Source organism: Rhizobium sp. BR 315, assembly GCF_050577975.1.
In the GTDB taxonomy this organism is placed as follows: Bacteria; Pseudomonadota; Alphaproteobacteria; order Rhizobiales; family Rhizobiaceae; genus Rhizobium; species Rhizobium miluonense.
The window spans coordinates 228,556-286,226 of sequence record NZ_JARWKZ010000001.1 but is presented as its reverse complement, the minus strand read 5'-3'; the positions used below and the strand labels follow the sequence as shown (position 1 = coordinate 286,226).

General features: G+C 60.1%; 51 protein-coding genes (1 of these 51 running past the window's edge). 31 read left to right on the top strand and 20 right to left on the bottom strand.

Annotated elements, in window-relative coordinates; genetic code table 11:
• The 11 genes from QD409_RS01370 to QD409_RS01320 all read right to left on the bottom strand — a co-directional run.
• A protein-coding gene (locus tag QD409_RS01370; protein ID WP_092844139.1) for a DUF1217 domain-containing protein crosses the window boundary here: on the bottom strand, nucleotides 1–1,859 show its 5' portion. Its footprint begins 346 nt before the window's first position; 1,859 of the gene's 2,205 nt are visible here — the first part of the coding sequence; the start codon lies at nucleotides 1,857–1,859; its stop codon lies beyond the left edge, outside the window.
• A gap of 331 nt (nucleotides 1,860–2,190) precedes the next feature.
• Nucleotides 2,191–3,927 carry a pilus assembly protein TadG-related protein gene (locus tag QD409_RS01365; RefSeq protein WP_430761658.1) on the bottom strand — a complete coding sequence of 579 codons (1,737 nt, stop codon included), beginning with the start codon at nucleotides 3,925–3,927 and terminating at the stop codon, nucleotides 2,191–2,193.
• Entirely contained in the window at nucleotides 3,927–4,349 is a 423-nt protein-coding gene (locus QD409_RS01360; RefSeq protein WP_092844143.1) for a TadE/TadG family type IV pilus assembly protein, read from the bottom strand. The genes QD409_RS01365 and QD409_RS01360 overlap by 1 nt, the downstream gene beginning before the upstream one ends.
• Nucleotides 4,350–4,880: 531 nt before the next feature.
• Complete coding sequence (locus QD409_RS01355) at nucleotides 4,881–5,069, bottom strand: hypothetical protein (protein WP_245297910.1); 189 nt, start codon at nucleotides 5,067–5,069, stop codon at nucleotides 4,881–4,883.
• Between the two features lie 94 nt (nucleotides 5,070–5,163).
• Nucleotides 5,164–5,964, bottom strand: coding sequence for an ABC transporter permease (locus QD409_RS01350; RefSeq protein WP_092844147.1), 801 nt, complete (start codon nucleotides 5,962–5,964; stop codon nucleotides 5,164–5,166).
• The gene (locus QD409_RS01345) at nucleotides 5,961–6,815 is read right to left on the bottom strand and encodes an ABC transporter permease (protein WP_430761657.1); all 855 of its coding nucleotides are present in this window, start codon (nucleotides 6,813–6,815) and stop codon (nucleotides 5,961–5,963) included. The genes QD409_RS01350 and QD409_RS01345 overlap by 4 nt, the downstream gene beginning before the upstream one ends.
• A 92-nt stretch (nucleotides 6,816–6,907) precedes the next feature.
• Nucleotides 6,908–8,080, bottom strand: a complete 1,173-nt coding sequence (locus QD409_RS01340; RefSeq protein ID WP_092844151.1) for an ABC transporter substrate-binding protein — start codon at nucleotides 8,078–8,080, stop codon at nucleotides 6,908–6,910.
• A 48-nt stretch (nucleotides 8,081–8,128) separates the two neighbouring features.
• A complete protein-coding gene (locus QD409_RS01335) occupies nucleotides 8,129–9,226 on the bottom strand; it encodes an ABC transporter ATP-binding protein (RefSeq protein WP_430761656.1) in 1,098 nt (365 codons plus the stop codon).
• Nucleotide 9,227: 1 nt separating this feature from the next.
• Nucleotides 9,228–11,291 carry a hydantoinase/oxoprolinase family protein gene (locus QD409_RS01330; RefSeq protein ID WP_430761655.1) on the bottom strand — a complete coding sequence of 688 codons (2,064 nt, stop codon included), beginning with the start codon at nucleotides 11,289–11,291 and terminating at the stop codon, nucleotides 9,228–9,230.
• A complete protein-coding gene (locus QD409_RS01325; protein ID WP_092844157.1) occupies nucleotides 11,288–12,985 on the bottom strand; it encodes a hydantoinase B/oxoprolinase family protein in 1,698 nt (565 codons plus the stop codon). Before QD409_RS01325 ends, QD409_RS01330 begins: the two co-directional genes overlap by 4 nt.
• 93 nt (nucleotides 12,986–13,078) lie before the next feature.
• On the bottom strand, nucleotides 13,079–15,679 hold the full coding sequence (locus QD409_RS01320) for a LuxR C-terminal-related transcriptional regulator (RefSeq protein WP_245297911.1): 2,601 nt from the start codon (nucleotides 15,677–15,679) through the stop codon (nucleotides 13,079–13,081).
• A 448-nt stretch (nucleotides 15,680–16,127) separates the two neighbouring features.
• On the opposite strand from QD409_RS01320, the gene QD409_RS01315 reads away from it, so the two are divergent.
• From QD409_RS01315 to QD409_RS01305, 3 genes are all read left to right on the top strand, one after another.
• The gene (locus QD409_RS01315; protein ID WP_430761654.1) at nucleotides 16,128–17,405 is read left to right on the top strand and encodes a DUF882 domain-containing protein; all 1,278 of its coding nucleotides are present in this window, start codon (nucleotides 16,128–16,130) and stop codon (nucleotides 17,403–17,405) included.
• A gap of 321 nt (nucleotides 17,406–17,726) precedes the next feature.
• A complete protein-coding gene (locus QD409_RS01310) occupies nucleotides 17,727–18,101 on the top strand; it encodes a hypothetical protein (RefSeq protein WP_167667868.1) in 375 nt (124 codons plus the stop codon).
• Entirely contained in the window at nucleotides 18,026–18,196 is a 171-nt protein-coding gene (locus QD409_RS01305) for an ATP-binding protein (protein ID WP_092844161.1), read from the top strand. Before QD409_RS01310 ends, QD409_RS01305 begins: the two co-directional genes overlap by 76 nt.
• Nucleotides 18,197–18,330: 134 nt before the next feature.
• On the opposite strand, the gene QD409_RS01300 is transcribed toward QD409_RS01305, so the two are convergent.
• The 4 genes from QD409_RS01300 to QD409_RS01285 form a co-directional block, all read right to left on the bottom strand.
• Nucleotides 18,331–19,890 carry a D-aminopeptidase gene (locus QD409_RS01300; RefSeq protein ID WP_092844163.1) on the bottom strand — a complete coding sequence of 520 codons (1,560 nt, stop codon included), beginning with the start codon at nucleotides 19,888–19,890 and terminating at the stop codon, nucleotides 18,331–18,333.
• A gap of 3 nt (nucleotides 19,891–19,893) precedes the next feature.
• Nucleotides 19,894–20,409 (bottom strand): L,D-transpeptidase family protein, encoded by a 516-nt coding sequence (locus QD409_RS01295; protein WP_430761653.1) that lies wholly within the window; start codon nucleotides 20,407–20,409, stop codon nucleotides 19,894–19,896.
• A gap of 472 nt (nucleotides 20,410–20,881) precedes the next feature.
• Complete coding sequence (locus tag QD409_RS01290; protein ID WP_092844266.1) at nucleotides 20,882–21,991, bottom strand: HPP family protein; 1,110 nt, start codon at nucleotides 21,989–21,991, stop codon at nucleotides 20,882–20,884.
• 49 nt (nucleotides 21,992–22,040) lie between these two features.
• Nucleotides 22,041–22,946 (bottom strand): LysR family transcriptional regulator, encoded by a 906-nt coding sequence (locus QD409_RS01285; RefSeq protein WP_092844167.1) that lies wholly within the window; start codon nucleotides 22,944–22,946, stop codon nucleotides 22,041–22,043.
• Nucleotides 22,947–23,060: 114 nt separating this feature from the next.
• On the opposite strand from QD409_RS01285, the gene QD409_RS01280 reads away from it, so the two are divergent.
• Both QD409_RS01280 and QD409_RS01275 read left to right on the top strand, forming a co-directional pair.
• Entirely contained in the window at nucleotides 23,061–23,252 is a 192-nt protein-coding gene (locus QD409_RS01280; RefSeq protein WP_430761652.1) for a hypothetical protein, read from the top strand.
• 356 nt (nucleotides 23,253–23,608) lie between these two features.
• Nucleotides 23,609–23,779, top strand: a complete 171-nt coding sequence (locus QD409_RS01275; RefSeq protein WP_159432140.1) for a hypothetical protein — start codon at nucleotides 23,609–23,611, stop codon at nucleotides 23,777–23,779.
• Nucleotides 23,780–23,830: 51 nt separating this feature from the next.
• On the opposite strand, the gene QD409_RS01270 is transcribed toward QD409_RS01275, so the two are convergent.
• Nucleotides 23,831–24,046 carry a hypothetical protein gene (locus tag QD409_RS01270; protein WP_139115021.1) on the bottom strand — a complete coding sequence of 72 codons (216 nt, stop codon included), beginning with the start codon at nucleotides 24,044–24,046 and terminating at the stop codon, nucleotides 23,831–23,833.
• Nucleotides 24,047–24,418: 372 nt separating this feature from the next.
• On the opposite strand from QD409_RS01270, the gene QD409_RS01265 reads away from it, so the two are divergent.
• The 13 genes from QD409_RS01265 to QD409_RS01205 all read left to right on the top strand — a co-directional run bounded on the left by QD409_RS01265 (nucleotide 24,419) and on the right by QD409_RS01205 (nucleotide 38,069).
• Nucleotides 24,419–24,856, top strand: a complete 438-nt coding sequence (locus tag QD409_RS01265; protein WP_092844171.1) for an SH3 domain-containing protein — start codon at nucleotides 24,419–24,421, stop codon at nucleotides 24,854–24,856.
• Between the two features lie 254 nt (nucleotides 24,857–25,110).
• Complete coding sequence (locus QD409_RS01260) at nucleotides 25,111–26,505, top strand: TolC family protein (RefSeq protein ID WP_430761651.1); 1,395 nt, start codon at nucleotides 25,111–25,113, stop codon at nucleotides 26,503–26,505.
• A 2-nt stretch (nucleotides 26,506–26,507) separates the two neighbouring features.
• The gene (locus tag QD409_RS01255) at nucleotides 26,508–27,644 is read left to right on the top strand and encodes an FtsX-like permease family protein (RefSeq protein WP_092844175.1); all 1,137 of its coding nucleotides are present in this window, start codon (nucleotides 26,508–26,510) and stop codon (nucleotides 27,642–27,644) included.
• Between the two features lie 4 nt (nucleotides 27,645–27,648).
• On the top strand, nucleotides 27,649–28,377 hold the full coding sequence (locus QD409_RS01250) for an ABC transporter ATP-binding protein (RefSeq protein WP_092844177.1): 729 nt from the start codon (nucleotides 27,649–27,651) through the stop codon (nucleotides 28,375–28,377).
• Nucleotides 28,370–29,302, top strand: a complete 933-nt coding sequence (locus QD409_RS01245) for an efflux RND transporter periplasmic adaptor subunit (protein WP_245297913.1) — start codon at nucleotides 28,370–28,372, stop codon at nucleotides 29,300–29,302. Before QD409_RS01250 ends, QD409_RS01245 begins: the two co-directional genes overlap by 8 nt.
• Nucleotides 29,303–29,861: 559 nt before the next feature.
• The gene (locus QD409_RS01240; RefSeq protein ID WP_430761650.1) at nucleotides 29,862–30,629 is read left to right on the top strand and encodes a FadR/GntR family transcriptional regulator; all 768 of its coding nucleotides are present in this window, start codon (nucleotides 29,862–29,864) and stop codon (nucleotides 30,627–30,629) included.
• The gene (locus QD409_RS01235; RefSeq protein WP_430761649.1) at nucleotides 30,626–32,353 is read left to right on the top strand and encodes an IlvD/Edd family dehydratase; all 1,728 of its coding nucleotides are present in this window, start codon (nucleotides 30,626–30,628) and stop codon (nucleotides 32,351–32,353) included. Before QD409_RS01240 ends, QD409_RS01235 begins: the two co-directional genes overlap by 4 nt.
• Before the next feature lie 12 nt (nucleotides 32,354–32,365).
• Nucleotides 32,366–33,145, top strand: coding sequence for an SDR family NAD(P)-dependent oxidoreductase (locus QD409_RS01230; protein ID WP_430761648.1), 780 nt, complete (start codon nucleotides 32,366–32,368; stop codon nucleotides 33,143–33,145).
• A 32-nt stretch (nucleotides 33,146–33,177) separates the two neighbouring features.
• Nucleotides 33,178–34,176, top strand: a complete 999-nt coding sequence (araD1, locus tag QD409_RS01225) for an AraD1 family protein (RefSeq protein ID WP_430761873.1) — start codon at nucleotides 33,178–33,180, stop codon at nucleotides 34,174–34,176.
• Between the two features lie 52 nt (nucleotides 34,177–34,228).
• Nucleotides 34,229–35,254: an ABC transporter substrate-binding protein gene (locus QD409_RS01220; protein WP_092844189.1), complete on the top strand. Its 1,026-nt coding sequence runs from the start codon at nucleotides 34,229–34,231 to the stop codon at nucleotides 35,252–35,254.
• 75 nt (nucleotides 35,255–35,329) lie between these two features.
• Complete coding sequence (locus tag QD409_RS01215; RefSeq protein ID WP_430761647.1) at nucleotides 35,330–36,421, top strand: ABC transporter ATP-binding protein; 1,092 nt, start codon at nucleotides 35,330–35,332, stop codon at nucleotides 36,419–36,421.
• The gene (locus QD409_RS01210) at nucleotides 36,418–37,272 is read left to right on the top strand and encodes an ABC transporter permease (protein ID WP_430761646.1); all 855 of its coding nucleotides are present in this window, start codon (nucleotides 36,418–36,420) and stop codon (nucleotides 37,270–37,272) included. The genes QD409_RS01215 and QD409_RS01210 overlap by 4 nt, the downstream gene beginning before the upstream one ends.
• A complete protein-coding gene (locus QD409_RS01205) occupies nucleotides 37,269–38,069 on the top strand; it encodes an ABC transporter permease (RefSeq protein ID WP_430761645.1) in 801 nt (266 codons plus the stop codon). The genes QD409_RS01210 and QD409_RS01205 overlap by 4 nt, the downstream gene beginning before the upstream one ends.
• A 166-nt stretch (nucleotides 38,070–38,235) precedes the next feature.
• Here QD409_RS01205 and QD409_RS01200 read toward each other — a convergent pair whose 3' ends face one another.
• The 3 genes from QD409_RS01200 to QD409_RS01190 all read right to left on the bottom strand — a co-directional run bounded on the left by QD409_RS01200 (nucleotide 38,236) and on the right by QD409_RS01190 (nucleotide 40,411).
• The gene (locus QD409_RS01200) at nucleotides 38,236–39,414 is read right to left on the bottom strand and encodes a M20 aminoacylase family protein (RefSeq protein WP_430761644.1); all 1,179 of its coding nucleotides are present in this window, start codon (nucleotides 39,412–39,414) and stop codon (nucleotides 38,236–38,238) included.
• 12 nt (nucleotides 39,415–39,426) lie between these two features.
• Nucleotides 39,427–39,624, bottom strand: coding sequence for a hypothetical protein (locus tag QD409_RS01195; RefSeq protein ID WP_245297915.1), 198 nt, complete (start codon nucleotides 39,622–39,624; stop codon nucleotides 39,427–39,429).
• Between the two features lie 88 nt (nucleotides 39,625–39,712).
• A complete protein-coding gene (locus tag QD409_RS01190; RefSeq protein WP_092844199.1) occupies nucleotides 39,713–40,411 on the bottom strand; it encodes a GntR family transcriptional regulator in 699 nt (232 codons plus the stop codon).
• A 228-nt stretch (nucleotides 40,412–40,639) separates the two neighbouring features.
• On the opposite strand from QD409_RS01190, the gene QD409_RS01185 reads away from it, so the two are divergent.
• The 13 genes from QD409_RS01185 to QD409_RS01125 all read left to right on the top strand — a co-directional run bounded on the left by QD409_RS01185 (nucleotide 40,640) and on the right by QD409_RS01125 (nucleotide 55,651).
• Nucleotides 40,640–41,581 carry an ABC transporter permease gene (locus QD409_RS01185; RefSeq protein ID WP_092844201.1) on the top strand — a complete coding sequence of 314 codons (942 nt, stop codon included), beginning with the start codon at nucleotides 40,640–40,642 and terminating at the stop codon, nucleotides 41,579–41,581.
• 35 nt (nucleotides 41,582–41,616) lie between these two features.
• Nucleotides 41,617–42,453 (top strand): ABC transporter permease, encoded by an 837-nt coding sequence (locus QD409_RS01180; RefSeq protein WP_425348509.1) that lies wholly within the window; start codon nucleotides 41,617–41,619, stop codon nucleotides 42,451–42,453.
• A 3-nt stretch (nucleotides 42,454–42,456) separates the two neighbouring features.
• Nucleotides 42,457–44,061: a dipeptide ABC transporter ATP-binding protein gene (locus tag QD409_RS01175; protein ID WP_430761643.1), complete on the top strand. Its 1,605-nt coding sequence runs from the start codon at nucleotides 42,457–42,459 to the stop codon at nucleotides 44,059–44,061.
• A 31-nt stretch (nucleotides 44,062–44,092) separates the two neighbouring features.
• Entirely contained in the window at nucleotides 44,093–45,682 is a 1,590-nt protein-coding gene (locus QD409_RS01170) for an ABC transporter substrate-binding protein (RefSeq protein WP_430761642.1), read from the top strand.
• A gap of 69 nt (nucleotides 45,683–45,751) precedes the next feature.
• The gene (locus QD409_RS01165; protein WP_430761641.1) at nucleotides 45,752–46,906 is read left to right on the top strand and encodes a M24 family metallopeptidase; all 1,155 of its coding nucleotides are present in this window, start codon (nucleotides 45,752–45,754) and stop codon (nucleotides 46,904–46,906) included.
• A gap of 98 nt (nucleotides 46,907–47,004) precedes the next feature.
• Nucleotides 47,005–47,562, top strand: a complete 558-nt coding sequence (locus QD409_RS01160; protein WP_430761872.1) for a flavin reductase family protein — start codon at nucleotides 47,005–47,007, stop codon at nucleotides 47,560–47,562.
• Between the two features lie 26 nt (nucleotides 47,563–47,588).
• Nucleotides 47,589–48,062 carry a nucleoside deaminase gene (locus QD409_RS01155; protein ID WP_430761640.1) on the top strand — a complete coding sequence of 158 codons (474 nt, stop codon included), beginning with the start codon at nucleotides 47,589–47,591 and terminating at the stop codon, nucleotides 48,060–48,062.
• A 3-nt stretch (nucleotides 48,063–48,065) separates the two neighbouring features.
• Nucleotides 48,066–49,298 carry a cyanate transporter gene (locus QD409_RS01150; protein ID WP_430761639.1) on the top strand — a complete coding sequence of 411 codons (1,233 nt, stop codon included), beginning with the start codon at nucleotides 48,066–48,068 and terminating at the stop codon, nucleotides 49,296–49,298.
• Between the two features lie 480 nt (nucleotides 49,299–49,778).
• The gene (locus QD409_RS01145; protein ID WP_430761638.1) at nucleotides 49,779–51,899 is read left to right on the top strand and encodes a carboxy terminal-processing peptidase; all 2,121 of its coding nucleotides are present in this window, start codon (nucleotides 49,779–49,781) and stop codon (nucleotides 51,897–51,899) included.
• A 239-nt stretch (nucleotides 51,900–52,138) separates the two neighbouring features.
• A complete protein-coding gene (locus QD409_RS01140; protein WP_430761637.1) occupies nucleotides 52,139–52,996 on the top strand; it encodes a helix-turn-helix domain-containing protein in 858 nt (285 codons plus the stop codon).
• A 100-nt stretch (nucleotides 52,997–53,096) separates the two neighbouring features.
• The gene (locus QD409_RS01135) at nucleotides 53,097–53,969 is read left to right on the top strand and encodes an NmrA family NAD(P)-binding protein (protein ID WP_430761636.1); all 873 of its coding nucleotides are present in this window, start codon (nucleotides 53,097–53,099) and stop codon (nucleotides 53,967–53,969) included.
• Between the two features lie 374 nt (nucleotides 53,970–54,343).
• The gene (locus QD409_RS01130; protein WP_430761635.1) at nucleotides 54,344–55,024 is read left to right on the top strand and encodes a redoxin domain-containing protein; all 681 of its coding nucleotides are present in this window, start codon (nucleotides 54,344–54,346) and stop codon (nucleotides 55,022–55,024) included.
• Between the two features lie 306 nt (nucleotides 55,025–55,330).
• Nucleotides 55,331–55,651 (top strand): hypothetical protein, encoded by a 321-nt coding sequence (locus QD409_RS01125; RefSeq protein ID WP_092844224.1) that lies wholly within the window; start codon nucleotides 55,331–55,333, stop codon nucleotides 55,649–55,651.
• Nucleotides 55,652–55,653: 2 nt separating this feature from the next.
• Here the strand turns inward: QD409_RS01125 and QD409_RS01120 are convergent, their stop codons facing one another.
• The gene (locus QD409_RS01120) at nucleotides 55,654–57,363 is read right to left on the bottom strand and encodes an IS66 family transposase (RefSeq protein WP_092844222.1); all 1,710 of its coding nucleotides are present in this window, start codon (nucleotides 57,361–57,363) and stop codon (nucleotides 55,654–55,656) included.
• Between the last annotated feature and the right edge of the window lie 308 nt (nucleotides 57,364–57,671).

Below are 57,671 nucleotides of genomic sequence, written 5' to 3'. Positions count from 1 at the left end.
CGGATGCCGTCGTTGGAAGCACCCTGCTGAGATTCCAGGCTTTGATGGAGATAAAGATCGTCCGTGGCAAGACGCGTGCCCTTGTTTTGGCTCGTCGATATCTTGGAGTTGGTCAGATTCCCCTTGGAGTCGAAATTGAAGACACTGACCATCGCCTTGAACTTCTGACCGGCCGGCGAGTTCAGGAATCCCTTCGCATCCTCCGGATCGGAGGTGAAAGCCTTCTTCAGTGTGTTCTTGTCGACTGTCTTGGGATCGATGTTGTTGGCGACGAGGATGAAATCCGTCAGCTTCTTGTCCGCCAGAAGATCGTCGACGCTCTTGACCTTGCCGATCGACTTGATGAAATTGTTGGCCGCGTCCTTCACATCCTTGACGGCCTTTTCCCGCATCTGGCCCGTCAATCCGAAGGTCTTTGCCTTGGAATAGGCCGATACGAAGCTGTTCATCGAGGCGAGTGGCAGAGCCTCGACAGCCGGGCGAAGATGGCCTTTGCTGTCGAAATTAAACGCCTTCGCGAGATCGACAAATCTCTGGTCCTTGAGGGATCCGACATAGCTCTTGCTGTCGTATGGATCGCTCTCCAGTATCTTTCGCAGCTGCTCTCTCGACAATTCGTTCTTGTCTATCCCGTAGGCCCGAAGCGCCATCTCCTGCACAGTCGGAAGATCTTTGGACTGAAAGTCGTTGGCGGCGAAGAAGTCGTTGATCGTCTTTATCTTGCCGACCACCGCGGCGTAGTGGGTTTCGGCGTCCTTGAACAAGGTCTGCCGGGCATCCGCATAGTGCGCCATGTATTTATCGGAGGTCGTCTTGATGCTGGCGTCCGTCTGCGCCGGCTGGCCGGCGGGAAGCGATCCGTCCGGCGAAAAATTGAACGCGGAAACCATTTCAGTCATTCCGGTCACGAACGCATAGTTTTTGTCGGAAACGGCCAGGCTGAATTGCTTGGCCGTGACTTTCGAATTCACCCCGAAAGCGCTCTTTACGTAGGAGAACAGTCTGTTATCGCCGGTGATGTCATCAGCCGATCGGACCTTCCCAATCTGCTGGTGATAATACTGGTCGTTGCTGGTCGCCGAAGCCAAGGTGGTCAGGGTCGGCACCGTGTTATCGTAGCGGGATATCAGCGCCTCTTTCTGCTGTGCCGTTTGGGCGGTGGCGCCGGAAAGCGTGCCATCCGGCTTGAAGCCGAATTCCGAGGCGATCAGCTTGTATGTTGCCTGGGCCGAAGTCGACGAGAAATTGCTCGCTGTATTGACGAAGCTGTTGGGATCATTGAGATCGCTGGTCAGAACAGACTTCAGGAAGCTCTTCGATATATGGGTCGCATCGAGACCATGAGCGGTAAGCACATAATCCCGCATCCTGGTACTGTTGACGATATCATCGACATTCGTCGCCTTGTCGATCCACGAGCTGTAAAATGCGCTCTCCTTCTTTGCCAACGTCGCTTCGTTGGCGAAAGACCGCTCGTAAAGACCGATGGTATCGTTCTTCTGCGCGTCGCTTTGAGCCGCTGGCTTGGTGGAATTGGCGGTGAAATTGAAGGCAGCCGCGAATTGCCGATAGCGATTGTCGTTGAGCTTGTTTGCAAAGCTGCTGCTGTTGCTGAGATCGCTCGTCAGCACCTTCTTCATGAAGGCTTTGGCGTAGGTCATGTCCTCGAGGCCGTAGGCCTTCATCGCATAGCTGTATAGCTTTTGATCGGCGAGGAATTCGTCGACGTTTTTGATCTTGCCGATGTGAGTATCGTAATACTGCTGGTCACTTTTGACGCTAGCCTGCTTGGCGACACGCGCAAGCGTTGTCGCCATGTCCTTTGTCGCAGTCACGTAGCCGAGATACGTTGAAATCATGGATCGCCCCCACAGCGCGCAATTCACCAACACTAGCCCCGATGCACACAATCGCAACCAGACCTTGCGCGAGGCTAGATCGACAATCTCTGGGCCTGTTCGCTATACCGCTGGCTGTCTTAAGGCTGTCTAAAAGGCCGCATCTGCCGACAATGGAAGAATGCACCTGGCCGGCTCACATGGAGGCGCAAAATCCGAAGAGCAAGGTTTTCGGTTAAGAATCAACCGATCATGGCCTGCCCGGAGGTGCTGCCTCAGAGTGCATCCGAACTTGGCTCCGGCAGCAGCGCAGACTCACGGCCATGACTGGGTATATCCCTGAATTCCGCGATTACTGTACGAGGACCGGCTGCATGCAGCGGGCATCGGTGACTTGTATGTCGGCCTGCCCGATGCCGATGCCGAGGAGCCCCAGCAGGTTGTAGAGGAGCTGGTCGAGGGGCGCAGTGACGGCGGAAAGCGTGTCAGCAACTCCCGACAGTACCCCGCTCGGCGTCCCGATCGTCAGGATGAGCAGCTGGATGCTGATGTTGGCGTTCTTCAAGAGGGACTGGACCAGGGATGTCGTGATATCCCTGGTCGAGACCGTTTTGATCGTACCGGCCGAGATTTCCGAGGGCTGATAGGTCAGCCGCGTGGGGCTCATGTTGGCGATGTCGATCTGGGCGCTTGCAAGGACCCTCAGCAGCAGGGAATCGATGATGGCTGCCTGCGTGACCCGCGGTTTAGTGCCGAAATTGACGAAGGCGGAGGTATCCACGTCTCCCAGCGCTATCTCGGCGACGCCAGGCACGGCATCAACGCCGACGACCGCATTGGGCATATTTCCACCCACACAGGTGATCGAAGCCAGCCTGGCCTCGGCGGGAGCAACCTCAACATAGAGCGGCACCCGGAGCTTCAGCCCCGCGATCGCAGACAATCCCGTCACCGAAACTTCGATGGCGGCACGCACCTGCGGCGTACGGATGGTGGTGCCCGGCGCGCCGACCGCAGCGGACGGTGTCTGCTGTGCCATCTCGCCGATCGCCAGCGTCAATTTGGCCGTGGCAAGACTGGGCAGTGCAACCCCGAGATCGACAGCAATCTGCTTTTGCTGATTGGCCGCCATTGCGGTCAGGGAGAGGAAGCTCATCAGGCTGATATTGGAGGTCAGGTTCGGTCCTGTGCCGATGATATTTTTGCCCTCGGGGCCGAGGTTCAAGATATCCTGGAGCTTGACGGTGAGCTTCGTCGTGCCGAGCGATTTGCCCAAGCTGTTGATAATGCGAATGACCGCGGGCGACAAGTTGGTTGACTTGCCGAGCGCACCTAGAAGCTTGTCGTAGGGGACATCGGTCGCCAGGAGATCGTTGTAGCTGCCCGCCGTGAGATTGAGATCGGTCGCCAGAAGATTGAGGTAGCTCAGGAGGTTTACGTTCGCAGAGATGAGCGACTGATAATCGACGAGATTCAGGGATATCTGCGTTCCCAGAAGAGAACCCAGGAGCTGGTTCAGAATGCCGCCATTGAGACTGGCGAGCCGTGATCCGATGGAAAACGCTGCCAAACGCTCGCTGGAGGCGGTGCCTGTGGCGCTTAGCGTCGGCGCTGTGGCAAAGGCGGAAGCGAAGGGCATCACGGCCTGTTGCGTGAGCGTCACCTTCACGGAATCATAGGGGGCGCTTCCTGATGAAGAAAAGCGGCTCTGGGGCGCGATCGATGCGTCAGCCGTGTAGGTCCCGAGAACCATGTTGGCGAGCGTTTCATATTGACCTGAATTGGCCGAAGCCGTCGAAATGGTCCCGTTGGACGTCAGGTAGCTGGTGCCCGAAGCAAGAGCTGCAGTCGTTCCGTTCGACTGGAGATTGTTAAGAAGCGCGGTATTGGCGTTCGTAATATCGGAAGCGGCCGTGATTGCGCCGATGTCGCTGAGCTGCTGCAGGCGCTGCTGCTGCAGCGTCATCATGCCGTAGTCGATACCGAGACCAAGGCAATAGAGGATCAGCGGCGAGACAAGCGCCGTTGTGATGGCAACATTTCCCCGCCGGTCGCGGCAAAAGGCGAGCCGCCTGAGAAATTCTTTCATTACATTCCCCCGATCCTGATCGTGGAATAGCGGCGGATGGTCTGATCGGGCATGGCGAAGGTGTAGAGATTCCAGATCGGGAGGGCGGAGGCATCGTAGCTGGCGCTGACGGTAAACTGGTTCGCATTGGTCGGGTCGGTCGCGACCGTGACGGTCAGCTTGTCCTTCGTCAGGAATGCGTCGTTGATCGTCGAGCGATTGACGTAATCCTGAACGAGTTGCGTCCGCTCACTCGAAGAAATACCTGCGATCGCGGTGCGTGCAGCGTCGGCCGTAAGCTGCTGCAGGGAATGGGCGGCAGTGAGATAGATGGCAAAGGCAACGAGCGTTAGGAGCAGGAGGACAAAGAGCGGCGCGATGAGGGCAAACTCGACTGCGGCCGCGCCCCCTTCTGCCCTATTGAAATCAGAAACACGAGCCATGATCCTGTCTCCTCCAATCGACTGCTCATCCGTGATGATGACGATCGAGGAAACCTTAGATTGCGGATGTTAATTTTATATTTCTAAATATACTATTTTCTAATGTTTTTACATCTAAAGGACGTTGGTTTGATTGATAAAAATGGTGTCGTCGCAATGACTTGGCCGCATTTTCCGAGAGAATCCGATCTTTTATACCGGCCAATAAGTCGCTGAGATCAAAGGCCCCGCAGCTGGGGAACTTTCTCCGCTCATAGGTTGCTCCACCGGCGCTTGGCCGCATCGAAATAATAGGGGGCGACCCTCCACGGATGTCTTGAAGGCAAGGGGCGATATGCACCCGCGCAAGGCTATGAGGCAGAGTAAGAAAGAAGAGCGCCGCCACTCGATTGGCGATTTGGACGTTCCGGTTGTAATTGGCCCTGACAGGGATGGTCAGGATACCGTGCGGCCTCGACGATACAGCTCGCGCGACGCATCACAGGCCGATGGCATATCGGGTGAGCACCCGGATGCCGGCATGAGAACGATCTATTTCTTCTTCGGCACCAGATCCCAGCCGCCTTGCGTATTCTTCACAAAGCGGCGATTGCCCTTGTAGTAGCTGACGGCGCCTGTCCGATCCACCTTGATCGCAGTGGGCAGCAATTGCGCCGCCGCCTTCAGGCGTTCGACCATATCAAACGCTTCCTGCCGTTTTCCCGCACGGATCAGCGCCATCAATCTGGACTCTCGCTTCATCCTTTATACTCCCGTTCATGGAGGATTGGGGGCCGACGGAACTTGCAGCTTTGCAGTCTTATTCGCATATCGATCACCCCGCTCGGCGTTGCATGAGCAGCGCGCGCAGGGCCACGGCCACCACGCAAACGCTGGAAACAAGAAAGATTGCGCCCGACATCGCATAAATCGTCGGCGAGGCGCCGGCATTCATCTTGCCGAACAACACCACCGGCAACGTGTTCTGCCGGCCTGCCAGATAGAAGGCGCGCGTAAACTCGTTGAGCGACAGCAGGAACGAAAAGATGAAAGCGCTGATGAGGCCCGGCCGGATGAGTGGCAGGGTAATATCGCAGAACTGTCTGAAACGGCTGGCGCCGAGATCGTCCGCCGCCATCAGATAGGTCCTTTTGACAGCAGCAAAGCTCGTCAAAATCACGATGAAGGCGAAGGGCATCGCCCATAGCAGATGGCCGGCAATGACGGTCAAGGCCGAGGCCTTGACGCCAACCCGGCTAATAACCGTCGAGAGCGCCAGCCCCTGGATGACACCCGGCACGAACATCGGCAAAAGCATGGTCAGAAACCATAGGCTTCGGCTGCGGTGAAGTTCGCGGTATGCGAGAGCAGCCCCGAGCGACAACACCGTCGCGATCACAGCCGTCGCAAACGCAATGATGAGCGATTGGACGAGCGCGGCAATGAGCGCGCTTTCTCCTCCCAAAGCGATATACCATTTCAAGGTCAGATCAGCGAAGTGCGGCAATCCGGGCTGCAAGGACGGATTGAACGAAACGCCGAGGAGATAGAGCGGCGGCGCATAGATCATCGCAAGGCCGACGACGGTCAGCGTCCAGATGATGATGCGTGGGCTCGTTCCTTCCCGGACGATCATTGGCTGCGATCCTCGAACAGGGAGGAGAGGCCGAATATGGCATCTCCGATCAGCACCAAACCGAAGACGATAACGAGCATGAGCGTCGAAATCGCAAAGGCGAGCGGGAAGTTGGCGACCCGCATGACGTCGTTGATCATCACGGAAACGATCGATGCGCCGGCGCCGCCGAGCATCTGCACCTCCGTCGAGGAGCCGGCAACCATGACGAAAACGAACAGGAATCCCGCGAAAACGCCCGAATAGGTCAGCGGCAGCAAGACGGTGCGCGCCATCGTCCAGAAGCCGGCGCCAAGATCGCGCGAAGCCGCCAGCGCGATCGGATCGACGCGGCGCATCGAGAGCAGAACGGGGAAGGTTGCGAACGGCAGATACGAGGCGACGAGCCCGACGATCACGGCGAAATCGCTGAACAGCAACCAATCGAGCGGGGCGTCGGTGATCCCGGCTTGCTGGAGAAGCGTGTTGATGACGCCTGTGCGGCCAAGCAGCAACCGCCAGGAGAAGGAGCGGATGAGATAGGAGGTAAAGAACGGGATGGTCAAGAGAGCCGCGAGCACGACCGACGACGTGCGGCCGGCGAGAAAATGCATCGCGTAAGCCGTGGGATAGGCGATCACGAGGCAAATGGCAGCCGTCAGAAACGCCTTGCCGAGCGTGGACAGGAACACGCTCCAGCGCCCGGCCTCCAGAATGGCGCCGTAGGCGGCGAGACTGAATTCGGGCTTGATCCAATAGGTCGCCGGATCCCAGGCGCAGAAACTCCACACCACGACGAGAACCAACGGCGCAAGGCCGAACACGAGGATCGCCGCGAGCGGAGCAGCCAGCAATGGAACTGATGTCTTCATGGTCTGGTTCCGCTTCAATCGGCGTTGATCCCATCGGCTCGGGGCCGGCCTGTCCCTGGACAGATGCGCCAGCCCCGGTCCATCGCGTTACATCAGGCGTTGCGCAGCTTCTGCCACCACTCCTCGTAGAGTTGGAAATTGTCCGGGCGGCAATTCTGCCAGTAGACCTTTCCGGAGAACTTGGCCTTCACATGGTCGGCGAGCTTGGCGACATCGTCGGCCTTGTATTCGTCCGGGTGAGCCTTGGCATAGGCGAGATTGTTGTCGGTCGGCACGAGATAGCCGCGCGCCTTGCCCAATTCGCAACCATAGAGGCCGGCAAGCAGGCCATCGACGAACTTGTGGGCGACATCGGCCTTGCCGCGATCTGCCGCACCCTTGAGCAACACCGTGTTGTTGCCCCATCCCTCATAGCCTTCGACGGGAGCGGCATATTCCACCTGAAGCCCGCGCTTGCGGCCTTCGTAGACGATCGGCTCCCAGCCGGTCATGGCATCGACTTCCTCATTGGCCACGAGCTGAACGCCCTGTTCCCAGCCGTTCCAGAAGGTGCGGAACTGGCCGTCCTTCTTGTGCTTGATCAGGAACTCCATGACGAGGCCGAGCTCCGATTCGGAAAGGTTGCCGGGATCCTTGATCGGCTTGTTTTCCGCTCCCTTGAGGTAGATGGCCGTAAAGATGGCGCTATTGATCCAGGCGTCTTCCATCGCCACCCGGCCTTTGAGCTTGGGATCGAAGATCACGCCATAACTGTCGACCTTGCCGAGCTTGTCGGGGCGATAGATGATGGAGTCGGCGTTGACCACAGTCGGAATGCCGTACTGCTTCCCCTCGTAGGTCAAGGTCGGGATATCCTTGGCCCATTGCCAGATGCCGGCGAAATTCGGGATCTTGGAAACATCCCAAGGAGCGATCAGCCCCTGCTTGGCAAGCTCCCGTTCGGCGCCGCCCTGAAAGCCGCCGACATCGAAAAGATCGTTGGCATTGCCGGCGGCAAGGCGCGCAACCACCGGGCCGACGTCGTTGCCGTTATCGGTAAATTCGGGCGAAACGCCGCTCTGACGGGCAAATTCCTGCCATTTGTCACCGATGTCGAGCGTAGCCGTGGCCCAGAATGCAACCGTTGCGTCAGCGGCCATGGCGGGCGTAGCAGCCGATCCGCCAAAAGACAGCGCGGCCGCACCCGCACCCATCAGCTTGAGCATGTCACGGCGCTGCATGTTGCTCCTCAAAGCGGAGGAGACGAGATCATTGCGTTTGTTCATCGTGTCATTCCCTTCCCTTATTTTTCGCTTATGTCGGCTATTCGGGTTCTACTCGTCGCCTCCAGCCAAGGCCGGTATTCCGGAACGATCGATCAGGAGCGCAGCACCCGGCTTCAGACGCACACGCACGCTCTCGCCCGGCAAGGGCGGAGTTGCATCCGCGCTAGTCGTTAACACCACACGCTGGCTGTCGGCAAAAGCGAGCGTAACGTCATGACTCAATCCGCGATAGATGCTTTCGACAACCTTAAGTTCAATTGTTTCGGCTGCCTCTTCGGCAGTCGGGACAAAGTCAATTCGGTCAGGTCGGATTGCGACAAGAGCGTCGGACGGCGGTGCTACCCCGAAAAAGGTCACGTTCACCCGCTGGCCGGCAATCGTAGCGACAGCCTTGCCACCGGAAAGCGAAATGTTTTCAGGCTTCAAAAGCGTATCGATGCCGACAAAGCGCGCGACGAAGGCATTGGCCGGTGCCTCGAAGAAGCGCGCCGGCGCATCGGTCTGCTCGATCCGCCCCTTGTGCATCACCGCCATCCGGTCGGAAAGGCTGAGGGCCTCGTCCTGATTGTGGGTCACGAGAATGAAGGTCGCACCAGTGCGCTTGTGGAGCCGCCCAAATTCGTCGCGCATCTGCTGGCGCAGCCGCTCGTCGAGTCCGGTCAGAGGTTCGTCAAGCAGAAGGATGCCCGGCTCCATCACAAGCGCGCGGGCAAGCGCCACGCGCTGGCGCTGGCCGCCTGAAAGAAGATTGACGTCGCGATCCGCAAAGCCGGAAAGCTCGACGAGTTCAAGAACATCCTCAACCTTGGCCTTCAGCGCAGTTCCCGAGAGCCCGCGCAGCTTCAGTCCATAACCGACGTTCTGCGCGACATTCATATGTGGGAAGAGCCCGAGCGACTGGAAGACGGTATTGACCGGCCGGCGATTGGCCGGAATACCAGCCATATCCCTTCCGTCGAAAAGCACGCGGCCCGAAGTGGGCTTGTCGAAACCGCCGATCAGCTTCAAGAGCGAGCTCTTGCCGCAACCGGACGAGCCGAGCAGCGTGAAGAACTCCCCCGCCCGGATATCGAGCGTCACGTCGTCGACGGCGTGCATCGCCTCGTAACTTCTGACGATATGGTCGAGACTGATCGCGATCGCCATATCAGACGCTTCTCCCGTCGCGTTCGCGGATGAGCAGCAAGCCCTCCTCGCTCACTTCAAGCACCTGCCCGGCAACCACCAGCGACGTTGCGGTCGCCTCCTCGATGATAACAGGGCCGGCGATCTTCTCCGAAGACGGCAGCCGCGCGCGCTCGTAGACGGGGCAGGACACCCAACCGGTCGTCCCCCCGAAATAGACTTCTCGATGCCCTTTGAAAGCCGTGTCCAGCGATCGGCCGGCATCATCGAGTTTCGGGATGGCGATGACCGGGCCGTGAAGCACAGCCTCCAAGTGGATCATCGTGATCTCGACCGGCGAATTGGGCAGGCAGAACGTATAGGCACGTTCATGGGCAGCGTGGAAGCGTTCTGCAAAGCTTTCGGCGTTGTCCTCCATGTCGAAGAGGGCGAAGACGCCGTGCTCCTGTCCGCGATAACGCGCTTCGACGCGGCAGACATAGCGAACCTCCGCCGCATCGCCCTTGGCGAAATAGGTAACTGCCTCCCGTTTCAATTCGTCGAAACGACGCTTGAGATTGCTGATGGCCTCCGGTTCGAGAGGAGAGAACCAGGTGCCGCGAAAATCGGCGCGGGGTTCAGCCGCCAGCATGCCCCAGGCCGAAAAGATGCCGGGATGCGGCGGTACGACCGTCATCTTCACGCCGAGATCGCGTCCGAGACGAGCGGCAAGCGCCGGCCCCGCACCGCCGGAAATGACGAAGGCGGCATCGCGCGGATCGTGTCCGCGCTGCACGGTCACGAGCTTCAGCGCATTGATCATCGAGGCATGGGCGATCTCGACGATGGCGAGCGCCGCATCCTCGACCGATAGCCCGAGCGGCTTGGCAACCGTCGTAATGGCCGCTGCCGCCTTGTCCTTGTCGAGCTGCATCTGGCCGCCGGCAAAGCTTGCGGGATCGAAAATACCGAGCGTCAGCAAGGCGTCTGAGAGCGTCGGCTTGTCGCCGCCGCGTCCGTAGCAGGCCGGCCCAGGCGTCGAGCCAGCACTTTCCGGCCCCACCCGAAGCGCGCCGCGCTCATCGATGTGGGCAATGGAACCGCCGCCCGCACCAATTTCGACGATGTCGACCACTGGCACCTGGACGGGATAGCCTGGGACGATACGGGTATGCTCGAGCTTGTACTCGCTGTCCAGCGTCGGACGGCTGTCATGGATCAGAGAGCATTTTGCCGTCGTGCCGCCGACATCGAGCGAAAGCACTTCCGACTGACCGAGCACGGCGCCGATGCGCGCAGCACCCGCAACGCCGCCGGCCGGGCCGGATTCGACCAATGTCAGCGGACTCATCTGCGCCTGATCGAAAGTCGAAATGCCGCCGTTGGATTGCATCGCGTAATAGGGGCAAGTGAGATCGCGCTCCGTCAAAGCGCGTTCGAGCCGCGCGAAGTAGCGCTTGATGATCGGCTGCACGTAAGCGTTGAGCACGGCGGTATTGGAGCGCTCATATTCGCGCCACTGGCGGGAGACCTCGTGGCTGGCGCAGATCGTTACATCGGGAAGAGCCTCGGCAAGCGCCCTGGCGCAGGTAATCTCATGATGGGGATTGACGTAGCTGTGGAGAAAGATGACGGCCACGGCCTCGACGTTGCGCGCCCGGCATTCGCGGATGATCGGCTCGATGTCGCTAAGTTCGATCGGCGTCAGAACCCGCCCCTTGGCATCCATGCGCTCGCGCACCTCGAAGCGAAGGCTGCGCGGCACGAAGGGCTCCGGGCTTCTGAATTGGAGATTATAGAGATCGGGACGATTGCCGCGGCCGATTTCCAGCACGTCGCGAAAGCCGGCCGTTGTGACGAGCGCCGTCTTGACACCCTTGCGCTCGGTAATCGCGTTGATCACGGTCGTTCCGCCATGCGCGAAGAAGATGACGTCGCGCGTGGAAAGCCCATCCTTCCGTTCGGCAAGGTCGATAGCGGAAAGCACGCCTTCGGACTGGTCTTGAACGGTCGTCAGGCTTTTGGCGGTGAAAATCTCGCCGGTCCGCTCGTCGTAGCCGACGAGGTCGGTGAAAGTGCCGCCCACATCCGTCGCCAGCCTGATCATCCCGTCATCCTCTCGTCAAATCCATACAGCTCCCGCGCCGCCTCCTTCGACACGTAACCATCTTCGATATCGCGGCGGACATGCTCGGCCTCGCGGGAGCGCGCCTCGCCCCAGCCGCCGCCGCCGCCAGTTATGATGCGCACGAGATCGCCGCGCTTAAGCGCAATATGCGGCTCCCGGCCAAAATTCCTGACCTCACCGGCAGGATCTTCCACCTGCAGCAGGTTGGCAGAGCCGGAAGTGCCTCCCTCGATCCCCCAGGGAGCTGTTTCGGTCCGCCCGAAGCTGCAATAGGCCGATGACCCGTCCTCGAGAAGCTCATAATCGCGGATGACGCCGAAACCGCCGCGACGGCGACCCGCGCCCGATCCGCCCTCGATGTTGAGCGCATAACGGCGTACCATCAGAGGGAACCGCGCCTCGATGACCTCGACGGAATAATTGTAGGTGTCACCATCGGTCAGTGCGATCAAGGCATTCGCGCCATCGGCGTCCTTGCTTGCGCCCCAGCCGCCATGTTGCGGCTCGATGTGGATGAAGGGCTGGCCGGCAGCATCCTTGCCCGAGATATAAACGACGCAGAGGCTCGTGTAAGAGCCTGCGGAGAACCGCTCCGGCATCAGCTTCGCAAGCGCTTTCCAGACAAGCTCGGAGGCGTGGACGGAGCCCTCATAGTACCAACCCGTCGGAGACGGCTTTTCGGCGGTAAAGACGGACCCTTGCGGCGCGATGACGATGAGCGGCCGAAACCAGCCTTCGTTGGAAGGCGCCTGCGGCGCCACCAATGCCTTGAATATGGTGCGCACAGCCGATTGCAGCGCACCCGCTGCACAATTGATCGGCCCCGCAACCGCTGGCGGGCAGCCGGTGAAGTCGGCAGTCAGCCGATCCCCCGCGATCGTAATGGCCACTCTCACCTCGATCGGGTCGGTGGTCACGCCGTCGCCGTCGATGATGTCTTGCGCTTCATAGATCCCGTCCGGCAAGGCGGCGATGGCAGCACGCGCCTGCCTCTCGCTGGTCGCAAGCAGGTGATCGAAGGCGGCCTCGACGGTGTCCACGCTATATTTCCGCGAGAGCTCGGCCATCCGTCGAGCCGCAACCCGAACCGTTGCCACCTGGGCCGTGAGATCGCCGATGGCGATGTCAGGCAGACGAACATTCTCGCGGATAATGCGTAGGACTTCGCCCGAGAAGCGGTCGTTGCGCACCACCTTGATCCCTGGCAGCCGCAATCCCTCCTGAAAAACCGAGGTGGCATCGGGCGCGAGCGAGCCGGGAACCGAGCCGCCGACATCGAGATAGTGCGCGACATTGATGGCATAGGCCAGAATCCGGCCATCGAAGAAGATCGGCTTGACGATGGCGAAGTCGCAGGCATGCGTGCCGCCGGAATAGGGATCGTTCGTCAGAAGGATGTCGCCGTCTTCGAGGTCGTCACCATAGAGCGCGATCAGCGATTTGACCTGCGTGCCGAAGGTGCCGGTGAACAAGGTGATGCCGTTCATCTGCGCCACCAGCTCTCCCTCACGCGTCAGGAGACCGCAGGCGAAATCCAGCACCTCATAGATCACGGGGCTCATCGAGGTCCGGGCCATGACCACGCCCATCTCGTCGACGGTGGCGGCGAGCTTGCCCTCTATTATCTCCTGAGTCACCGGATCGACGATGATCACGAATCTGCCCCTCGTCATCTGTTCGCACCAAAGCAGACTAGGCGTTTTTTCAGGCCCCGATAGCCTTCACAATGGGTGGGTGAATAAACAGACCCTACCCGTTCGGGTAGGTTAGCGATTGAGCATGCCCTTTTGCCGGGCTGCCGTCACCGCCGCCGTCCGTGTCGAAACATTGAGCTTGGTAAAGATGTTTCGCAGATGGAACTTGATGGTGTTGTCTGAAAGCGAGAGCGTTCGACCGATTTCCTTGTTGGAAAGCCCGGCGCTCAGCAATTCCATGACCATGCGCTCGCGTCCGGTAAAAAGAGACAGGTCATCGCTGCCGGCAGGCTGTTGCGCCGAGCCGGCGCTGCCAAGCAGGGGTTGGAGGCGTTTGCGGGTAACGCTGGCGATGGCCGGATGGTTGGCGAGTGTGCGAAGTTCGTCGAGCCCTGCTGCGTGATCGAGATGAAACAGGGCGCGATAGTCGCTGAGCGGCATCGAAACAGCGAGATCGGAAAGGCGGGCCGCAGCCTGATCATCGCGGCCCTCGGCGATCAAGATCCGCATTTCGATGAGAGCAAGCTCAATCCTGCGCGGGATATGCGGGAGTTGTGCCTGACGCGTGGTCAGCTGATCAAAAACCTCGCGCGCCTTTGGAATTTCGCCGAGCGCCAGATAGGCACGGGTCCAGAAAATAGCCGGCGTCGCACCGCGCAGATGAATGGACAGCATATTGGCGCGGTCGGATCCGATCGCCTGCGTGCCGAAACCGCTGGCCTCGGCATGGCGGATCGCCTGATCGAGATCTCCCGACGCCATCAGAAGCATGGCCCGTTCTCGATCGATCAGCCGGGTAAGCCGATCGAAACCGCGCCGCCGGGCCACCGCGCGGATGCGGTCCATCGCTATGTGAGCGGCGACGGGATCCTCTCCCATCCGCAAAATCCGCTGCTCGGCCATGAAGCCGGCGGCGAGAAGATCAAACCAGGTATCGTGGCGCTCAAGATGCGGCAGCGCCCAGCCGAGCATCCCGGCCGCCGCCTCCGTCTCACCACGCATCGAGAGAATTTCCGCCTTCAACACCTGACCGACGGCATCCAGATCGCTACCCGGGGCGATATTGGCCTGAGCCTCGCTGATCAGCTCGTCATAGGCCGTCAGCGCGCTTGCGCAATCGCCGGAAAAAAAGAAAGCCTGACCGATATGAGTGTAGAGGTGCATCGCGCCGAAATCGGCGCCGCCATCGCGAAAGGCACGCAAGGCGAGATGGCCATAATGCAATGCCCGATCAAGCTCGCTGCGGATCAGGAAATTATAGGAGAGCATGTTGAGCGCCAGCGCCCGGTGGATGAGTTCCATACCGTCGGGCTGCTGCAGATCGTTCTCCAATGCGGAAAGATCGGCCGCACTTGCCCAATGATCGGTGTAGAGGGCCAGAAGGATGCGCACCACACGCAAGTCTTTTGCCAGGATTTCGTCACCGGCGGCAGCGCGCTCTGCTATGACCAGATAATGATTGGCGGCGGCAAGCTGCGCGGCTTTGGCATTGAAGATCGAAAGCCCTAGGGTAGCCAGCGGAAAGCGGCTGAGGTCGATTTCCGAGGCACGCCCGCTCAATGCCTGGAAGAGCGTCGTACCGCCGCGCGTGGTAGCATAGACGCGCCGCCAGCCTCCGGCTGTTTCGACGATGCGCGCTGCCAGATCGGCGTCACCCGCCGAAAGCGCATGCTGAACTGCCCGGTCGATATCACCCCGAGCCTCGAACCATCGCGCTGCCCGGTTCAGGGCGCGTTTGGCGTCGACGCCGCGCCGGCTGGCGGTCTGCTTGAGGAACTCGTTGAAGACCGGATGATAGCGCATCCAGTTGCCGGGTCCGGCAAGCAGCGTGACTGGAAGAGCATAATCGTTGAGGCGCTCGATCAGGCCTGCATTCCCGCTGTCTTCGAGAACAGCCTCGATAAGCGAGTGGTTGAACGCAGGCAGTGCAGCGGTCTCGGTCAAAAACTGACGAATCTCCTCGGGCAGATGTTCAAACACCTGCTCTGAAAGATAGGCGCCCATGTCCGCGCCGCCGCCATCGAAGGAGGCCAGAATGGCGTCGCTTTCCTCCGATTCCGATACAAGCAGGCTCACCATCTGCAACGCGACGGCCCAGCCCTCGGTCCGGCGGTTGAAAGCGCCTACCTGCTCCTCGGTCAGATGCGTTCCCTTGCCGGTGAACAATTCGCAGGCTTCGGCATCGGAAAAGCCGAGCTCGGCGACGCCAAACTGCTTGAACTCGCCGCGAAGGCGCAATGCCGACAACGGAAATCGCGGCGGGCTACGGCTCACGAGCACCAGTTTGACATGCTCGAGGGTAGGATCTGCAAGGATCTTCGCCATCAGCGCTTCGATCGCATCCGTCTGAGCGAAATGATAGTCGTCAAGGAAGAAGGCGAAGGGGCCTGGAATCTTGCGCAGTCGTGTTGCGAGCACGGAGAGAAGCGCGCCAGCCGGCAGGTTGCCGGCATCGCCGCCATCCTCATCCAGAAGCGTCTGCAGCGCATCGATAAGCGCAAGCAGAAATGTTTCCTGGTTCGTATGCTCCGCATCGAGCGATACCCAGCACAGGTTGACCCCGTCTTCCTTCAGCAACTCATACCATTGGACGGCAAGGGAGGTTTTGCCATAACCCGCGGGCGCGACGATCGTCGTCAAACGGCGCAGCCCGGCGCGCCGGAGCTGCCGCAACAGGTCGCTTCGTCTAATGGTTTGCTGCCCGCTGGACGGGGGAGCAAATCGATTCTGTCCGCTCATGACGCGGGATGATGCTGTCTTGGCAGGCAGTTGGCAACCCAAGAGAAAACGTTTGCAAAGCTCCTAAATCGTTATTTTTTTATGTCTCTCATCATGTTGTCGGCGACATGCCCTAGACACGCTCGCAGAGGCGATCGCAACGTCTTCACCGGATCCTTAACGAGAGGAAGGCCGGCGCAAGATTGCCGCGCGGAACCGGCACGCAAGCCGCCCAGGCTGCCCCGCTTTGGGCCATAAACGGTCCGTTAGGAATTTATTGACCATAATGCGAGGTATATCGATGCCGCGGACGCGGCGCCTCTGATCTCTGTGTCTATTAGCAAGGGCGAAAGTCGTATCTGTGCATCAAGCGATCCTTTCCATTCCGGCGGCAACCCTCGCCATGAGTTTCTCGTTCGTCGCTTGCCGGCTGGCTATGATCGCGATGCTGATGGTTTGCGCATTTGCCGGCTCCGCAGCGGCCGAGGACCGGGCGCTCAAGCTCTTTTTTACGCATACCGGCGAGAGAGCGACCATCGTCTTCAAGCGTAACGGCCAATATGATGCGCGCGGCCTCGCCCAGATCAACCGCTTCCTGCGCGACTGGCGAAAGAACGAGCCGACCAGGATCGATCCGAGTCTGCTCGACCTGGTCTGGGAAGTCTATGGCCGCAGTGGTGCCAGGGAGCCAATTCACGTCGTCTCCGCCTATCGCTCGCCGTCCACCAACGGCATGTTGCGCAATCGCTCGCGCAGCTCCGGCGTCGCAAAACACAGCCAGCACACGCTTGGCAAGGCGATGGATTTCTATATTCCGGGCGTAAAACTCGCGACTCTGCGAGGGATCGCCATGCAGATGCAGATCGGCGGGGTCGGCTTCTATCCCAACTCCGGATCTCCCTTCGTCCATTTGGACGTCGGCCGTGTCCGCGCCTGGCCCAGAATGTCGCGTCAGGAGCTTGCAAGGCTGTTCCCAAGCGGACGAACCCTTCACATGCCGACTGACGGCCGACCGCTTCCCGGCTATGAGCTGGCGCTTGCGCAGTCGAAGAGGCGTCCGAAGGGGATCGTGGCCGTTGCGGACGATGATGACGACGATGCCGGATCACCGGCGCCGTCTCAGGTCGCAAACTCGAGCGCAAGCCTTCTGACGAGCATGTTGCCGATACCGCAAAGCCGGGCCGCGAACGTGCTGGAGCTTCAGCTCGGCAAGCGAGTTGCCGAGGAAGACAAGGTACAACCCTTCACCGACCTGACATCCTATGCTGTCCCGCTCCCGGCATCGCGACCGATGAGCATTGCAGTGATCCCCATGGCGGCGCCTGAAAGGCCGGCTCGCACAGTCCTTGCAAGCCTGGTGGTCGGGCGGAACGATGCTGGCAACCTGCTCGTTGCAGAGAACTCGAAGAATTCGATCGGCAATGCCATGGAGAAGATGCAGCCCGTGGCAGCCCTGCCCGCCTCCGCTGCTCAGGACGTGTCCGGCGGCGTCGGCGCCATGTCCACTGGAGCGCTTGTCGCCTGGGCTTTGCAGCCTCCGGGCATCGCGATCGACATGAAGCTCCCGGGCATGATCGGCGCTCCTATTCCTGTGGAACAGGACGCGGCCAATATTCAGAGCCGCGCCGTTAGAGTGGACGACGACGATTTCGATATCGAAAGGTTCGGCTTCGAAGGCTGAAAGATGGCGGCGTCCCACGACGCCACCGAGGTCACTTCGCGAGACTGCTGCTCATCCGCACTCGAATCGCTCAGGCGTCGCCAATTCGTCGCGGAAAAGCGCATCCTCGGGGATTTTCGGCGGTGCACCTTCACCTTTGATCTCGTCCAGGCAACAGCCGCGCTCGCCCGGGTGGGGCCAGTCGGCATGTGTAATGCCGACGTAATCTTCCGACTCTAGAGCCTGCACTCCAAACTGGATTGCTCCATGCTCCTTCGTCGCTCCCTCCCCGTTCTATTTGCCATCGGTGCTTTGGCGCTCATGGGGTGGGTTTTCGTCGTCATGAAGGATTATGTCGGCCGGCCGGCTCATGCGGCGATGCTGCATTTTGCAGCGCCGATCGGCATGCTCGACCTCAAACACGGCCGGCGCATCCAGCAATGGCACCGGGTTTCCGGCAATGTTGTGCAGCCTTCACAAAGCAACAAGGTTGTGCGGGATAGAGAGGCTGCCAATACCGAAACGGCACCATCGGGAGGCTATATCAAGCGGGCAAAAATGCTCCTATTCCTTATACGCACTCGCCATTGGCGAACTTTGGCTTATGACCAGACTCCACAAACCACGCCTGGAACAAGAACGTGTTCGAGCCTTTCTACCGCCTGCATCCGTATTCCCGCGGCGCCGGTCTCGGGCTCAATCTCGCGCGCCAGATAGCGCAGCTGCATGGCGGCAGCATTGCGATCCTGAACGGCCCATGGAAGGGAGCTCGCGTGCGCATTCAGCTTCCCTTGTATCGCCGAGCGGCATGAGCCGACGCCAACACGGCGATCGAATATTATCTTGAGCAGTTTGGAACCATGACGGAAAAAGGGTAGTGTTCGCGCATCCGGGTCCTATGCCGGCTACGCGAACCAAGCTGCGGGCTGCTTTACGCCAGGCGGCCTTAGACCCGTCGGTAGTCGATGTTGCGGGCAAGCCAGCAACCGAGCCTCAAGTTGGACACCTTGCCGGAGGAATCGCGCCGGATTTGCACGGTCCAGTCTCCCGGCGGGGCGGCATCCATCGAGCGGCGGGTTGTGATCACCCAAAGATCATCCGCCAGCGGATACATGCGCTCCACCGGCCCCTTGCCCAGCATACCCTCGAAACCGACATAGGTGGCGCCATCACGGGCTTCGATTTCAAGCCGCGCACCGATCTCTTCTGAACGGTACAATCCGGCAATCCCGGCACCATCAGCCCATTCGACCGGCGAGACAGGCTTTGCAACGACACGGAGATTCTCGCCCGGCCGCTCCATGAGCAACCTTCCCTCTTCCCGCCGCAGCACTATGTCGCGCGCACGCGCGGTTCCGTCCGGCGCAGGCGTGCACAGGCCAGGGGCGGTAGCGTAGAGCAGCCGCACGCCCTCCTTCTGGTCTTCCGTGCGCAGATAAAGCCCCTGCGTCTCATCCAGCCAGAGACCCGTCCAGCCTTCGGCCGGAACGGTATCGTCGCCGACGCGGCAACCAAAGGCAGCCTCCATCAGCGACCAGGCCGCCCGCATGGCGCTGGCCTCGTGATTGAAGATCACCACGATCGACAGCCGCTCGGAGGCAATATGCATCCTGTAGGAACAGAAGCCGCGCAAGGCGCCGCCATGGGCGGTGATATCATAACCGCCGATCCGGTCACGGCGTATTCCATAGCCATAGGGAGCGGGCTTGCCATCGGCAAAGCTGACGGGAACGCTGATGCGATTGTAAAGGCTCGCTGGATCGTCGCGCGTGGCGTCGATATGGCGCTCCCATGCCAGCATATCGTCAAGCGAGGCGGAGATGCCGGCATCGCCAAACCAGAAGATGCCGCTCTTGGCGGGCAGGAAGCCCACCGTGTCATTGCCCTCATAGCCTATGACGCCATCCAGCGTCTGGCGCGTATCGGAAGCAAGCACCGCACCGGTCATTGCCGCGGGGCCGAAGATACGTTTGCGCAGCAATTCGCCGAAATCGCGGCCGCTGGCGCGACGGATCAGCTCTGCCAGCAGGCGGAAGTTGCCGTTGCTATAGGAATAGTTCGCGCCCGGCGCAAAATGTCCGGATTTTGCCTGCGACAGCAGGCGCAGGCCGTCTTCCTCGGTGAAGAGAGCTTCGGGCACTGCACCTTGCAGCACGGTCAAAGCCCAATAATCGCGTAGGCCGGACTGGTTGTGACAGAGATCGGCCACCCGCGGCAGCGGGCCTTTGAAATTCGGCAGGAGTTCCGGCAGCAGCGGATCGAGTGCTTCCGGACTGCCGAACATGTCCAGCAGCAACGCGCAGGTCATATGCTTCGAAATCGAGCAGATCGGCAGGCGGCTCGCCGCAGTCATCGGTAGGCGCCGCTCCATGTCGGCAAAACCCCAGGCACGGCGGGCGATCACCTCGCCATCCTTCACCACGCCCACCACTCCGGCCGGACCGCGATAGCGATCCGGCAGCACGTTCAGCGCCTGCTCCAGCGCCGCATGATCAATTCCACTCATGATTCAACCCTGAAAGCAGAGCCGCGTGCCGGGCTCGGCCATAGCCAGAAATTCCTGCAGGTGCTCAAGCGTCAGCGCGGCGCAGCCTGCAGTCGGACCGTAGCCCTTGCTGGCGACGTGCAGAAAGATGGCGCTCCCGCCCCCCGGCACTACCGGATCATCGTTTTGACCAAGCACCACGACGATGTCGTAGAGATCGTCCTTGCGCCACATCTCTTCGTGGCCTGCGGCAAAGGGCAAGCGCACCGGGCGATTGTAGTCGGGATGATCGGCCGCATCGCACCAGCCGTCCTGCGGGTCTATAACAGCGGTTTCGAATACCGAGACGGGAGCAGCCTTCAGCTTGTCGGCGCGATAGAGCACCCGGCGGATCGGCCAGCAGCCGATGGGGCTCACGCCATCGCCCTCGGTCTTCTCGGCGCGGATGCCGCTGCGTCCCACCGCCGCGCGCCAGACCTTGTCGCCATAGCTCGCCTGCCAGCCTTCGCCGGCACGTTTCACGATCAGATCCAAAGCCATCTCCTTCAAGTCGCCAGCGGAAAATAACAGGCGACCATCCGGCCATCCCGCTGCTGTGGGGCAGGGTCTTCTACCCGACAAATATCCTTGGCAAAAGGACAACATGTATGAAACCGACAACCGAAGGCAGGTTTATCGGGCTTGGAATTTCGCGCTTCAGCACCGGCCTATCGGTAGGTCCGGCCTATTTCATTCGAACGGCCCTCTTCGTGCAGAAAGCCAAAACCAATAAGGGCCGAAGCGAAAACCCAAGCCTTTACCTGGCTAATTATTCTGAGCAGCTCGGTTATTCAAAGCGCCGCCGACGATGGCACCAAGCGCCAAGGCGGCTGCGGGATAGCAGAGGCCGTTACGGCGACATTGGCCACCGGTGCACGTCTCATCAAGGCGGCCGATCCGCTCGAATGAGCCGGGCACCTTCACTCTATCCCGATCTATCTTGCCAGAAACGGCTCAGGCCCGGCGACCGGTCTCAAGCAACATCAGCATTCTTGGTCGGCAGAAGCCGCGCCATGGCACTCAATAGATCCGTCTGCGATATCAAGCCGAGCACTCGCCAATCGGCATCGACGACGATGACGGCATGCGTGCGGCCATCGGTCAGGACAGGTAGCAGCGAGAGCGCGGGATCGCCCGCATTTGCTATGGCGGGTTCAGAGAGTGTCCGCTCGATGCTGCCGATGCCTTCCGACAGCTCGCGCAGCCCGACCGTCCCGATCAGTCGGCCTTCCCTGTCTTTCACCGGCAGGGTGCGAATATTATGCTTCAGAAGAAGATACCGGGCATGATCGGGATCGGCATCCTCGCTGATGGCAATGACATCGCGCGACATGATGTCGGCGCAGCGGATATCCCCATGCGATCGCACGGTGGCCTGCAGTTCGACCTGCCGCAGAAGGCGGCTGAGGTCTGCACGGTCGATATCGAAGGTTTCGTCAAACACTTCCAAAGCGGAATCGACGTCCTCCTCGCGAAAGCCCACCCTCAAAGGCGGCGGCAAGTCGCGAGTCTGATGGGTATTCTCGACCGGCTTTGCGACATGCGGATAATTGCGCCTTGAAAGTTTGTGGAACACCAGCCCCAGGCCAACGAGTATGCAGGAATTGAGCGCAACCGGCACAAACGGGAACAGGAACCCCCAGCTCGCAACAACCGGACCTCCGAGAACGGCCGTCAGGGCCGCAGCTCCGCCCGGCGGATGAAGGCATCGCGTGAACGACATCGCGCCGATCGCCATCGAAACGCCGACGCCGATCGCGATGATCGGATCGTGAACGAGATAGGCGGCGATGATGCCCATCAAGGCGGAAATCGTATTGCCCCCAATGATCGACCAGGGTTGGGCAAGCGGACTTGCAGGAACCGCGAAAAGCAGCACCGCGGACGCCCCCATTGGCGCAACGATGAACGGCAGATACGGCCCCTGCCCGAAGAAATAGCCGCTGATGGCGCCGGTCAGGCCGATGCCGATCAAGGCGCCGAGACAAGCCATCAATCGTTCGCGTAGGGTCGCGCCGGCAAGGATCGGGGAAAACAAGCGGAGCCGGCTGAATCCCGCTTTATGGGGGTCTGGATGCTGCATGATGAAACCAGTTTTGAGGGGCATTGTCGTAAGGAAGGATGGATGTCGGCTAATGCGTCGCCAGGCGCAAATCCCTGCCTTTGACGATGCCGAGCACTTCGCGAAACGCGTTGAACGCGCTCGGCCGATCCCTTTTACGGTAGACGAGGATCGTATCGACGACGGCAAGCTGATGGGTAGGCGAGGTCATCGGCCAATGCATGAGATCGAGAACCGACTTGGGCATGACACCGGCCGCGTTGCCGGTCGCCACACTTGCGAGGATAGCGTGATAGGAGCCAAGCTCGGTCGTCTGCAAAACGCTCGACTTGCGCGCCCAGCTTTCGGCGATCCTTCGATAGGTGCATCCGGGCTCCAGGGCGGCAATCGATCCGACCCGCAAGTCGGCAGCCGTTCGGACCGCCGGATGGCCGGATGGCAGCACGAGCAATAGATCCTCGACAAACACCGGCTCGGCCTCGAGCCGCTGTAGTTCGTCATCAAAACCGGCGTCTTCATCCAGCATCGCTTCAGGTGGCCGGGCGATCAGCGCGCAATCCAAGGCGTCGCGCAGAACATCGCGGGCAAGATCGCGGGATGCGCCAAGGGTTAGCTGCAGCGACACATCCGGCCACATCTGATTGAATTGGCTGAGCGCTGCAGGCAACCGGCTTGCCGCCGTGCTCTCCATCGTTCCCAGACGCAATGTGCCTGTTGGGCGCCGTGGCCGCACCGCCTGGCGCGCTTCGAGCGCTAGTGCCGCAAGCCGATTAGCATAGGTGAGAAACGTTTCACCTTCTTTCGTCAGCGTCATCTTCTTTCCATCGCGGCTGAAGAGCAAGACGCCAAGATAGTTCTCCAGCTGCTGGATCCGCGTCGTCACATTCGACGGCACGCGCCCGATCGTCTTTGCAGCCTTCGTCACGCTGCGGTCGCTGGCAACAGCGAGGAATATTTCGATTGATGAAAGGTCCAATGAAAGGATCTCGATTCAAGAATTAAGATGACTTATCATTCCCTATATAAAAATCATTATCGCAGCTCAAGCATGTTTCGACACCGGGCTGGGGCGCATACGCGGACAAAGCGAATGGCAAGATCCGATCGACCTCAAACGGGAGCAGAAACCCGCGAATACGCTTCCCCTGCCTGCGTGCTGCATGAGGTCGATCCGACCTGCACCGGCATCTCAAGCAAAGCCGGCCGCAAGCTTCGCGATCGCGACAAGAATGATTGCGCATCCGAAACCATAGAGCGCGAGGGCCGATCCATCATTGATTAGGGCATTTCCGGCGGGTTTGCAGTAGCTGCGCCCGCTTCTTTGCCCCGCGAAACGACTTAGCGACGCGTGCTCTCGATATTCATCCTCTTCCTCCACGAAACCTCCACATATTATCGATCAGGCCGCAACACTTAGGGTGTCTTATCGACCCTAGCGCCTCGACCGCAATCTTTTGGACGAGCGCTCAGATATGAGACGGCGGGAGCCCTGAACGAACAACCTCCTGCCTCGCATCCAACGGGATACCTCGATGCCCATAGAGAGCATGGACCAAGGTTCTGCGGCTCGTTCCTTGCCGCCGCTGCTTCGCCGATGGGAACCCGAAGGCCTCCCAAATAAGCGGAAGGGACACCCCAATGTTCAAGTTGCTGATGCTCGCGCTACTGGCTGCGATGCTGCTGACCGCGCTGCTGCTGCTCGGCGCGATGGCGGCGCTGACCGGAAGCTGGGTTCGACTCGCGGTCCCGGTTATCATTCTGGTTGCAACCGTAGTCGCCGTAGGGTTCGCGCTAAGCGAACAGCCGTGAACGACGTCTCTCTGAAAAGCGAGGACGCCCGATTGCGGAGGCACATGATGTTCAGCTATGAGTATAGTGGAAGATGATGTTCCGGAAGGTTTTCGATGCCCGAATGCACCCGAAATCGGCCACCTCAAGCGGCCATATATCGCTCATGACGATGAATTCTGCGCAGTTCATCGGCAGATCGGGAGCTTCTGGCATGATGTCGGAATCGCGGCAGGACGGACTGTGGCGCGGAAATTCTGTGGATCGTTCTTTCTTGGTCGTTTCCACCGGAGGTCGCCAGTTTGCAAGAAAACCTGCGGCCGCAATGCCCGGCCGCGCCGGGCTCTTCTGTCGCCGACTGAACTTGTCTCCGTTCCCTCAACCGGCGGCAACGGTCATGAAGCTGTTCAACTTCACGGGTCGTGCGCAAAGTCTCCACGAAATCCACACAAACAAGGGTTATGCAACCGGCCGTAGGGGGTCGCCATATTGTTTCGGGCCTCGCCGGAGCCTGACGATTTGCAAAGACAGTTCTTTCACCATAACCGAAGCAATCGCGATCTTTGCAGCGGATCGGCCGGAACGCAGGCGCCAGCGTCATGGCGCAGCGCATGTGAAGGCAATTGATCTTTGATCGGTCGAGAAGGACATCGCCCAGACATGAAAGTCGAATCCGGAATTCAACGGGCACTTTTTGCGGCCGCGCTGGCGACGGCCTCCCTCGCATTCGTCCATTCGGCTGCCGCAGGATATGTGCGCACCAACGTCGTTCTTCGGTCGGGACCAAATGCTCACGTTCCGGCGGTGGGAATGGTGCTGGCCGGCTCGCGCGTCCATCTTTACGGATGCGAGAAAGACTATAGGTGGTGCGACGTCAGCGTAGCGGGCCGACGGGGCTGGATGTCTTCCCGCTATGTCAACGTTGCGTATCACGATGAAACAGTATTGCTTCCGACCTATATCCGCATGATGCAAGGGCCGAACATCGCGGTTGTGCCTTTCAACATTGATTCCTACTGGTCCAGCAATTATTCAGATTTATACTTCTATAATGAGATCGGCACCTGGCGCAATGTCGACTGGGGTCACGATGAATAGCATCGAAGATCTACGCCGATTCTTCTCCTGCTTTTCCGGGCAGGACCGCAGCCGTTGAACGTATGGAGCCAGGCAGTGGTGCGAAGACAACAACCTGCCCATGTTCGCGCCGACGGCTGCGAGATGGATTGCTTAGTGATGACGTTATGAAGAATGAAGCAAATAGTATCGAGTACCGCTCGCGCAGAACAGATCACACAAGCAGAGTCGACAGGCCAGGCATCGGGCGAAAGTCTTGCCGGGTTCTTCTGTCCATGGCGGGCTTGGTCTTGGCATTGTCAGCCTGCCAGTCGTCAGATCTCGCGCTGCAGGTAACGCCGCCACCGCTGCCCAATGCCTATGATGGAGCGCCTTATAAGACCTCCACAGCCAGGTCGAACACCTCGGCCTGGTGGGAAGGCTTCCATGACAAGACACTGTCCTCACTTGTTTCCCGCGCCGAGAGCATGAATCTGACGGTCGCCATGGCACATCAGAGCCTGACGTCGGCCAGAGCCCTGGCGAATTCCGCGATGTCGGCCTATCAGCTGGACGCGTCTGTCTCCGGGATGGCCAACGCCGCGACCGGCTCGCGAATTAAGGACGACTTTACCCGCCGGCCTGTTCAGCTCAATCTGGACGCGAGTTGGGAAATCCCGCTCTTCGGCCAGGACAAGCAAGCGCAAAAGATGGCCGACCTCAGCGTAGCAATGGCGACGGAAGATGTTGCCGCGGCCAAAGTCGCCGTGACGGCGGAGATTGCCAGCAACTATGTCCACCTGCGCGCACTTCAGAAGCGCCGCTTCGACACGGCAGAGCTGGTTGGTCTTCTGGAGAACAACACAAAGATCGCCGGCGTGAAGGAACAAGCGGGGCTCGCGACTTCGATCGAAAACGAGCCCATGCGAGCAGGCCTCGATACCGCCAAATCCACGCTGCTGCTTCTGGATAGTGAGGTCGCCAGCACGCGTCAGCAGATCGCCACGCTCTTGGGAAGCTCCACTCCGGATCCTGCCCTTTTCAGGTACGAACCACAGCCGATCGCGGTCGCAGGCATGGCGGAAGGCAAGCCGGCCGATCTCCTGCGCGCGCGGCCCGACGTGTTGCGAGCCGAATACGCGGTGGGGCAAACCGCTGCGCAAGTCGGCATCGCCAAGGCCGATCTCTATCCGAAGCTGCGACTGAACGGCACCATTGGGATCGGGACCCCGGTATCGAATTCTATCCTGGGAGCCTTCGCTGGTCCCTCCGTGCAATTGCCCATTTTCGACTACGGTCGGCGCAAGGACGCTGTCGCGGCCCGCGAAGCCGAGTTCCGCCAGTCGGTGCTCATTTACAAACAGGCCGTGCTCGTTGCCTATGAAGAAGCCTCTCGCGCCCTGCATGAGGTCAACGCCGCGCGAGCACGTACGGCCATTTTGCGGGCGCGGTTGCAGCGCGTCTCAAAACTCAAAGCCAGCACCGACGTCCTCGTTCGGGAGGGACTTGCAGAAAAATCGAAATCGATCACTGGAGCCATCGATCTTCTGGAGCTGCGCTCGTCCTTGACCGAGAGCATCGAAAACGAGGCCCGCGCCACGATCGCCTTCTATAAGGCGACGCGTGGCGTGCAGCCCGTCGCCACTGTCGACGATGTGAAGCGTCCCACCAAGGCGGAAGGGCGCAAGTAACCATGGCAGTTGCGATCGCACGCAAGACGCTTCTCTACGAATGGCGCCGGTTTCTGCCGGCTGTCGCGGCAGTGGCGTTTTCCGGACTGTTGATGACAGCTCAAGGAGCGCTGCTGCTCGGCATCGTCAGCGCGAACTCGCTCTATGTCACCCAGTCGAATGCGAGCTACTGGCTCGGCTTTCCCGGCACGCAAAGCGTCGAACTGGGGCGCACCGTTCCGGCCAGCGTGCTGACGAACCTTTATGCGGAGCCTGCTATCTCGCATGTCGAGCCGTTTCTTCTGGGCTCGGGAGATTGGCGTGGCATTCATGGCGGCGGTGGCATCAGCGTCACAGTCGTCGGCATCGACGCACAATCCGACAGCATAGGGCTGGCACGGGTGGTTCCGCCGAACCTGCGTGCTCGGCTCCGCGAGCCGGCAGCAGTTGTCGTCGACTCGGCCGATAGCGACAAGCTTTCGATCGGAGCTGGCGATCTTGCCGAAGTGAACGGCCATACCGTGCATGTCATCGGCTTCATCGATGGTCTGCGTGGTCTGGGAGGGGTCAATGTCGTGGGCTCGCTCGACACGGCGCGCATCCTCGACCAGACACTGCCCGCCGACGGCGGCGCCACCTATTTCCTGTTTAATATCGGCAAGGAAAGCGAACAGTCGCGCGTTTTGAGCCACTTGAACAAGCGCGCCCCGATCGAGCGTTTCGAGATCTGGCCTGCAAAGGAACTCGCGGATATGTCGACCAGCTACATGCTGTTTGATTCCGGCGCCGGCATCGCATTCGTGTTTGCGACGCTGATTGCGGCCACCATCGGCGCGCTCATTACCAGCCAGACCTTGATGGCCGCCGTTGCCGGAACGATCCCGCAATATGCGACGCTTCGCGCCCTGGGCGTGCCGTTTAGCGGACTGAGGAAAATCGTCATAGAGCAAGCCGCCTGGGTTGGATTTTCGGGGCTGGTCATCAACGGGGTGCTGAGCGTCGCCATTGGCGTCATCGCCATGATCTACAAGGTTCCCTTCGAACTTGACGGCGCGGTGTTAGTGTCGGCATCGTTGGTCGTACTTGTCGTGGCCATCTTGGCATGCCTTCTGGCCATACACCGGCTTCGCCAGGCCGATCCTGCAACCTTGTTGAGGTGATATCATGCTTCCCGCTATATCAGCCTCGAACCTATACAAGTCGTTCACCGTGCAGGGCATGCGCACGAACGCGCTCATCGACGTTTCTGTCGACATTTTCAGCGGTGAGTTCACCGTGCTCAGCGGCCCCTCGGGATGCGGAAAAAGCACGCTTCTGGCGATGCTCGGCGGCATGACGGAACCGGATAGCGGCCGCATTCGGGCTGGAAACACCGACCTGTCGTCCTCGACCGACAATGAACGAGATGCGTTTCGTCTCCAGAACTGCGGCTTCATCTTCCAGGGCTTCAACCTGTTTCCTGCCCTTTCGGCTCTCGAGCAGGTGCAAGTGCCGCTCGATTATCTGAACGTGCCGGAGGAGGACGCCCGGCTCAAAGCGCGCGATGCGCTGCAACGCGTCGGTCTGCTCGAGCGGCAGCACCTGCGGCCCTCGCATCTGTCGGGTGGCGAAAAACAGCGCGTCGCGATTGCCAGAGCGATCGTCAAAGACCCGGCGATCCTGTTTGCCGACGAACCGACGAGCGCTCTGGATAGCAGCAATGGCTTTAGGATCGTCGAGATCCTGCGTGAGACGGCGAGGCAATTGGGAACGGCGGTGCTGTGCGTTTCCCACGACGCGCGTCTCTTTTCAAAGGCAGACCGTGTCCTCAAGATGGAGGACGGACGGCTGCTGTCTGACCTGCGGCCCGTTTCCGGGCGCGGCATCGATACACGAGAGGACTGGCATGGATAGGCTGAAGCGTTCCCACCGCGTTTTCGCGACCGCATTATTGGGCACGTCCGTGACCCTGTGCGTCCTATGGCTGACCGTCGGCATGCCAAGGGCCGGCGAAAATCCCGACACCGTCGAGGCGCAATCGCCGACACCTGCGATCGCGGCTGCCGCACGCGGCACGGTCGACGTCGAAGGCGGGCTGTATCGAATAACTGCCATGCGCGATGGGGTCGTTGCCTCGGTTGAAGCCCCGGAAGGCGCCTATGTCCGCAAGGGCGACGTTCTCGCCGTCCTCGACGGCCGGCAGGAGGAATCCGCCGTCCGTATCGCCGAGGCGGAGCTGTCCCAGGCAGAAGACCGATACAAGCTCCTTCAGCTCAAGTCGAAGAACCTGGCGAAAACGCTTGAAAGAATGCAGCGGGCCGCTGCCGGCAAAGCTGTTTCCGATCAGGCGCTCAGCGATGCTCAAGACGCTTATGAGACGCAGGCGATCGAAACCAATTCCGCATCATCGATGGTGTCGGTTGCGCGTGAACGCCTCGAAATCGCCAAGCGCGAGGTGACCCAGCGGTCGATCAAGGCGCCCGCCGACGGCGTTGTCGTACGCCAGGCCGTCAAGGCAGGCGAAGCCGTTTCTGTCCAGGCAATGACCGAGATGTTCGTCCTGCTGCCCGATGGACCGAAGATCGTGCGTGCAGATATTCCCGAGGAATATCTTAACCTTGTCGGCCCCGGAATGGCCGTCGAAATCGCCGCCGAAGGACGAACGACCCAATCCGTTCCCGGCAAGATCACGCGAATTTCCAAGGTGCTGTCGCGTCCGAAATCGGCGGAGAATTCCGGCGAGCGAAACGATGTCAGGGCAGCGAACTGCATCATCACCATCGCGCGTGACACGCCATTGGCGATCGGGCAGCGCGTCGTTGTCCGGGTGCTTAAGTAAGGCCGCCAAATGCCGCCGCAACGGCCATCCCTGGCCGGAGCCTCGAGCGGCAGTTCAGAATGGACGAGCGCTGAAACCCCTTTGGCAAGAGAGCCTCGGGAATGGCATTTTCGCGCTGTTGCAAATTGCGACGATCCACTCCGGATCCTTACCGACAGTTTTATGAGCCGACTGCCATTTGGTTCGAGTGAGCGACAATCATCTCCACCTGCGGCGCCATAGGCTGCCGCTCATAGAGATGAATTCCCCTTCCATGCTTCGTCCAAACTCCTGCGACTGATATCGCAGGGACGCGCTGCAGCGATCCGGCACCGAAAGCCCGGAACCGTTCTGGAAACGCCGTGTCAGCCGACGGCAAAGGACGCGGGCGCTCGGTAACAAGCCACCGATCCCGCCTTCTGCACCACTGGCTCTCATCCCTTCACATCTAATCTGACCATCCCCTCGGGTAGATCCCGCCGGTTGCAATTCGCGATCGATTCCTCCTTGACAACGGAAAGCTTCGCAATAATGTAATAGTATGAATAATAGCATTAATCAAAAGAGACCAGTCGTCGCATTGAGGCTCCCCTCGCCGACATCCGTTGGCTTTCAAAACCTCAACAGCAGCATGCATGCCGCTGCCGTTGAGCAGATCGGAAGCTGGATCCTGCAGGGGCGCCTACTCCCCGGCGAGCCGCTTCCCAATGCCGATGGCTCTAAGGATACGCTCGGGATCAGCCGATCCGTGCTCCGCGAGGCAATCAAGGTTCTGGCGGGCAAGGGGCTCGTCGAATCCCGCCCGAAGACCGGCACGCGCGTTCGTCCGCGATCGGAATGGAATTTCCTCGACCCGGACGTGCTATCCTGGCGCTATTCCGGCGCGGTGAACCACGAAGACGTCAAGGCATTGTTCGAGCTGCGTCGGGCCATCGAGCCGATGTCGGCGGCATTGGCAGCGCAGCGCGCAACACCCGAACAGCTCGCTGAACTCAACGACGCGCTTGCCGAAATGGAAGCTTTTGGCGACGACGGTGAGCGGTTTGCCGAACCCGATCTGATCTTCCATCAGACGATCCTGCGAATGACCGGTAACGAGCTGATTGGCTCGCTCGCCGCCCTCATCCAAACCGCTCTGGTGATGAGCTTTCGCCTCTCGAACGACAATCCGACCGGACAACGTCCCTCGCTGCCTTTGCATCGCGAGGTTGCCGAAAGGATCGCGGCAAGGGATGGGCAGGGCGCCCAACAGGCGCTGCTGGTCCTCCTCGATCATGCCGAAGACGATGTCAGGCGCGCCGTCGAAAGCCGCAATCTGCGCCGCAAATCACAGGAACCGAAGACATGAGCCAGCCCAAGCGCAAGTTGCGCTCTTCCGCATGGTTCGGCGGGGACGGAAAAAACGCCTTCATGCATCGCAGCTGGATGAAGAACCAGGGGCTGCCCGACCATGTTTTCGACGGTCGGCCTGTCATCGGCATCTGTAATACATGGTCGGAGCTTACCCCCTGCAATGCGCATCTGCGCGGCATAGCGGAGCATGTGAAGCGCGGCGTCTACGAGGCCGGCGGCTTTCCGCTGGAATTCCCCGTCATGTCGCTCGGCGAAAGCAATATGCGCCCGACAGCGATGCTCTTTCGCAACCTGGCCAGCATGGATGTCGAGGAATCGATCCGCAGCAACCCGATCGACGGCGTTATCCTTCTTGCCGGCTGCGACAAGACCACGCCGGCATTGCTAATGGGCGCCGCATCAACCAATCTCCCGTCGATCGTCGTATCCGGCGGCCCGATGCTGAACGGAAAGTTCCGCGGCCAGGACATAGGCTCCGGCACGCATGTGTGGAAATTCGCTGAAGACGTCAAAGCCGGCCGGATGGCCGTGAGCGACTTCCTATCCGCGGAACAGGGTCAGAGCCGCTCCGCCGGAAGCTGCATGACGATGGGCACCGCCTCCACCATGGCCAGCATGGTTGAAGCACTCGGGATCGGCTTGCCCGACAATGCCGCCATCCCTGCCGTCGATGCGCGCCGCGGCGTCCTCGCTCATATGGCCGGTCGGCGTATCGTCGAACTCGTCAATCAGGACATCAAGATCTCGGATATCCTTACGAAGACCGCTTTCGAGAACGCGATCCGGGTCAATGGCGCAATCGGCGGCTCCACCAACGCCGTCCTCCATCTGATCGCCATTGCCCGGCGCGTCGGCGTTGAGCTTAACCTCGAGGACTGGGATCGGCTCGGACGCGGTGTGCCGACGATCGTCGACCTGATGCCGTCGGGGCGCTTCCTGATGGAAGACTTCTATTATGCCGGCGGCCTTTCAACCGTGATGGCCGCGCTTGATGAGGCCGGCCTTCTGCATCGCGACGCAGTGACGGTGAGCGGCAGGACGATAGGCGACATCATCGAGAATGCACCGAACTACAACGAAGAGGTCATTCGGCCGCTCGGCAATCCGCTCACCAAGGAAGGCGGGATCGCTGTGCTGCGCGGCAATCTTGCGCCGAGCGGCGCCGTCATCAAGCCATCGGCCGCGACGCCGGATCTGATGCAGCATCGCGGCAAGGCGGTCGTCTTCGAGAACATCGAGCACTATTACGAGCGCGTCGACGATCCCGAACTCGATATCGATGCAGATTCAGTGATGGTGTTGAAGAATTGCGGTCCGCGCGGTTATCCGGGCATGGCCGAGGTCGGCAACATGCCGCTGCCTGCGAAGCTCTTGATGCAAGGCGTCTCCGACATGGTGCGCATTTCCGATGCCCGCATGAGCGGCACTGCCTATGGCACCGTCGTTCTCCATGTCGCGCCGGAAGCCGCCGCAGGCGGCGCTCTGGCCCTGGTGCGAGACGGTGACATCATCGAACTCGACGTTGCCGGCCGCCGGCTGGAGCTGATGGTATCGGATGCGGAACTGGCCAGGAGACGGGCAGAATGGCAGCCGCCGGAACCGCCGCAAGGGGGCTATCAAAGCCTCTATGTCGAGCGTGTCACCCAAGCCGATGCCGGTTGCGATTTCGATTTTCTCGTGGGGCGCCGCGATGCCGGCATTCCCCGCCACTCTCACTAGGCGGTTTTTACAATGAGTAGCCAGCAAAATAATTTCGCGATTTATCCGAGCCTCAAGGGACGAAGTGTCTTCATCACCGGTGGCGGCAGCGGCATCGGCGAGAGCCTCGTCCGGCACTTCTGCGCCCAGGGCAGCCGTGTCGCTTTCGTCGACATCGCCGAGGAGCCTTCCCGGCAGCTCGTTGCAGCCATAGCTGAGGAGGGCGCCGAACCGCCGCTTTTCATTCCCTGCGATCTCCGCGACATCGACGCGCTGCGCGCTGCGCTCGAAGCGGCCGCGGCCAGAAACGGGCCGATTCAGGTTCTCTGCAACAATGCCGGCAGTGACGATCGCCATCAGACCGAGGATGTGACGGTTGCCTACTGGGACGACCGGATGGCCGTCAACCTTCGTCATCAGTTCTTCGCCGCCCAGGCCGCGAGACCCTACATGAAGGCGCTGGGCGGAGGCTCCATTATCAATTTCGGCTCGATCACCTGGATGGTCGGCGACCCCGACTGTCCCGCCTATGTCACGAGCAAGGCGGCGGTCTACGGCATGACGCGGGCGCTCGCCCGCGAGCTCGGGCCTGAGCGCATCCGTGTCAATTGCATGGTCCCCGGCTGGGTGATGACCGAGCGGCAGATGCGTCTCTGGCTCACGCCCGCCGGCGAAAAGCAGATCGAGGAGCGCCAATGTCTGCCGGACCGGCTTCAGCCCTCCGACATCGCTCGCATGGCGCTTTTCCTCGCAGCCGATGACAGCGCCATGTGCACAAGCCAGCAGTTCATCGTCGACGGAGGCTGGGTATGACAAATCAACTTACGACAGGGAAAGGTGCAGTCATGCGTCTCGTTCAATTCAAAACGCCTGAGGGCGAGCGCAAGGTCGGCCGCGTCTCGACCGATGGCAATCACCTTCATCCGCTCAAGGACACGCGTTCCGTCCGCGAACTTGCCGAAGCGGCAATCGAGCGCCGTGTTCCGATCGCCACGCTGGTCGAAGAGCGCGCTACGGCGGAATTGGTGGATTACGATCGCCTGCATCGCGAAAACCTGGTGCTGGCACCGCTCGATCACGAGGAACCCAGCCGTTTCCTTGTGACCGGCACGGGCCTCACTCATACCGGCAGCGCCAATGCGCGCGACAAGATGCACGTCCTCACCCATGGCGAAGGCGCAGCAGAGTCCGACTCGCTGAAGATCTTCCGTATGGGTCTCGAAGGTGGGAAACCGGCCGGTGGTCCGCCGGGCGTGCAGCCGGAATGGTTCTTCAAGGGCGTCGGCACCTGCGTCGTCGCGCCGGGCGCGGCCTTGCCGATGCCTGCCTTCGCCCTTGCCGGCGCCGAAGAGGCCGAAATCGTCGGTCTCTATGTCGTCGGGCCGGATGGTAGCCCCTTCCGCATCGGCTATGCGCTCGGAAACGAATATTCGGATCATGTCACCGAAGCCGAAAACTACCTCTACCTCGCCCATTCCAAACTGCGCTCGTGCTCGATCGGACCGGAGCTTCTGGTCGGCGATCTGCCCGACGAGGTGCGCGGCCTTTCGCGCATCCGCCGCAACGGAGAGGTGATCTGGGAAGAGGAATTCCTCTCAGGCGAGACGCATATGTCTCACTCGATCGCCAACCTCGAACACTATCACTTCCGCTACCCCATGCACCGCAGGCCGGGAGACCTGCATGCCTATTTCTTCGGTGCGGCGGTGATGAGCTATGCCTTCGGCGTCCTGACCGGCCCGGGGGATGAATACGAAATCGAAGCGGACGTATTCGGCAAGCCGCTGCGCAATCGGGTGGAACTGACGCCCGACGAAGGGCTGGTGACCGTCACGCAGCTATAGCCGAAACCTGCGCCGATCGCATTGACAACCAACAACAATAAAGGGAACGGAAATGGGATTGAAAAAACTTCTGACAGCCATGGCAACCGCCGGCTTCATGGTGTCGATGATGGCATCATCGGCATTGGCTGAAAACCTTCGCGTGCTGGCCTGGGACGGCTATGCCGACAAGGACTGGGTCAAGGAATTCACCGCATCGACGGGCATTGGCGTCGATGTGGTCTTCATCGGCAGCGATGACGAGGCCTGGGCGAAGATCAAGGGCAGCGAAGGCAAGGACTTCGACGTCTTTGCGGTCAACACCGCCCAGTTGCAGCGATACATAGCCGCCGATCTCGTCACGCCCATCGATACCGCCAACCTGCCGAACCAGAAGGACGTGCTGCCGCGCTTCCGCGATCTGACCGCGATCCGCGGCGACACCAAGGACGGCAAGGTCTACGGCATTCCTTTCTGCTTCGATTCGATCGGCCTCATCTACGATACCGACAAGGTCAAGCCGGCACCGACCTCCATGTCGGCTCTCTGGGATCCGGCCTATCGCGGCAAGGTGCTCGCCTACGACAATGGCGAACACAACGTGTCCTTCACCGCACTGACCCTCGGCTACAAGGATCCCTTCCATTTGAGCGATGACCAGATCGCCTCCGTGAAAGCCAAACTGATCGACTTCAAGCACAATGTGCTGAGCTTCTATACGACGGCCGATGAAGCCCAGCAGATCTACAAGAATAACGATGTCGCCCTCATCTGGGCCAATTACGGCCAGCAGCAGCTGAAGGCACTCAAGGATGCGGGCGCCCACGTCGCCTATATCAATCCAAGCGAAGGTGCGCTTGCCTGGCTCGACAACTGGGTGATCTCCAAGGGCGTGCATGACAAGGCGGCCGCGGAGAAATGGATCAACTTCATGATCTCCAAGACCGTGAGCTCGCAGCTCTCCGAACGGACCGGCTTCGGCAATACAGTCACGGAAACCGCCAGCGCCCATGGCGCCGACAAGCTGATCTGGCTCGACAATGTCGAAGATCCGTTGAAGCGTTCGGATCTCTGGAACGAAATCAAGGCCACGCCTTGATCCCTATGTCGGATTTGCTTCAAAGCGGCGGTCCGATCGCTTTCGGACCGCTTCCGAACCATATCGAGTGAAAAAATGACCCAATCGCTGGACCTGCTTAGTCTTCAGTCCGTCTCGAAGTCCTATGGCGCGGTGCCGGTGCTTCACGAAATCGATCTCTCGATCCGAGATGGCGAATTTCTGACCGTGCTCGGCCCTTCCGGCTCCGGCAAGACGACGGTGCTGCGCCTCATTGGCGGCCTTGAAGCCATGACATCGGGGCGCATCGTCCTTGATGGCCAAGACATCAGCCGCATGCCGATCAACCGTCGACCGTTCAACACCGTCTTTCAGGATTATGCGCTTTTCCCGCATATGTCGGTCGCGGCCAATGTCGGCTATGGCCTGTCCATTCGCCACAGGCCCCGCCAGGAAATCAGGCAGCGTGTCGGCGAGGCCCTCGATCTGGTCCAGCTCGGCAAATTCGCCGATCGTTATCCGGCGCAGCTTTCTGGCGGCCAGCGCCAGCGCGTAGCGCTGGCCCGCGCCCTGATCTGCCAGCCTCGCCTCGTCCTGCTGGACGAACCGCTCGCCGCACTCGATCTCGAACTGCGCCGCCAGATGCAGGAGTTCCTGAAATCGATCCAGCGCGAGGTCAAGACGACCTTCCTGTTCGTCACCCACGATCAGGAAGAGGCGATCGGCATGGCCGACCGCATTTGCGTCATGCAAGCAGGCCGCATCCGCCAATTGGGCACGCCGCATGATCTTTATTACCGGCCGAGCTGCAAGTTCGTCGCGAAGTTCTTTGGCGAAAACAATCTTGTGTGCGGAAAGCTGGCTGCCGGCGATGGAAGCACGCGTGCCATAGATACCGCGCTCGGTCGCCTTCATTGCTCTATCGAGGGACAGCCGGAACTGCGGTCCGCGCCACACGGAGCTACGGCCTTCGCTGTCTTCCGCCCGGAGGCGTTACGCGCTGCCGAAACAAATGAAGACTTGAACCGCTTCTCGGGCATCGTCGAAGAACTCGCTTTCGCCGGCTCCTCGACGGTCGCCCATATCAATTCGAGCGGCGAACGCCTGCGTCTGCGTCAGCCGAGCCGTGTAACAGGAAGCGCTCTGCGACCAGGCGAAACGATGGATCTATCCTTTGCGCCTGGCGACTCCTATCTGGTGCTATCATGAACCAACGTGGCGCCGGCTATTCCATCCTCGTGACGCTGCTCGCCTTCGCGATACCGGTCTTCTTCATATTGCTGCCGCTGATCCTCTTTCTTGGCTACAGCTTCCTGAGCGTCGCTCAAGGCACGATCAACTACACGCTCACGCTCACAAATTACGCGCGCTTCCTCACAGATCCCGTATTCCTGCCGGTATTCTGGAGTACCTGCATCCTCTGCCTCTCGGTGGCAGTCATCTGCGTGGCTCTCGGCTATCCTGCAGCCTATTTCCTCACCACGCTGCAGGGCAGATGGCGATACATCATGCTGATGCTAATGCTGGTGCCGCTGCTGATGAGCTACGTCATCAAGATATATGCCATCCGAAGCATCCTCGGCCAGAATGGCGTGCTCAATTCGATGCTGGTCGGCTTGGGCATTCTTGCTCAGCCCTCGACCCTTTTCGTATTCAACATGAATGCGATCCTGCTGACGCTGACACTTCTGCTCATCCCCTTCGCGATCTTGCCGATCTTCCTCACGCTCGAGCGCATCCCGCAGGTTCTGCTGCACGCCTCCGATGATCTCGGTGCCAGCCGGTTCCAGACATTCCTGCGCATCACGCTGCCGCTGAGCCTTCCCGGGGTCACATCCGCGGCAAGCTTCGTCTTCGTTCTGGCGATCGGCGACTTTCTGACGCCTCAGATGGTCGGCGGCGTCAGCGGCTTCACATTCGGCCGCATCCTCTACAGCCAGTTCGGCACGGCTTATAACTGGCCCTTCGGCGCTGCGCTTTCCGTCGCGCTGGCGGTGGTCGTGATCGCCGCGATCCTGCTTGGGGAACAGGCAGGCAGGCAACGGGGGCTATCACGATGACTGGCCGTATCCATCTTTCCACGATCCTGCTGGCAGCAGTCACCGCCCTCGTCGCGATCCTGCTCTATAGCCCGCTCTTCGTTCCCATCCTGTCCTCGTTTTTCGATCTCAATCACGGCCAGGTCGACTGGTCCCGGCCGACATTATCGGCCTACACGGCGCTGGCGGAAAATGGCGATGTCCTGGCCGCTTTGAGGGCGACGCTGATCGTCGGTGTCTGCACGGTGATCCTCTCCGTCGTGTCAGGCACGCTTCTGGCGCTCTATTATCACGGCCGGCATGCCGGCCGGGGAGCGCTTCAGTTCATCATTTTCCTCCCCTTCCTGATGCCGCCCGTCATCAGCGGCCTCGCGCTCCTGATTTTCTTCCGGGAGATCAATTTCGATCGATCCCTGGTAACGGTCATCATTGGACATACCGTCTTCGTGCTCGCGATCGTCTATCGGACGATCCTCACACGCCTGCAGTCGATGAGCCGCACGCTCGTCGAAGCCTCGTATGATCTGGGAGCGAATAGCTGGCAAACTTTCTGGCGCGTGATCCTACCGAACTTGTCGAGCGCGATGGCCGGTGGTGCCGTTCTTGCCTTTGCTCTTTCATTCGACGAGACGATGATCACCATCCTCGTCACGGGGACCGAGAGCACGCTGCCGGTGCGCCTATGGGCGATGATGCGATTGGGTTTTTCTCCCGATATCAACGCTCTGGTCGCGCTCATTCTCTTGTTCGCCGTGCTTCTATGCACTCTGACGGCGCGGCTTCTGATCCCGCGGCAGATGGCACGGTATCACGCCTAGAATATCTGCTCGTGAGCTGTCAGCGGACCGGTGCTATTCGTCATGGCGGCTCAAGTCCGCTTCAATGCGCAGACCTGTTATATCCCACGAAACCTCAGAGGCGATCGGCGCTGCTCCACTGGCCGTGCCGTCACCTCTTATCGCCGCAGTTCTGCCGCCAACCGAGCTACTTCTCTGCCGCACCAAGCTGCTGCCCAACGATCGCCAGCCAATAGTTGACGCCATGGATGATGGCATCGTCGTTGAAATCATAGGCCGGGTTATGCAGATCGGCGCTGTCGCCATTGCCGAGCCAGATGAAGGCGCCGGGACGCTTTTCCAGCATATAGGAGAAATCTTCCGAGCCCATGGTCGGCGGGTAATTGTCATCGACGCGGGCGTCGCCCGCGACGTGGCGGGCGGCTGCCACCGCGACCTTCGTCTTCTCCGCATCGTTCACGGTGACCGGATAGCCGGGACGCCAATCGATTTCGGCCTCGGCCGAAAACACCTTGGCGGTCATGGTGACCACATCGCGGAAGCGGGTTTCCACCGCCTTGCGCGTCTTCGGTTGCATGGTGCGGATCGTGCCGCCAATCTGGACGGCGGCCGGGATGACGTTCAGCGCCTTGTCGTTGCCGCCGCTGACATAGGTGATCGAGACGACGACCGGGTCGAAGGGATCGGTGAAACGCGAGGCGATCGACTGCAGCGCAGTGATCATGTGAGCCATGACGACGACGGGATCGTGGCTCAGATGCGGCGACGCGGCATGGCCGCCCTTGCCGTTGATCGTAACGACAAACCGATCGCCACCGGCCATGATCGGGCCGCTCCGAATCGCAAAGGAGCCGACGGCAAGGCCCGGCTCGTTATGCATGCCGTAGACTTCTTCGATGCCGAAACGTTCGAGCACACCTTCCTCGATCATCACCCGGCCGCCGCCGCCACCCTCTTCGGCCGGCTGAAAGATCAACACCACCTTGCCGGCAAAGTCACGATTGGCGGCCAGATGCTTGGCGGTCGCAAGCAGCATGGCGGTGTGGCCGTCATGTCCGCAGGCATGCATCATATTCGGCACCTTGGAGGCGTGCGGCAGATTGGTCTGCTCCGACATCGGCAACGCGTCCATGTCGCAACGGAGCGCGATGGTCTTGCCTTTGCCGAGCTTGCCATTGATGACGGCGACGACGCCGGATTTGGCAAGGCCGGTGACCACTTCATCACAACCGAAGGCCTTCAGCTTCTCGATGACGAGAGCCGAGGTCTTCGGCAGATCGAAAAGAAGCTCGGGGTGCTGATGAATGGTCCGGCGCCAGCCCTTGGCTTCTTCGGCAAGGGCTGCAAGAGTGGGATCGAAGGTCATGAGGAACTACTCTTAGAGTGTCTGACGGAACGGCGAACGATCCGGATTCGGATCGAGCATGGCTTCAAGAAGCATACGCGTATAATCACTTTGCGGCCGCTCGAAAATATCAACGGCCGGTCCTGCCTCTACCAATTTGCCGCGATAGGTAACCGCAACATCATCGCAGATATGGCAGATGACGCCAAGATCGTCGCTGATGGGACGCATCGAGCGCTGCATCGCCTTTGAAGACAGCAGTGAGTTTTCGGCTGAGAGCCCAGGCAGACGGCCGCTGCCTCTGGAAGACGTCAGGTTCCTACGCCAGGCCTTCCGCCAGCGCATAGGTGGCGAGCACGTCCTTGATGCTGTTTTCCGTGGGGAGCAAGGCGCGCGCGGTAATGGAATCGAGATGATGCGCCATGAGCGCTGCCGCTTCCTCGGTCTTGCCAGCAATCAGCTTGTCCAGCAGATCCCGATGCTCCGACACGGCACATTCCGAGGAATGGGGCCTGCCATAAAGGGCAAGGATCAGCGAACTTCTGGCGACCAGCTCGTTCACATAGCGGATGAGGCTGGCATTGTTGGTCATCTGCGCAAGAAGCGTATGGAATTCGCCGGCCAGGCGGATCGAGGCGGCATGCTCGGCTCTGGCGGCTTCCTCACCGGCAATGTGGGCGGAGAGCGTGTCGATTTGCTCTCGCGTCAGGTTTCCCGAAAGCGTTTCCACGACAAGGCGTTCCAATGCCATCCGCGTGAGAAAGAGGTCCCGGCCTTCCTCCAGGCTCGGACGCGCAACCGCAGCCCCCTTGTTGGGGCGCAATTCCACCAAGCCTTCCTGGCTCAAGCGAACCAGCGCTTCTCGAACCAGGGTGCGGCTGACACCCAGCCGCTCGCCGATCGAATCTTCAGGCAACTTTGCCCCAGGCGGAAGAGCCTGGTCGATAATAGCCCGCTTCAGGGCGCGGTGAACGGCCTGAGAGCGGCCACCGCCTGCATCGCTCACTTTCTTCGCCATTCCAGACTCCCAATGTTCAACCGATTTAACACATCGAATTGCATACGAAGATCGTATGTGTCCAGCCATTTGTTGCCTGACGGCACTGACGCACCCGCCAATGCCGAGGATATGCGCGATCACTATTTACGTCATATCAGCAAAAGATGCTTTACGGAACCAAAAATGCATGCATTAATGATATTAGATTGCATACAATAATAGAATTCAAAAATTGGGAACAATCACATGCTCGCCTTCGTCGTCAAACGAATGCTCGGTCTTGTGCCAGTGATCCTGGTCGTCTCGATCGTAGTCTTCCTGCTGCTGCGGCTAAGCCCCGGCGACCCCGCAGTCGTGATCGCCGGCGACAATGCGGACGCTGCAACGATCGAGCGGATCCGCGCGACCCTCGGGCTCGATCAGCCGTTGATAAGCCAGTTCATCATATGGGGCCGCTCGCTCCTGCATGGCGATCTGGGCGTCTCGGTTTTCTCGAACATTCCCGTTACGCAGCTCATTCTTCAGCGCCTTGAACCGACGGCCTCCCTTGCTCTGACGACACTCGTTTTCTCGATCGTGATAGCGGTTCCCCTCGGCACGATTGCCGGCGCCACCGCCGGAAGCTGGCTGGATCGGACGCTGATGCTCGTGTCTGTTCTCGGCTTCTCCATCCCCGTCTTCGTGCTGGGCTATTGCCTGATCTATGTCTTCTCGCTGCACCTGCATCTTCTGCCGGTTCAGGGCTTCTCCAGCATTCGCGACGGCATCGTCCCCTTCCTGTCGAGCATCGCGCTGCCGACGATGACATTGGGGCTTGCCTATCTCGTGCTGATCGCGCGCATCACCCGGGCAAGCGTTCTGGAAATGATGGGCGAGGACTTTATCCGCACCGCCCGGGCCAAGGGCGTCAAGGAGCGCATCGTCGTGACGAGGCATGCCCTGCGCAATTCTGCGATCCCGATCCTGACCGTCATCGGCATCGGCATTGCGCTGCTGATCAGCGGCGTCGTGGTGATCGAAACGGTGTTCAACATTCCCGGCGTCGGACGCCTCGTGGTCGATGCGATCCTGAAACGGGATTATCCGGTGATCCAGGGCGTCATCCTCATGTTTTCCGGAGTCTATGTCCTGATCAATCTGATCATCGACATCGCCTATGCGTTCCTCGATCCAAGGGTGCGGTACTGATGAACTCTCCTGCTTCTCTCCCCGCGGCGCGGGCTATGACAAAGCACTCGCTACCGCCGTTCTTGCTTCATCCGTCCGTTCTCGTCGGCGGGTTGCTCATCGCGACGATCGTTCTGGTGGCGATCGTCGCCCCTTATCTCGGCACGGTCGATCCGGGCCGCATCGCCCCTAGCATGCGCCTGAAGCCGCCATCGGAACTTGCCTGGTTCGGCACCGACCTGTTCGGTCGCGACGTCTATAGCCGCGCCATCTACGGCGCGCGCAGCTCGATGCTCATCGGGCTCTGCGTCGCAACGGCAGCGCTGGTCATCGGCGTTACGATCGGTCTGGTGGGAGGCTATTTCCGTTGGGTCGATGTCGTGGTCATGCGCATCATGGACGGCCTCATGGCAATCCCGACATTCCTGTTGGCGATTGCGCTCGTCTCGCTCACCCGTGCCAGCATCGCAACCGTTGTCGTCGCGCTTACCGTTCCCGAAATCCCCCGCGTCGTGCGGCTTGTGCGCAGCGTCGTGCTGACCGTGCGTGAGGAGCCCTATGTCGAAGCGGCGATCTCCGTCGGAACATCTATACCGGCAATCCTTTTCCGCCACCTGCTTCCCAGCACCTACGCCCCCTTGATGGTGCTTGGCACCTATATCTGCGCCTCCGCTATTCTGATCGAAGCTGGTCTCAGCTTCCTTGGAACGGGCCTGCCGCCGGAAATTCCAAGCTGGGGCAACATGATTTCGGAGGGACGCACCTTCTTCCAGGTCGCACCGCGTCTGGTCTTTCTGCCGAGCCTTTTCCTGGCTCTTACGGTGCTTGGTATCAATTTGCTCGGGGATGGATTGCGCGATGCGCTCGACCCTCGAATTGCAAAGAGGATGTGAGGGATGCTGATGAAAACGGCGACACCTGTCATTGAGGTCCAGGACCTCGCCATTCCTCTTCCGGGTGGAGGCGATCGCGGCTTTGCGGTTGATCACATCTCTCTTTCCGTCGCGCCGGGTGAAATCGTGTGCGTGGTAGGCGAATCTGGCTCCGGCAAATCGGTCACCGCCCAATCCATTATGGGCTTGCTGCCTAAGGTGTTCCCGAAGCCTGCCGGCCGCATTCTGTTCGAGGGCAAGAACATTACCGAGGCAACTCCTGCCGAAATGCGGGATCTGCGCGGCCGCGGCATCGGCATGATCTTCCAGGAGCCGATGACCGCATTGAACCCTGTGCAGGCGGTCGGCAAGCAGATCGACGAGGTCTTGCGGACCCATCTCTCCCTGTCGCGCAAGGAACGCTTCGACAAGGTTGTCGCCGCCATGGCCGAAGTTCGCCTGCCCGATCCGGAAAAGCTCTATCACGCCTTTCCGCATCAGCTCTCCGGCGGCCAGCGCCAGCGTGTTCTCATCGCGGCGGCGCTGATCCTTCAGCCCAAACTGCTGATTGCCGACGAGCCGACGACGGCGCTCGATGTAACCACCCAGGCGCAAATCCTGTCACAAATTCGCGAGTTGCAGCGCGAACGCGGCATGGGCGTGCTGTTCATCACCCATGACATCGGCGTCGTGCGCGAGATTGCCGACCGTGTGGTCGTGATGAAAGCCGGCAAGATGATCGAGCAAGGTACAGCCGATCAGGTGCTCAATGCTCCGGCCTCGGACTATACGCGCATGCTGATCGCCTCAGTTCCGACGCTTGAGCCGAAGCGAAGCGGCCATGTCGTCAAGGGCGCCGTCGCGCTTGAGGTGACGGCCGTGACAAAGACCTACCACAGCGGCGGCCTGTTCCGCGACCGCCGCACCGTCCAAGCCCTGCGGGAAGCCTCGCTTTCCGTAAGGCACGGAGAGACGCTCGGCATTATCGGCGAATCCGGCTCCGGCAAGTCTACGCTTGCGCGCTGCGTCATGCAGCTGATCGAGCCGTCATCCGGCAGCATTGAATTGCCCGATGCCACGGACGGCCGCACCTTGCGGCAGCGCATGCAGATGGTGTTCCAAGATCCGTACAGATCGCTCAATCCGCGGCGAACGGTGGGACAATCGATCATCGAAGGCCCGATGAATTTCGGCCAAAGCAAAAGCGAAGCCCTGGAACGGGCACGCGAACTGATGCAGCTCGTCGGGCTGGAGCCCCATGCCGTCGACCGCTTTCCGCATCAATTTTCCGGTGGCCAGCGGCAGCGCATCTCGATCGCACGGGCGCTGGCGATGGAACCCGACATCCTGGTGGCGGACGAGGCTGTGTCTGCCCTCGACGTCTCGGTCCAGGCGCAGGTCCTGCGCCTGATCGACGACATGCAGAAACGCTTCGATCTGGCCATTCTTTTCATCACGCACGATCTGCGCGTGGCAGCCCAGATCTGCGATCGGCTGATCGTCATGCACCGCGGGGAAATCGTCGAGCAGGGAGCTGTGTCGACCGTCTTTACCGCGCCTGCCCACCGATACACGCGCGAACTGCTCGCCTCGATACCCGGCAGGGCGGAACAAAAGGTTCCGGTTTGAGAAAAGCTCTCGAATAAAAAGGGGAATGACCATGTTTAATCCGATGAAAGCCACCCGCCAGGCCCTGCTCGCTTCGGCCGTCCTGCTATCGTGCCTCGGGACGGCCTGGGCGGAAAACACCCTCAAGATCGTGCCAAGCGCCGACCTTCAGGTGCTCGACCCGATGGGCTCGACCGCCGACATCGTGAAGATGCACGGCTTCATGATCTACGACACGCTCTACGCGCTCGATGAGCATTTCAAGCCGCAGCCGGAAATGGTCCAGGACCTGCAGCTTTCGGCAGACAAGAAGACCTATCGTTTCACCCTGCGCGACGGGCTGAAATGGCATGATGGCCAGCCGGTCAAGGCCGAGGATTGCGTGGCCTCATTGAAGCGCTGGCAAGCTCGCGACGCGGCCGGGCAGCTGATGGCCCGCGAGATCAAAGAAATGCGGGTCGTCGACGACAAGACCTTCGAGCTCGAATTCAAGGAACCCTACGGCATCGTGCTGGAATCCCTCAGCAAGGTGGCGTCGAACGTCCCATTCATGATGCCTAAGCGGATCGCAGAGACCGATCCCTACAAGGAAATCACCGATCAAACCGGCTCCGGCCCTTACAAATTCGCCAAGGACAAATGGGTCCCCGGCAGCAAGGTGGTCTATGAGAAGTTCGCCGACTATGTTCCGCGCAAGGAACCGGCAAGTGGCCTGGCCGGCGGCAAGGTGGCGCAGTTCGACAGCGTCGAATGGGATATCATCAAGGACCAGCAGACGGCGTTATCGGCGCTGATGAGCGGCGAGATCGACTTCTGGCAGAACCCCTCGCTCGACCTTCTTCCGGTTATCGAAGCCGCGGGCAATCTGCAAACCAAGGTCATCAACCAGACCGGCACGCAGGGCACGCTCTTCTTCAATCACACGCAGCCGCCCTTCGACAATCCGAAAGCCCGCCAGGCCATGTTCTACCTGACCAACCAGCAGGCTTATCTGCAGGCGGTCAACGGCAATCCCGACTATTTCAAAGCCTGCGCCTCTTTCTTCATCTGCGGCGGCCCGATGGAGACGGAAGCCGGGCTGGACGCACTGAAGGCACCCAATCCGGAGAAGGCCAAGGCGCTGTTCAAGGAGGCCGGCTGGGACTTTTCCAAGCCGATCGTCATTCTCGACCCGACCGATGAAAGCATCGTGCATCCCGAAACCGTCGTCACCGTGCAGGCGATGCGGGATATCGGATTGACGGTCGATGTGCAGGCCATGGACTGGGCAACCGTCCTGAAGCGTCGCAATTCCAAGGAGCCGGCCGACAAGGGCGGCTGGAACCTGCTTCATTCCTATGTCGGCGGACAGGTGGTCGCCAATCCGGTCTGGAGCATCACCTTCTCGGCAGCCTGCGAGAAGGGCATCTTCGGCTGGCCATGCGACAAGACACTTGAGGATCTGCGCCTTAGATGGGCGCTCGCCGATGGCGTCGAGGCGCAGAAGACCGTCGCGGCTGAATATTCCAAGCGCGCTTTCGAGATCGGTCATCATATCCCGCTCGGCCAATGGAACACCTTTGTCGCGTTCTCGAATAAGCTTTCCGGCGTGCTCACCACGCAGGACGTGCCGGTGTTCTGGAACATTAAGAAGAGCAATTGACGCGATCTCGAGGAAGGATGCCCCGACACGCCCTTTCAACCGATTTCCCTAGAATAGTGAGCCGATAACATGTCGACCGACTACGATCGTTTACCTTTCCAGCCTCAAGAATATCTGGCGCGCAGGGATGCCCTAAGAAAACTCATGGCCGAGCGCGGCATCGATGCCTGCGTGCTCAATTCGGCTGAGAACATGTACTATCTGACCGGGTTCGGATCGCTCGCCTACGGCGCGACATCCCTGATCGTTGGAGCAGATGGCAAGGCAATCTGGGTGATGCGGCTAACCGAACTCAGCAACATCCGGGCGCTCAAGGGCAAGATCTGGGCGGACGAAGGCGTCGGTGTCCGGGACGGACAGGACTATACGGCCGTTCTCGAACGGACGCTCGCCGATTTCGTACCCGCCAAGGCCACGATCGCCGTAGAATATGCGACGGTGCAGACTGCCTTGCGGGGCTTTATTCGTGCGAAGGACGATGCTGTTCTCAACGCATCCGGGCTTGTCGAGCAGCTGCGTCGCATCAAGAGCCCAGCGGAAATCAACCTTCTGCGCAAAGCGGGCCAGATCGCGGCTCAGTCTTGCCGTGATGGCTTCGAGGCATTGCACGAGGGCATGACCGACACCGAGCTTGCCGCTGTTGTCACCCATAGCATGCTCGCCAACGGCAGCCACCGGCCGGTCAAGATGGCGAATGTCTGCGCCGGGCCTCGCACCGCACGCGCCCACGTCACCTGGTGCGGTGCTCCGATCTCACGCGGAGAGCTGGTCAATATCGAACCGGCCGCGTCGATCCACGACTATCACACGCCAATCTTCCGGTTCTATTCGATCGGCGAGCCGGTGGACCGGGTGCGGCGCATGTTCGACGTGTGCAAGGAAGCGCTCGACGAGGGCTTTGCGCGCGTTCGTCCCGGCATGACCTCGCATGAAGCCGCACGCATATTCGAAGGCGTGATCGAAAGCCGCGGCTTTGCCGAATGGATGGTCACACGGCCTGCCTACAGCATCGGCGCCTCCTTCCCGCCCGGCTGGGGCGAGGACGATGTCATGGCGATCCGCCGCCATCACGATGTCGTTCTCGAAGAGGGCATGTGCTTCCACGTGACCCCCTGCCTTTACGAGGATGGGATCGGCTGCGTCGGCGCCAGCATGCCGGCGGTATTGACCGCCGGCGGATTTGAATCCCTGAGCGGCGACGAAGCGATTTTTGGTATCAAATGAACGAGGGCACTTTGGATATAGGCGAGCATAGCGACGCCTCGGGCAGCAGGACCGCTTTTGATTTCACGAAGCTTACTGCACGCGAGCGCTACAAGCTGATGATCGGCACGATCATTCCGCGCCCGATCGCGCTGGTGACCACGGTCGATGAACATGGCCGCTTTAATGCGGCCCCGTTCAGCTTCTTCAACTGCCTTTCGGCCGATCCGCCCATCGTGGCGATCGGCGTCGAGAACAATCCCGACGTCTCCTTCAAGGATACCGGCCACAATATCAGGATGACCGAGGTCTTCACGGTCAACATCGTTTCGCATGCTATCGCCGAAGCGATGCATATCTGCGGCACAAAATATCCGCGCGGGGTCGACGAAATGAAAGAGGCAGGCCTGACTGCCATGCCCGGCGAAAAGGTTGCCTCGCCCTGGATAAAGGAGGCTCCGGCGGCCTTCGAATGCAGCCGGCATCTGACGCTGGAGCTTGGCAAATCGCGCCAGATCATCATGGGCGAGATCATCTTTGCCCATTATCACGCGGGCGCAGTCGATGAAGGCCTCCATGTCGATCCCGGCATTATCGATTCAATCGCGCGGCTCGGCGGCGACACCTGTTCCACGATCCGGGACAGATTTGAAATGCTGACCCCGAAGCTGGCGTGAAGGGGGTTAAAACAAGAGAGAACATTATGGACATTGAATCGCGTTTCCTCTGCGAAGCGATCGAGCTCGCGCACACGAACTCCCAAAATGGCGGCCGCCCGTTCGGCGCGCTCGTCGTCAAGGACGGCGAAGTGGTCGCAACCGGCGTGAACGAGATCCTCAACACGAACGATCCCACCGCGCATGCGGAGATGGCGGCGATCCGTCTCGCCAGCCAGAAGCTGAAGTCACCGAACCTTCAGGGATGCGCGGTCTACGCCAGCGGCCACCCCTGCCCGATGTGCATGGCAGCGATGCGGTTGGCCGGTGTGAGCGCAGTTGCTTACGCTTATTCCAACGACGATGGCGCGCCATTCGGGCTGTCTACCGCCGCAATCTACGAGGATCTGGCCAAACCCTTCGCCGAGCAATCGATGAAGATCCGCTACGTTCGGACCCGTCTGGAATCGCAGCCCGACCTCTATGCCGATTGGAAACGCCGGCAGGACGAGCGGCTCTGAATCATGAAGAATACAGTGCCCGCCTCCACGCGCCCGCTATTGTTCGTCGTTGCCATCGTCGGGCTCAATCTGAGGCCGTTCATTACTGCGGTCGGGCCGCTTGCCAGGGACATCCGGACGGAAACCGGCCTTGGCCTTCAGGGCATGTCGCTTCTGACCATGGTGCCGATGATCTTGATGGGGATAGTCGCCTTCATCGGACCGTCCCTTCAAAATGCGATGGGCGCACGGCGGTTGATCCTGGCGGCTCTGGCGGTGCTGGGGCTCGGATCGCTTCTGCGCTTCTATTCCGCCACGGACTGGCAACTGGTCGGAACGGCAGCCGTCATCGGCTTTGGGGTCGCGATCATTCAGGCGGTATTTCCCGGCGTCATCAAACGGATATTCCCCACGCGCGTCGCCGTCGTGATGGGGCTCTACTCCTCGATGCTGATGGGCGGCGGCGCGCTCGGAGCAAAGGCTGCGCCCGTCGTCGCCGAGGCGGCGGGGACCTGGCATGCGGGCCTTGCCTGGCTTGCCGTACCGGCCGTCATCGCGCTTCTGCTTGCCTTCATCTATTTGCCGGCCGATCATCGCCGAACCTCCGGCGGCAATGTGACGACCCATTTGTTGAAGCGGCCGCGCGCCTGGCTCTTGATGGCGTGTTTCGGGCTCGTCAATGGCGGCTATTCCTCTGCGGTCGCCTGGTTGTCGCCATACTATCAGGCACAGGGATGGAGCGGCGCAGCAACGGGGAACCTGCTGGCGGTCATGGCTGTCAGTCAGGCGATATCCGCTCTCGTGCTGCCTTTGTTCATCGGCCGCGAAGGCGATCGCCGGGTCTGGCTATGGTTGACGCTGATCTTTCAGGCGACAGGTTTCGCCGGTCTCGCCTTCTGGCCGCAGCTGGCGCCTTTCGCCTGGGCGGCGCTGGTCGGCGCCGGATTGGGCGGCTGCTTTGCCCTGTCGCTGGTGGTGGCGCTCGACCATCTCTCCGATCCCGCACATGCGGGTGCCCTATCGGCTCTGATGCAGGGTGGCGGATTTCTCATCGCCGCAATACCGCCGTGGATCGTCGCGGTTCTGCACGACCTCACAGGCGGCTTCCAGTCGGGGTGGCTGCTCCATCTGAGTTGCGTGGTCGTCGTGATAGCTCTGGTACAGCGTCTCGCTCCGCACACTTACGAGAAAACGATGCCGGTGATGAGCGGGGAACCATTGACAAATCAAGAAAGCAGCGCGCCAGTATCGAGCTAGGAGATTTGGCACCTCCGGCCTGCTCCTTCAGACCGACATAGCCGATAGCAAACGGCGCTTCGGCAAATTGCCATTGGTCTGAAGATTATTCATACCGCTACCTGCTGGCGGAATGAATTGAGTCCCTAAAAAGGCCACTAGGAACCATTTTTGAACCTTATCCACGGTTTTGGGCTGCAGCCCTCGACAAAAAGAAGGCGGTTTGGCGACTTATCGCGGGCCGAGCAAATCCCCCAGCCCATCAGGCGCAGTAAGCTCCTCAGAGGCCGTATTCTTTTATTGACAACAACCGCTTAGACGCTTCAGCAAAATCCGGATATGGCAGGCGCCTGTCTTGATAGGACCATCTGTCTCGAACAGAAAGCCGCTTCACAGCTTCTCTGGAAACGATACAGTTGCCAAAAATCCATAATTGCTCCACGAACATCACACATTAAATACGCAATACACACTCAACGTCGAGAATCGGATCAGAGCTTAATGCGCGTAAAATATGGTTTCCTCTGCATGTTCCTGGCAATTGCCCCATCGGCATATGCTCTGGAAGCCACCTCGCCACCGATTTTGGCGCCGCTGCAGCAGCAGGCGCAAGCGGCGATTTTGAGCTCACAGTTTCTCGCTCGGTTCCATTATAAGCCCGTTCCGCTTGACGATGCTTTGTCCGCCAAGATCATGAACCGGTTTATCAAGTCCCTGGATCCGGATCGTGCCCTCTTCGCACAGGCGGATATCGACAAGTTCATGGCTGATAGCACCAAGATCGACGATGCCATCAACCATGAGGACTTGCGGATCCCGTTTTCGATCTTCAACACCTATGAGCAGCGCGTTGTCGACCGCATGACCTATGCACGCAGCCTGCTCAAACAGAACTTCGATTTCAATGTGCAGGAAGAATATTCCTTGCAGCGTGACAAGGAGCCCTGGCCGCAATCCGAAGCGGAAAGCAACGAGCTGTGGCGCAAGCGCGTCAAGAGCGACTGGCTGCGCCTGAAGCTGGCGGGCAAGGCTGATGACGTCATTCGCACGACGCTCGACAAGCGCTATCAAAACTCCCTGGAGCGCGCCTACAAGTACAAGAGCGACGATGTGTTCCAGATGTTCATGGACGCCTACACGAAGTCGCTCGATCCCCATACCGACTATTTCGGCGCGGCTGCTTCTGCCGAATTCGATATTTCCATGAAGCTCTCGCTGGTCGGCATCGGTGCGGTCCTGCAGGAACGGGATGACTATACGACGATCCGCGAACTCGTGCCCGGCGGCCCGGCACAATCGTCGGGCAAGCTTGCGGTCGGAGATCGTATCACCGGCGTCGGCCAGGGTGAGAGCGGTCCGATCAAGGAAGTGGTTGGCACGCGCCTCGATGAAATCGTGCAAATGATCCGGGGCGCCAAGGGTTCCGTCGTGCGTCTGGACATTTTGCCGGCGGATGCAGGACCGGACGGCAAACACAATATCATCAGCCTGGTGCGCGACAAGATCAGCCTCGATAAGCAGGCCGCCAAGAAGACGGTTCTCTCCGTCAAGGCTGACGGTGCCACGCGCAAGATCGGCGTGATCACCCTGCCGGCCTTCTATGAGGACTTCGAAGCACGCCGCAGGGGCGACAAGGACTACCGAAGCGCAAGCCGCGACGTCGCCAAGCTTCTTGCTGAACTGAAACAGGATAAGGTCGACGGCGTCCTGGTGGATTTGCGTAACAACGGCGGCGGTTCGCTCTCCGAGGCGATTGATCTGACGGGTCTGTTTGTCGGCAAGGGTCCGGTCGTTCAGCAACGCGATGCCGGCGGCAAGGTGGAGGTGGAAAGCGATGACCTTTCCGCGCCTGCCTGGACGGGCCCGGTTGGCGTGCTGATCAATCGCGGCTCGGCATCCGCTTCCGAGATTTTTGCCGCAGCCATACAAGATTACGGCCGAGGCGTGATTGTCGGTGAGCCGAGCTTCGGCAAAGGCAGCGTGCAGACCGTGGTCAATCTCGACCAGGTGGCCCATAACAGCAAGCCGAAATTCGGTGAGCTGAAATTGACCGTTGCCCAGTTCTTCCGTGTCAATGGCGGGACGACGCAGCTGCGCGGCGTGACACCCGACATCGGCCTGCCAGGCCTTTCGGACCCCAAGAGCTTCGGCGAGTCGAGCTATGACAACGCTCTACCATGGACCGAAGTCAAGCCGGCTAAATATGTGCCTTCCGCCAATATGGCACCGTTGCTGCCGCAGCTGCAGGGCCGTCACGACGCGCGCGTGCAGAGCGATCAGGATTTCCAGCGCTTCGTAGAAGACGTCGCGGAACTCAAGGTGCAGCGCGAGAAGCGGGCTATCTCCCTCAACGAAACCCAGCGCCGCAATGAGATGGCCGCCCAGGCGAAACGCATGAAATCGCGCGAGCAGATAAACGATGGCGTGGACAATAGCGAAGACGATGGCCTGCAGGCAAACGAGCGCAGCCTGAGTGCCGATATCGCCATGGAAAAAGCACGCAAAAATGCAAAGGATGTCCTGTTGAAGGAGGCAGCTGCCATCGTAGCCGACGAGGCGGATCTGCAGTCGGACGGGCTGAAGGCGACCGCACAGCGATCGGGAAGCACGGACGGAAAATAGTCTTTTCCTGATGGCCGCAACCATACGGCTGGATGTGTGCCATCGGATTGCAGGCCGGCGCAAACGATGCTGCAGCAAGATTTCGTGTTCAACGGCCCGCGGCGTGATTCATGACGCCGCGGGCCGTTGCCGCTCGTAGACGATACGCCGGCATCTCGACCGGCCGGGCGAGTTTCCCTATAATTTCGGTATCCGGGCTCTCCAGCCTGTGAGACTCGAAGTTGCAGGAATCCGAAATCATGGATCAGCTTAGCAATGCCGCCGCTACTCTTCTTTCCAGCAGGGATCGCGGCTGGAGGGGTTTGGATGCCGAGTTCCTTCACATTCGCGCCGGTCGCACGCATGTGCCGGGATTGCAGACCCATCGGCTCGGCATTCATTTCGGACCGACGGTGAACGCCCATTGCCAATGCGATGGCCGGGATCTGCGCCGCCAACAGAAACATGGCGATATCGACATCGTGCCCGCTGGGCTCGATGGCTGGTGGGAGGATGATCGCGATTGTACCATTCTGCGGCTGACCATCCGGCCGGAACTTCTTGAAACAGCCGCCCGAGAACTTGGCCAGGATCCCGAAGGAGTTTCACTCACGCCGCAATTCCAGCTTCGAGATGCCCGGCTCGAATCGATCGCCTGGGCCATCAAAGCCGAGATCGAGGCGACCGTACCATCCGACAGAACCTATGCTGACACCTTGGGCATGGCTCTGGCGATCCGCCTGCTGGAAAGCAATGGGCAAAGGCGGATAGGGACGGCTACAACACGCGGCACGCTGACCAGCCGGCAACAACGACGCCTGGCGGAATTCATCGAAGACCATATCGATCAATCGCTGTCTCTTGCCGATCTGGCGATCGTTGCCGGGCTCAGCGTATCGCATCTAAAACCGCTGTTTCACGGCAGCTTCGGCATGCCGGTCCACAAATATGTGCTGGCCCGCCGTGTCGAGCGTGCGAAATTGCTGCTTATGACGACGGATATGCCACTTGCCCAGGTCGCACTGGAAACCGGCTTTGCCCATCAAAGCCACATGGCCCATTGGATGCGGCGGATCACGGGCTTCACTCCCAGCATGATCACCCGAATGCATTCCTGACATCGATTGTCGTCCAAACCTGCGATAGATCGTCCGAACCTGTGCGAACCATCGCTCGCCGACGGGTAAAGCTGTGAGCGGACGAACAGGAGAAGTCACGATGCATGTCATTCTAGGTGCCACCGGAAAAGTTGGCCGCACCACCGTTGCCTCTTTGCGCGACGCGGGCGTACCGATTCGCGCTGTCCTTCGCGATCCGGCAAAAGCACAGGCATTTTCAGACCTCGGCTGCGAGATCGCCATTGCCGACTTGAACGATCATCAAGCCCTGGTCGCTGCAATGAACGGCGCCAGCGCCGTTCAGGTGATCTGCCCGGTCGATGTCCGCGTCGAACACGCCTACTCTAAAATGCTGGTAACGATAGAGGCCTTGGGCGAGGCTCTGGCAGCAGCCAATCCCCCGCTCGTCCTCGCCATCTCCGACTATGGCGCAGAACAGAGCTCCGGCACGGGCGTCACCATGATTTTCCATGCGCTGGAGGCACGGCTAAGGAAACTGCAATCCAGGCTCATCTTCCTGCGATCGGCTGAGCACATGGAAAACTGGGCACGTCTGGCAAAAGCTGCTGCCGGAAGCGGCGTATTGCCGAGTTTCTACCATCCCCTCACCAAACTGCTTCCCACCGTCTCCGCCTTCGACGTCGGCTCCATCGCCGCCGAACTGCTCCAGGAAAAATGGGATGCAAAACTGCGCATCGTCCATGCCGAGGGCCCGCGTCGCTACACGCCGAACGATGTTGCGGCGGCCATTGGCCTGCTCGCCGGTCGCGATGTCGTCGCCCGGCCGCTGCCCGAAACCGAATGGCAGACCGCGCTGATGCGCGCGGGTCTTTCCGAGAGCTATGCCGAGTTGCTCGTCGAGCTCTACACCGCCCATAATGCCGGCAAGATAGATGCGGAGAGCGATGTAGGCCAGATTCGCCGAGGCCGAACCGAACTGCTGGACGCGCTGCGACCGCTTCTCGGCGCATGAAGGTGAGCTTAGGGAGAACGAACCATCATAGTCGGTAGAACGGGACAGGCCGTCAGCATCCCCTGATGATCACGACGGCCTGCGTTCCGGATAGGCGGAGGCTTGCGGCAAGGAAATCCTTCTGCTTCGCGAGCGCCGCTGAACATTGACCGGGCCACTGTCGGCTTCTGAAGCCGCCTTCGTCCGACGCTACTCGGATTGAGGGGGATCGCATCACCAGGCAATCGAATACAAGATTGGCGTTGTCGCCGGTCGGAGCGGCGAATGGCATGCCGGACCGCAGATCTCACCATCGGGCGCTGGGCCTTCTTGCGACAAGTGGTATAGTTAAATCTCGGTCGTTCACCTGGACGATACGAGAAAGGAATTATTCCATGGGAGACCAGAAGCGCCCGCTGCAACCGGGAGAAACCGCGCCCGCGTTCGCGCTAGCCACGGCCAACTTCGACGGAACGGTCTCTTTCGCCGACTTGAGCGGTCGTCCGTTCTTGATCGGCTTTTTTCGCGGGCTGCACTGCCCGTTCTGCCGGCGTCAGGTGGAACAGCTTGCCGGCGTACAGCCGACGCTGCGCGCCGCCGGGGTGGAGACCGTGGCCGTAATAAACACGCCGGTGGAACGCGCCCGCCTATATTTCCGCCACCGGCCTACGCCAGTAACGCTTCTATGCGACCCGGACTGCCGCACGCATCGGGCTTATGGCGTGCCGCATGCCGAGTTCCTGCCCGAAGGGAGCAGCGAGCAGCCCGAATGGCCATATGGCGCAACGATGGCGCAGTTCCAGGCGGCACGCATCAACCCCACGGGCGAGCTGCCGGAACCGCTACACCCGATGGAAGCCAACACGGTACTCAACGCCAAGGACCACTTCGAGCTTGACGAAGCCGATAATGCGATTTTCGCGAACCACGCTACCCAGCTCGTCGGGCACTTCCTGGTCGATGCGAACGGCATCATCGGCTGGGCACAAATTGAGTCGCTCGATGGACCGAACAGCCTCTCCATTTTCCCGACCGCGGCAGAGATCATCGCCGCCGCCGGCGGCCTTGGACGCTGACCCGCAGTGAACAGTCTGCCAGCGTTGCCGCGCGATGTCGAATGAGGGCGACGACGCGCATTGATCCGGCCGATGACCGCGCTTGGCGCGCATTGCAGTCAAGCTGTGATCGATCACATTTGGCGTTCGTTCAATAAATTCGGGTGCGCCACCAGATCTGCGCCAGTTACACGGAATACGTACGCGGAGCAAAATGGGTGGCACGGGCGGAATTCTGCTTGATAAAGGATCTTGTGGGTCGTCGATAATACGGGATTGCTTTGGTGCTTTTCCGGAGCGACGATTTCCTTATGTGGAGGCATCGGGATGCACGGGATCACCCTTGACGGCTTGAGTGAAGCGGAACTGATCGAGCTGCACGATCAGGTCGTTGATCGACTGCATTTTCTGCATCAGCAAAAGACCACCCACGCGCTGCTCGAGCTGGCGATTGGTGAGCGCGTCATGTTCGAAGACAACAGCGGCCAGACGCAGGCGGGCATCGTGATCCGTCGGAACCGTAAGACAGTGACGGTGCACGCCGACAACGGCCGCCAGTGGAATGTTTCCCCGCAGCTGCTGCGGAAAGAAAGCCGGGTTGAAGAAACACGGTCCGGCAAGCTGGTGCCGTTTTCGAGAAAAGGCTGATCTCAGTTTGTCGCCAGGACAAGGTCAGCCAGCGGCGGTATTGTCGATCCGGCGGGGACAAGACCGAGGCGGTCACCAAGATAAGTGTAATATGAGATGCCGAGCTTCTGGCAGGTCTTCAGTAAGCCGAGCATGACGTCGCGAGCGATACGACCGTCAAGGCTCATCGTGCCACCGGAGATCTTTCGCTTGGTGACGAAGGTCCGCAGATCGTTCTCCGAGGCATTGGTATGCAGTGGAATCTCGGGATGTTCGAGGACTTTGAGAAGCTCCCGTCGCCGCCGATGCAAGCGCGCCAACAGCGTATCGAGGGCGTTATAGCCGGTGCGTAGGGTGAAGATGCGATCGAACCTGCGCCGGAAGGCATGGGCTGCCTGCGGTGATGGCTGTTGCTTCCAGACCTTGAGCGCCTTGTAGAAACGCCAGACGAGGTCGCGAACCAGTGCGAGCGATCGAACCTCTTTCGCCTTTGCCGGCATCAGCTTTTGCAACAGGCGCTCGCAATGGATCCAACACAAAGCGTGATTGCCGACGCGGAACTGACCGGCATCGTCGGAGACAATGACCGTGTTGCCGAGCAGACCGTGATGGCGGATTGCGCCCCAACTGCCGGCTTCGGCGAGCAGGCGCATCAATTGTCGATCAAAGATGTCGATGCCTCTGCCGGTCAAATATTCCAGGAAGGCAACCTGGTCGGCAAAGATAATGGCGGATCTGCTCTGGAGCTTCTCCATGAGCGCCTGCTCGGCGCCCTGTGTCCGCAGCCAATTCATCGCCTCGTCATTGAGGATATAGTCCTGATGGCCCGCTTTCAGGATGGACAGGAAGTTGAGCCGCGATTTGGAAAAGCTGGTGCGGAAGGCGGAAAAGCGCTCGCCACCGATCTGGGTCGTGTAGGCGTTGCGCCTGACGTGGCGAGCACCAGTATCGTCGACAGTGATGAAGGGCGCCGAAACCAGTCCGGCACGCAGAACCGCACTGTCTTCCTCGACGAATGGCATAAGGTCTGTCGTGAGCAACCGCACAACCTGCCGTTTCGACGCGATCATCGCCAGCGATGACGCTGCGATCTCGACGCCGATGCTGTTGAGAATCTCGGTCAGCCTGGGCGTCGTGACCTGTCCCTGCGCATGGAGCGCCAGACATATCCGACGCAAATTGCGACCAAAGCCGCTGGCAACCCCGTCTGGCAAGGGAGCAGTGATCAGTTTGCCCTGGGGCGTCAGCCAGCGTTCCCGGCGATAGTTCACGAGCTCCGCCGACAGAACCAGATCGCGCACCAGGAAGTTCTTGTATCCTTTGAAGCGTGAGCCTTCGGGTACGTCGGCCTTCAGCGTCACGGTGCGGGTGATCCGGTTCTTGTCGCGCTTAGGGCCGCGGGGCGGCTTACCGGTTGTTCGATCATCCTTGGGATTGTCCTTGGCGGGATCTGTTGCCTTGTCCATACCTGATGGTCGAAACGGGGGACGCGGCGGCAGTTTCTTCAGCCGCGCGATCTCATCACGCAGTTGCTGGTTCTCGACCTTCAGGCGGACATTTTCCAACCGCAGTTCTGTATTGTCTTGGCGCAGGGCTTCGTTCTCAGATCGCAGCGCCGCGACGTCGGCCTTCAGCGCATTTAGCTCTTCGACAAACCCGCCGACGAGCCGGCGCATCGCCACCAGCGACAGCGTCTCAACATGCTCAACGGATGGCAGCGGCTTCTTCCCCATGGCGAGAAAGAATCATGATTTGCCCACTGGCGGAATCGCCCACCACCGCCTTTCGGATTCCAGGCAGATCTTTATGCACAGCTAACTAACTGCACGTTTTATCTTCCCGAAAACTCCACCGGCGCCACCCCTTTTGCTCCGCGTACCGGAATACTAGCCTGTTGAGGCAATTTCTGACGCGACTATCTCTCTGAAATCAAAGAAACAACAAACCATGATGAAGCTATTCGATCATTCGCTTCCGTAAGCGGTACAGGCGCCAAAATATATCTTTTGCCGTCGATTTTCCCTAGCGCCGCGGCAGTTGT

Bases quoted from the DNA above. Each gene is read 5' to 3' on its own strand.
- QD409_RS01365 (WP_430761658.1), bottom strand. From the start codon at position 3,927: ATGAAAGAATTTCTCAGGCGGCTCGCCTTTTGCCGCGACCGGCGGGGA.
- QD409_RS01360 (WP_092844143.1), bottom strand. From the start codon at position 4,349: ATGGCTCGTGTTTCTGATTTCAATAGGGCAGAAGGGGGCGCGGCCGCA.
- QD409_RS01355 (WP_245297910.1), bottom strand. From the start codon at position 5,069: ATGGCGCTGATCCGTGCGGGAAAACGGCAGGAAGCGTTTGATATGGTC.
- QD409_RS01350 (WP_092844147.1), bottom strand. From the start codon at position 5,964: ATGATCGTCCGGGAAGGAACGAGCCCACGCATCATCATCTGGACGCTG.
- QD409_RS01345 (WP_430761657.1), bottom strand. From the start codon at position 6,815: ATGAAGACATCAGTTCCATTGCTGGCTGCTCCGCTCGCGGCGATCCTC.
- QD409_RS01340 (WP_092844151.1), bottom strand. From the start codon at position 8,080: ATGAACAAACGCAATGATCTCGTCTCCTCCGCTTTGAGGAGCAACATG.
- QD409_RS01335 (WP_430761656.1), bottom strand. From the start codon at position 9,226: ATGGCGATCGCGATCAGTCTCGACCATATCGTCAGAAGTTACGAGGCG.
- QD409_RS01330 (WP_430761655.1), bottom strand. From the start codon at position 11,291: ATGATCAGGCTGGCGACGGATGTGGGCGGCACTTTCACCGACCTCGTC.
- QD409_RS01325 (WP_092844157.1), bottom strand. From the start codon at position 12,985: ATGACGAGGGGCAGATTCGTGATCATCGTCGATCCGGTGACTCAGGAG.
- QD409_RS01315 (WP_430761654.1), top strand. From the start codon at position 16,128: ATGAGTTTCTCGTTCGTCGCTTGCCGGCTGGCTATGATCGCGATGCTG.
- QD409_RS01310 (WP_167667868.1), top strand. From the start codon at position 17,727: ATGAAGGATTATGTCGGCCGGCCGGCTCATGCGGCGATGCTGCATTTT.
- QD409_RS01300 (WP_092844163.1), bottom strand. From the start codon at position 19,890: ATGAGTGGAATTGATCATGCGGCGCTGGAGCAGGCGCTGAACGTGCTG.
- QD409_RS01295 (WP_430761653.1), bottom strand. From the start codon at position 20,409: ATGGCTTTGGATCTGATCGTGAAACGTGCCGGCGAAGGCTGGCAGGCG.
- QD409_RS01290 (WP_092844266.1), bottom strand. From the start codon at position 21,991: ATGCAGCATCCAGACCCCCATAAAGCGGGATTCAGCCGGCTCCGCTTG.
- QD409_RS01280 (WP_430761652.1), top strand. From the start codon at position 23,061: ATGGCAAGATCCGATCGACCTCAAACGGGAGCAGAAACCCGCGAATAC.
- QD409_RS01275 (WP_159432140.1), top strand. From the start codon at position 23,609: ATGTTCAAGTTGCTGATGCTCGCGCTACTGGCTGCGATGCTGCTGACC.
- QD409_RS01265 (WP_092844171.1), top strand. From the start codon at position 24,419: ATGAAAGTCGAATCCGGAATTCAACGGGCACTTTTTGCGGCCGCGCTG.
- QD409_RS01260 (WP_430761651.1), top strand. From the start codon at position 25,111: ATGGCGGGCTTGGTCTTGGCATTGTCAGCCTGCCAGTCGTCAGATCTC.
- QD409_RS01255 (WP_092844175.1), top strand. From the start codon at position 26,508: ATGGCAGTTGCGATCGCACGCAAGACGCTTCTCTACGAATGGCGCCGG.
- QD409_RS01250 (WP_092844177.1), top strand. From the start codon at position 27,649: ATGCTTCCCGCTATATCAGCCTCGAACCTATACAAGTCGTTCACCGTG.
- QD409_RS01245 (WP_245297913.1), top strand. From the start codon at position 28,370: ATGGATAGGCTGAAGCGTTCCCACCGCGTTTTCGCGACCGCATTATTG.
- QD409_RS01235 (WP_430761649.1), top strand. From the start codon at position 30,626: ATGAGCCAGCCCAAGCGCAAGTTGCGCTCTTCCGCATGGTTCGGCGGG.
- QD409_RS01230 (WP_430761648.1), top strand. From the start codon at position 32,366: ATGAGTAGCCAGCAAAATAATTTCGCGATTTATCCGAGCCTCAAGGGA.
- araD1 (WP_430761873.1), top strand. From the start codon at position 33,178: ATGCGTCTCGTTCAATTCAAAACGCCTGAGGGCGAGCGCAAGGTCGGC.
- QD409_RS01220 (WP_092844189.1), top strand. From the start codon at position 34,229: ATGGGATTGAAAAAACTTCTGACAGCCATGGCAACCGCCGGCTTCATG.
- QD409_RS01215 (WP_430761647.1), top strand. From the start codon at position 35,330: ATGACCCAATCGCTGGACCTGCTTAGTCTTCAGTCCGTCTCGAAGTCC.
- QD409_RS01210 (WP_430761646.1), top strand. From the start codon at position 36,418: ATGAACCAACGTGGCGCCGGCTATTCCATCCTCGTGACGCTGCTCGCC.
- QD409_RS01205 (WP_430761645.1), top strand. From the start codon at position 37,269: ATGACTGGCCGTATCCATCTTTCCACGATCCTGCTGGCAGCAGTCACC.
- QD409_RS01200 (WP_430761644.1), bottom strand. From the start codon at position 39,414: ATGACCTTCGATCCCACTCTTGCAGCCCTTGCCGAAGAAGCCAAGGGC.
- QD409_RS01195 (WP_245297915.1), bottom strand. From the start codon at position 39,624: ATGCGTCCCATCAGCGACGATCTTGGCGTCATCTGCCATATCTGCGAT.
- QD409_RS01190 (WP_092844199.1), bottom strand. From the start codon at position 40,411: ATGGCGAAGAAAGTGAGCGATGCAGGCGGTGGCCGCTCTCAGGCCGTT.
- QD409_RS01185 (WP_092844201.1), top strand. From the start codon at position 40,640: ATGCTCGCCTTCGTCGTCAAACGAATGCTCGGTCTTGTGCCAGTGATC.
- QD409_RS01180 (WP_425348509.1), top strand. From the start codon at position 41,617: ATGACAAAGCACTCGCTACCGCCGTTCTTGCTTCATCCGTCCGTTCTC.
- QD409_RS01175 (WP_430761643.1), top strand. From the start codon at position 42,457: ATGCTGATGAAAACGGCGACACCTGTCATTGAGGTCCAGGACCTCGCC.
- QD409_RS01170 (WP_430761642.1), top strand. From the start codon at position 44,093: ATGTTTAATCCGATGAAAGCCACCCGCCAGGCCCTGCTCGCTTCGGCC.
- QD409_RS01165 (WP_430761641.1), top strand. From the start codon at position 45,752: ATGTCGACCGACTACGATCGTTTACCTTTCCAGCCTCAAGAATATCTG.
- QD409_RS01160 (WP_430761872.1), top strand. From the start codon at position 47,005: ATGATCGGCACGATCATTCCGCGCCCGATCGCGCTGGTGACCACGGTC.
- QD409_RS01155 (WP_430761640.1), top strand. From the start codon at position 47,589: ATGGACATTGAATCGCGTTTCCTCTGCGAAGCGATCGAGCTCGCGCAC.
- QD409_RS01150 (WP_430761639.1), top strand. From the start codon at position 48,066: ATGAAGAATACAGTGCCCGCCTCCACGCGCCCGCTATTGTTCGTCGTT.
- QD409_RS01145 (WP_430761638.1), top strand. From the start codon at position 49,779: ATGCGCGTAAAATATGGTTTCCTCTGCATGTTCCTGGCAATTGCCCCA.
- QD409_RS01140 (WP_430761637.1), top strand. From the start codon at position 52,139: ATGGATCAGCTTAGCAATGCCGCCGCTACTCTTCTTTCCAGCAGGGAT.
- QD409_RS01135 (WP_430761636.1), top strand. From the start codon at position 53,097: ATGCATGTCATTCTAGGTGCCACCGGAAAAGTTGGCCGCACCACCGTT.
- QD409_RS01130 (WP_430761635.1), top strand. From the start codon at position 54,344: ATGGGAGACCAGAAGCGCCCGCTGCAACCGGGAGAAACCGCGCCCGCG.
- QD409_RS01125 (WP_092844224.1), top strand. From the start codon at position 55,331: ATGCACGGGATCACCCTTGACGGCTTGAGTGAAGCGGAACTGATCGAG.
- QD409_RS01120 (WP_092844222.1), bottom strand. From the start codon at position 57,363: ATGGGGAAGAAGCCGCTGCCATCCGTTGAGCATGTTGAGACGCTGTCG.